Below are 57,671 nucleotides of genomic sequence, written 5' to 3'. Positions count from 1 at the left end.
AGGTGATCCTTATAGCGGACCTGCTGTATTTCCAGATATTTCAAGGCGTTATCAATTTCCTGCTGTACGGTGACTGTATAATGCTCGGTATCATAAGAGTAGTGGAGCAAATTGGAAAGCAGGGATATCAGTCTGGTAGCGGCAATATCCTTTTTTACTTCTTTCATAATACTCAGATTGATAAGCTGCAGGGTATTAAACAGAAAATGAGGATTGATTTGGGCCTGAAGTGCCGCTATCTGGTATTTTTTTAACGCTGCCACCTTTTCATCCAGTTCGGAGCTGATGTGTGAGTTCTCATGGGAAATATCCGCAATTGTATGGGAAATATAGAAAAATTCACTCAGCCGTTCATTTTTATTCATAGCCAGCTTATCCGGATCATTCAGGGAATCCATGATGACCGCTACGGAATGGTACTGACGCAGGGAAATAAAGAGAGAAAGGAAAAAGGAAAGTACGAAAATGGAAATTCCCCCAAGAAGCAGAAGTATTTTTAAATTGGTAAAATCCTTGATAAAATTACTGCGGTTGTTATAAGACATAAGCAGCAGATGAGAAACCGTACTTTTAGCAACGGAAATAATGGTATCATCATAAAAGATGGAATTTCCTTCTACCTGTTTTGCGGAATTGAAGGCGGCATACAGGTCACCATGCTCAAACATGATGGTATTAATTAAATCAGGTGAATCGCTGTAAAGGATCAGGCCTATATCGCTTACTATGAAAATACGATCCGGTTCTTCCTCGAAAGATCTCTTGACAATATCCACAAAATTCGTATAGTCCAGGCTGGCGCAGAATACACCGATGGGAGAATTATGGGAATCAGTGATTTCACTGCAGATATAGAGTGTATTGAAATCCTGGGAATGAACCTTACGGGGAAACATCATAAAGGAAAGCTTGGTCGAGGCATAGGTATAGGTCCAGTTGTATCCGTCCGGTTCTGAAGTCCGGCCGGTGCGCGAGGATAAAACCATGCCATTTTTCAGATCATAAAGGAAGGCTTCTTCTATAATATCGGAATCAGAGGTCATTGAAGTCAGCATATCTTTACAGTTGAAAAGAACCTCTTCGGAAGGAGATGCGGACGTTAAGTAAGACTGTACGGATGAACTGTTGGAAGCCAGCCGATAATCTGCAAAAAATTCCGAAGTCAGCAAATCAAAGATTTCCTTGGATTTTAATGTAACGGTCGTGGACTGATCCGTGATTTCTTTTTCCAGGACGTAGTTGTAATAAGTCCAAATGAAAATATTATAGGGAATGAATATAGCCAGAATAATAAGAAAAAAACTGAAAAGATACCGGAAAAAGATACTTCTCCACCGATAGAGCTTAATGAATTTAAAGAGACTGTTTTCTTTCATTATAAACGGTTCCTCCTGTCTATTCCCACTTCCTTTAGTATACGGGAAAGTATCTCAGAGAACAATAGCACCGGAACAACGGGTAGAAAATGGGGTACCAAATGTAAATGTACTGGGATTTACACAGAACAGAGGGATGGATAGAATATAGGAAGTGGCTGTGAAAAATAAATAAAGGGGTGGGTAAATGAAAAAGAAAATGGGGCTATTTAACCAAAGGGGATTCAGACTTTTTCTAATGGTTTCGCCATTATTGCTATTGGTATTCGTTTTTTCCTACATGCCGTTGTATGGCTGGATATATGCTTTTTTTGATTATAAACCGGGCAGGGCGCTTCTGGATTGCGAGTTTGTGGGGCTGCAGAATTTTACAAGAATGGTATCAGATAAATATGCGCTGGAAGAACTGATTCATGTAATGAAGAATACGTTCGGGATGAGTTTTTTGGGTATACTGACTTCTCCGCTCCCCATGTTCTTCGCTATTTTCCTTTCGGAGATTAAATGCATGCCTTTTCGGAAAGGTGTGCAGACGCTGACGACAATTCCCAATTTTATCAGTTGGGTACTGGTATATTCGGTAGCTTATGCCATGTTTTCCGTGAATGACGGTTTTGTTAACCGGCTGCTTATGAATCTGGGGATTATTGAGGAAGGAATCAATGTACTGGCATCGGATAAACATGTATGGCTGACCATGCTGGGATATTCCACCTGGAAATCATTAGGTTGGAATGCGATTATGTATATAGCCTGTATGTCCAATATCGATGAAGAGCAGTATGAAGCCGCCAAGGTGGATGGGGCAAGCCGGATGCAGAGAATCCGCTACATTACCATTCCGGGCCTGATGTCTACATATTTTGTATTGCTTCTGCTGTCAATCGCCAACCTGATTAATAATGGAATGGAACAGTATTTTGTTTTCCAGAATGCCATGAATAAACAGAGCATCGAAGTGCTGGATTTGTATGTATACAATCAGGGTATGGTGGGAGTGAATTACTCCTATGCAACAGCGGTCAGCATGCTGAAATCGGTTGTCAGTGTAAGTCTGCTCTTTTTTGCCAATAAATTTTCAATATTAGTTCGCGGGGAAAGTGTAGTATAAAAAAGGGGGAGAATCATGAAGAAAAAAGGAACAGCGGGGGAAGTCATTTTTCAGATTGCAAATTATACAATTTTTGGACTGTTTACCTTGATATGCATCCTGCCGTTTTATTACTTGTTTATTAATACAATCAGCGACAACAGCCTGGTTTCCCAGGGACTCATCCTCTGGAAGCCAAAAGGGATTCATTTCACCAATTATATGGAAGTTTTGAAAATGAAGGGATTGGGTAATTCCGCACTGATATCGGTGGGAAGGACTGTACTTGGAACTGTGCTTAACGTATTCGGCACTGCTTTCCTGGGATATGCGTTGGGAAAACAGGAATTGTGGGGGAGAAAATTCTGGTACCGTTTTGTTATTATAACCATGTATTTTAACGCCGGTATCATTCCCTGGTTTATTAATATGAAGAATCTGGGACTTACAAATAATTTTCTGGCTTATATTATTCCCGGCATTATTTCACCGTTTTCTCTGATTCTGTTTAAAACATATGCGGAAAATCTTCCTGCGTCCTTGGAAGAATCCGCCCAGCTGGACGGAGCTGGCTACGGGGTACTTTTTTTGAAAATCATCATGCCGCTGTGTAAGCCTATCGTTGCCACTATTGCTGTATTTTCCGCGGTAGGACAGTGGAATTCCTTCACAGATACGCTGTTTTTAATGAGTGATTCCAGATATTATACTCTGCAGTTTATCTTGTACCAGTATCTCAATGAAGCGAATGCCATTGCTAATTCCCTGAGGAGTTCCATGGAAAACGGGATAGCGGCGGATCCGTCGCTGCTGATTACGCCTACGGCAATTAAGATGACGGTTTCCATGGTAGTTGTCCTTCCGATTCTGTTCGTATACCCACTATTCCAGCGTTATTTTGTGAGCGGGATTATGATTGGGGCAGTGAAGGGCTGAGTTTGTAAGGTATCCGGTTAAAACGGATTCTAAATAAAGAGGAGGATTTAAAATGAGGTTTGGAAAAGTAATTGCAACAGTTTTGGCAGCAGGCCTGCTCATGAACAGTCTTGCCGGCTGTGGTCAGGCCGCAAAGACAAAGGAAAGCAGCAATACGGAGACAACCGTGCAGGAACAAAGAACGGGAGAAGACATCGTAACATTGAAGGTCTTTTCCATGCCCTCCAATACATCCGGTGTGAAAGAGGGCTGGTGGGCGGATATCCTGAAGGAGAAGGCCGGTGTGCAGCTGGAAATACTTCCGAGCGGGGATGAAGGAGAACAGAAACTGCAGGCACTGATGGCAAGCGGGGAACTTCCTGATATTGTGATATTCAAGGACAATAAACAGGTTGTCAATGCTGTGGCCGGACATATGCTGCTGGCCTATGATGATTATAAGGAACTGCTTCCCAATCTTTATCAGAATGCAGATAACTCCCTCCGCTATTATGCTGATAATGTGAGCAATGGTGAGGGAAAGGCATTTTCCGTCGGAACACGTATCCAGACATCTCTGGAAACGAAAGGAACACTGAACTGGGGACCTTATCTCAGGTATGATCTCTATAAACAGATAGGCGCTCCAAAAGTAGAAACTTCGGATGATTATCTGGATATTCTGAAAAAGATGCAGGAAATCTATCCGGAAAATGAAAATAAACAGAAGGTATACGGTTTTTCTTTATGGAAGGACTGGGATAACAGAAGAATGGCACTGGGAGATCTGCTCGGTAATATAAACGGGATTTCTTATGATATCTGCGGAGACTTTCTGGAACTGAATGTTATTACAAATGAGATAAATACGATTTTCGATGAGGACAGCTGGTATTTGAAAACTCTGAAGCTGTATTTTGATGCCAATCAGATGGGGTTACTGGATCCTGACTCTATGACACAGCGTTTTGATGATGCCACAGGCAAGGCCGGAGCTGGCAGGACACTGTTCTCCTGGTGGGGCTGGGCAACAGGAGGTTTTGATACTACGGAGAGACATAATCAGGGAATTGGATTTATGCCGGTTGAAGCAGAAAATATCAAGGTACTGCATCAGGGACTTCAGCCAATCGGAAAGAACTGGTCTGTTTCCGTCAGCAGTGCGACAAAATATCCGGAAGCGGCAATGCGTTTTGTTGACTTTATATACTCGGAAGAAGGTGCTATGCTTCTGCATAATGGACCGAAAGGGGTAACCTGGGATGTGGGAGACGATGGAAAGCCTTACGTGACCAAGGAAGGTTATGAGTATCAATTGGATACCACAAAGGAACTTCCGGGGGGCTCTAACATTCCGGAATCCCAGAACTTCCTGAATGTCCTGCCTTTGTATGAAACCGAAATGAGCAAGGAATACGGCGTGCCTATCGGCTATAAATATTGGGAAAAAACAGCGGACGCACCCGCTGATACCAAGCTGGAGGATGAATGGCAGGCGGATTATGGTGCGGAGGATCAAATCGAATATCTGAGTAAAGTTGACGGGATAGCGGTGGCGCCGTTTGCACCAATTCCTCCTATTCCCGATGATTTGGAACAGATTTCAGGCCGTGTGGGAGATGTGGTTAAAACCTATTCCTGGAAGATGGTTATGGCGAAGGATGAAGCTGAATTCAATCAGCTGAAAGAAGAAATGATAGAAAAAGCGACAGGGATGGATGTGCAGAAGGTAAATGAGTGGTATACTCAGGAATATCAGAAGGCATATGAAATTGGAAAGAAATATTCATAAAGTAATCTGAAAAAAAATACCGCAGCCTTGCTTTCGGGAGGCTGCGGTATGTAAACAGAATGGAGGCAGAGAAACTGTGAAGCAATGCAGGCAGTTTTTTTGCCTGGTTTTGTACATGACTGGAGTATGAGGGGCGGGAGAAATGTATCATTTTATATTTGTGGATGATGAGGATTATATCAGGGAACTGTTTCAGGAAATTATGGATTATCGGGAATTCGGCTTTGAATTAGCGGCATCATTCTCCTCTGCAGAACAGGCCCTTGCATATATCAGACAGGGAAACAAAGTGGATGCGGTATTAACGGATATACGGATGGGAGATCTGTCAGGAATTGAACTGAGTGAATATATCTATGCAGACAGACCGGATATTGCGGTGGTCATTATAACCGGGTATGGAGAGTTTGACTATGCACAGAAAGCCATAAGATGCAATGTATTTGACTATCTTCTCAAGCCAACTTCCTATACAGATCTGGAAAGATTGTTTGCAGCATTAAAAAAAGCGCTTGATGAGAAAAAGGATGATACACAGGAAGAAGAGGAAGAAAGCTATTATGTCAATATGATACAGACATTGAAGGATTATATTGAACTGAATTTTGCAGGAGAAATAACTCTGGAAACGATATCCGGCGAGGTTGGCATGAACCCGGCCTATCTGAGCCGTTTCTTTAAACAGCATACGGGCAGTAATTTCATGGAATATCTTACTGCCGTTCGGATAAAACATGCTATCAGACTGCTTAAGGACCCCACGATCAAGGTATATGAGATCAGTTCTATGGTGGGTTATAAGAGCACAAAGCATTTCTATAAAATATTTAAAAAGAATACCGGATTAACGCCCAGCAGCTATAGAGAGAAATGGGAGGAACAAAGAAATGATACAGGGAATCATTAGGAACGGGCAGTCCATAGCTGCAGTCCATAAATTTGACACAGTCATAACCGCGTTGGAAGACGTGAAGGGAACCTGGGCAGGGATCAGGTATCAGCCGGACTTTCCCATTGACGGCAGTGAATATGTATTTCTGCCCGCATGCTGTTATAACGGAAACCGTTTTCGCTCTATAAAAAAGGAATATCCGCCCATGTTTGAGCCGGAGGAAGCTGCGGTGGATATGCCGGTAACGATTACGGATGTAATCCGGCAAAATGAGGACGGCAGCGGCAGTATTTCCGTTACAAGCGGTGATGTAAGCGTGCCCTGTGTCGGTATTTTTTCAAAAAAATACAGAAAAGCGGTGCTTCTTTATACAGTTCAGGAGGTAAATGGATATAATCTGGGACTTTTCTGTGGGGATGGTGTTTTGGAAATCCGATATCCCCATTTCAGGGAGGAAAAACAATACAGAGCTTTCTGCATGAAGGAAAAGTCGGATCCGGGAAGGGATTTCCATAAGGGGGAAAGCATAACGATTCCATACCGTATTTATGAGTGGGACTGCGGCAGCATGCAAGCGTTTTTCCACAGATTTTTTGAAACGAGGAAATGTATGGAAATGGACGATTCCCTGCCGGAAATAGAATCGTTTGAAGAGCAGTGGGAATTGCAGAGAGAAAAATTTAACACATGGAATTACAGGGAATCAGGTGGCTTTTACGGAGTCGGCATCACGGAAGAAGCTACGCAGATATGGCAGCCGGGCTGGGTTGGCGGAGGAATGTCATCTTATGCGCTCATGAAGCTGGGTGGAAAAAACGAATGGGAGAGAGGGATGTCTACTCTGAGACATCTGTTCAGAACTCAGGGACCTTCCGGGTTGTTTTATGGGATGTGTACACAAGAAGGAGAACTGAGAAATGATGCCTTCGGACATGCAGGAGCGGAAGATTGGGTGCTGATCCGGAAATCTGCGGATGTTCTGTATTTCCTGTTCAAGCATTTCCGACTGATTCAGGAAAATGGACAGCGGATTCCGGAAGAATTCCTGACAGGTACAAGAAAACTGGCTGATCGGTTCGTGGCTCTCTGGCAGGAATATGGCCAGTTCGGTCAATTCGTAAATATACGTACAGGCAAAATTGCCGCGGGAGGTTCGACCAGTGCAGGAATTGCGCCGGCAGCCCTTGTCAGCGCCTATGAGTTTTTCGGAGATCCGATTTATCTGGAAACGGCAAAGGAAAGCGGTGAGATGTACTTTTACAGAGATGCTTCCAGCGGATATACTACGGGCGGGCCGGGAGAAATCCTGCAGGGACCCGACAGTGAAAGCGCGTTTGGGCTGTTGGAGAGCTTTGTACGGCTTTATGAAGCTACAGGAGAGAAGAAGTGGCTGGAGCGTTCCGTTTTTATGGCTGATTTCTGCAGCAGCTGGGTGGTCAGCTATAATTTCCGGTTCCCGCAGGAGAGCGAATTTGGACGTCTTGGAATGAAAACAGTGGGAAGCGTTTTCGCCAATGTCCAGAATAAGCACTCGGCTCCCGGGATCTGTACACTGTCGGGAGACAGCCTGTACAAAGTATATCTTTGGACGGGGGATGAACGATATTTGACGTTGATGAAAGAAATTACGCTGACTATCAGTCAGTATATGTCGAGAGAAGATCGTCCGATTTTTTCCTGGGATAGTCCGCCGCGGAAACTGCTTCCGGGGATTATCTGTGAACGGGTTAATCTTTCGGACTGGGAAGGTGAAAAAGGAGTCGGCGGTGTGTTTGACGGGAGCTGCTGGTGTGAAACGAGCAATTTGTTAGTGTTGGCGGAGGTTCTGCCTTTGCTGCGGATATAAGAAAGTCGGGGAATTATTTCTCCGGCTTTCTTTTATGGAAAATTCTGTACCTTAATACAAAAAATAGTGCACCTGCCGCCCCTTGCAGTTATGATATAGTAAATATAATCGGGTTAAGTCTGTCTTTTACAAAACAGGGGGTAAATAAACATGAAACTTTATATTGCAGAAGATGAGGAATGGATAAGAAGAGGAATAAAAAAGATGATACGCTGGGGAGAACTGTCCATGGAACTTGCGGGAGAAGCGGACAACGGTGTATTGGCAAAGGAAGAGATACTGAAGCTTAAACCGGATATCGTACTGGCAGATATCCGTATGCCCGGAATGGATGGGCTGGAACTTGTAAGCGGGCTGAAGGGAATGACAGATACAAAATTCCTATTTATCAGTGGCTATAAAGAGTTTGAATATGCGAGAAAGGCTGTGGAACTGAATGCGGTCAGTTATCTGCTTAAACCGGTAGATCCGGAAGAATTGAATGAGGTGCTTCATACTGCGGTAAATGAGATCATGAAAGAGAGACAGAAAGAACTGACCGGAGGGGAACAGAATTATCTGCTGAAAGTTTTGGAGGAACAGATTATCCCTGAGGAAGAGGAAGAGAGATTTTTTACGGTTCTGCTGATGCCGGGCGACGCAAACTGGATTACCGATGAACTTCACGAAAAATTCCTTGCGGTTTTAGATAGCTTCCGTAATAAAGGAATGAAAGGGGAACTCCACAGAAAATCAAGGGATGAATATGTGATTATTTTTTCTGCATCCACCCGTCAGGCTTTTAAACTGCATCTGAAACATTGTCTGGAAGCCTTATGTTCATTGATTCCTGTAAAGACAATTTGGTCATTGGGAAATACGGTTGACAGAATGTCGGATATCCCACTGTCCTATAATCAGGCATGGCAGGCTTATATACACAGGCCGCTGAATTATACAGAAGGAATTATTTCTTATGAAGAAATGGATACAACACCTACTTTCATGCTTCCGTTGTCAGAGGAAACGGAAAAAATATGGGCAGGTGCGGTAATGGGTGAAGAGCATAAAATGATGCAGGAAGTGGACAGCCTTTTTCTGAAGGTAAAAGAGTTGGATGGAGTGGGAATACAAAACCTGGTGGATTTTGTCTTTTATATGGTGCTGGATTTTGCAGGACGGATTCAGAAAAGAGGTGTTGGAACCTCTTGTTATTATGAACTGTGTCAGGAACTTTCAGGGAGAAGATTCCAGGTAAAAAATGTGCAGGAAGTAAAACAGTGGCTGGAAAGGTTACTGGCAGATATGTGCAGAGACCTGAAAAAAGAACAGGCTAAAAGCATTCAGGCTGCTGTGGAACAGATTTCGTCCTATATTGATAAACATTACATGGAAGAACTGTCCCTGGGAGGAATGGCGGAGATGGTATGGCTGAATGCTTCGTATTTAAGCAGTTCCTTTAAAAAAGTGAAAGGAGTTAATTTCTCTGACTATATCATGCAAAAAAGACTGGAAAAAGCTGCCGAATTAATCCGGATTACGAGCATGGGTATAGGAGAGATAGCGGGTATTGTAGGATATGATAATGTTAAATACTTTTCCCGTATTTTTTCCAGAATGATGCATATGACGCCATCCCAATACCGGGAAACACAGAAGGAGCAGTGAGATGAATATCAGAAGAAGTCTTTTGGTTAAGATGGTTTTATCCTTCGTTTCTATTATGCTGTCTGCAGTGGTTATTATTTCCGCCTTTACATACTATGGAAATGTAGAAATATTAAAAAAACATGCTTTTGAAAATAATGATATGGAATTGTCCATAATTTCAGAAAAGATCGATTCCTATCTGGAGATGTTGGATCTTGTGTCCGCCTTTACATACGAGTCGGAATTGCAGGAGCTTCTTTCAAGAGTAGAAGAAGAGTCAGCGATTACGAGTATGAGAAGGCTGCGGGGATTTCAGCAGTTTTATTATAAGAGACTGGTATCCCTGAATTTTGAAGGAGAGATTTCGGACATTTATTTTATTTATCCGGATGGTGAGGTACTCCATCAGGGAGAGGGGATATATGATCCGTCTTATGATTTTACACAACAGGAATGGTATGAGGAAACAGTACGTAATTCGGAACGGACAAACATTGTTAATACGCACAGGCAGGAATACAATCTGAGCGGCAGATATCATACACAGGGTGTATATAACGGGAATTATTATATTTCGGCGGCGAAAAGAATTAATAAACTGAACGGGATGGAAATGATGGGTGTTCTGTTTATGGATATCAATATCAAAAAGCTGGAAGAGATGTTGGATCCTTTATATATCGGAAATGATTCAGAAGTATGGTTTGCAGATGAAAACGGACTGTGTGTATATAGTCAGGACAGGGAAGAACTGGGAATGAAGCTTCCGTTTTCCATTGATCAATACAGGACGGATTCAGGGGAGGACAGCGGAAATTTTACGATTGTCGTGAATGATGTGGAAAAGCTGGTTTCCTATAAACGTTCTTCAAAAACGGGATGGTATCTTGTCAGTGCGAAGCCGACACAGGTGGTTATTTCAGATATCTCTCTTTTGAGAAGAAATATTTTTCTTGTATCGGCAGCCGCTTTTATCCTGGCGGTACTTCTGGCAGTCAGTTTTGCGAGACGTTTTTTCCGTCCTGTAAGGGCTTTGGCAGGTGCGATGAAAGAGGTGCAGGAAGGAAAGCTGGATATTCGGGTAGATGTATACAGTGAGGATGAAATTGGATATCTGACAAACACTTTCAACCATATGGTTATCAGGATAAAAAAACTGATTGAGGATAATTATCTGATTCGTCTGCGGGAAAAAGATGCACAGATAGAAGCTTTGCAGCTGCAGATAAATCCTCATTTTTTGTATAATACGCTGGAATCTATGAGCTGTATTGCATATGTACATGAGGTGGAGGAGATAAGCATCATGTCCAGGGCTCTGGCTGATATGTTTCGATACAGTATCCGCAGATCGGGGAGCCTTGTTACAGTAGAAGAGGAATTGAATCATATCAGAAATTATATGAAGATACAAAAGGTCAGGTTTGGAAAAAAAGTAACTGTTGATTACCAGGTGGAGGAAAGAATTCTTCATTGCAGGATTATTCCGCTGATCTTGCAGCCATTGGTTGAAAATTCCATTAAATATGGCGTTGAAGTAAAAATGGTTCCTGTGGATATTGTCATACATGTTGCTTATGATGAAGAACAGATTGCTTTTATAATAGAGGATAATGGCTCCGGCATCCGTGAAGAGAAAAGAAAGGAACTGCTTCGGGTTATGAGAGCAGGAGCGGAAATGGATGTACTGGAAAAGCATGCTCATATCGGTATTGTAAACGTAAACAGCCGTTTGGTATATCAATATGGGGAGGCGTCCGGTCTGCATATAGAAAGTCAGGAAGGATGCTTTACAAAGATATCATTTCATATTCCCTGTTCCAAAGAAAGTGCACCTAAAGACTGAAAACAGGCTCCTTGTGAGTGCGGACATAAAAAGGTACTATCAGAATAGAAATTGCAATTTCAAATTTTGAGATAGGAGGAGATAATAATGAAGCCCGTACCTCATAAGGAACGCAGTCTTCTGGAACGGATCCGGAAAAACAAAAATGCCTACTTTTTTCTGATACCCATATTTCTTTTCCTGTGTACCTTCAAATATTATACCTTTTTTACAGCAATCGTTGAATCTTTTTTTAAATGGAATGGTGCCAATGTAAACGTATGGGTAGGACTGGAAAATTATAGGAAGGTACTGACGGAAAATACATTTTGGATATCCATGAAAAATGTAGGAATCATAACAATCTGCAATGTGATAATATGTGTTACATTTCCAATGCTGGCAGCGATTATGGTATATTCCTGCAAAAATAAACATATTTCTAATTTCTTTAAAATTCTATACATAATTCCTATGGTAGTACCAAGTCTGGTGGTATTTCTTATGTGGAAATGGATTTATGCATTTGATACGGGAGCCATAAATCAGCTGCTCAGATTGTGCGGTCTGGACAATCTGGTCCACTCTTGGCTGGGAGAACCCGGAACTGCGCTGGCAGCTATTATCATGATAGGTTTCCCTTTTATAGGTGCATTTGGACTGCAGTTCCTGGTGTATTTGGGGGCATTGCTGAATATTTCAGTCGATATCTGTGAATCGGCCAGACTGGACGGTATCAAATGGTGGCAGAATATCATCTATATAGAGCTGCCGCTGCTGAAACCGCAGATGAAAATGTTTGTAATGCTTGCCATAATTAATTCCATGCAGTCGTTTGAAAATATTCTGGTACTGACGGAAGGCGGACCCGGCAAAAGTACGATTGTACCGGCACTTTATATGTATAAGCAGGCTTTTACGTATAGTAATATGGGGTATGCCTCTGCCATAGGGGTTCTGTTGTTTCTGCTGGTATTACTGTTTACGGTATTGAATTATAAATTTGTAAACACACAGGATTAGGGGGCCGGATTATGAAAAAGAAGCAGATTGGATTAATTATTGCACTTGCTTTTCTGGGAATACTCACGGTTTTCCCTTTTTATCTGACAATCGTGAATTCGCTTAAGTATAACCTCCAAATAATAGAGAGCATCTGGTTTTTTGATATGCCGCTTCATTTTGACAATTATGTACGGGCGGCAAAAGAAATTATGGGAGGAATATTTAATTCCATTTTATATACGGCTGTGATTCTGATGGCTACACTCCTGATTTCCTCTCTGGCAGGATATTCCTTTGGTGTATTCAATTATCCGGGCAGGGATGTACTTTATTTTGCAGTTATCATGTTCTTAATGATACCGGGATTTGTAACATTAATCCCTCAGTTTATGCTTGTTAAGGATATGCAGCTGTTAAACACGAGAGCAGGGCTGATATTGCCTGTCATTGCAACGGCATCAGTAATGCCGGTGATGTTTTTCAGAAATTATTTTGAAGGACTTCCCAGAGAATTGTTTGAAGCAGCTCGGGTGGAAGGCGCAGGAGATTTACGGGTCTTTATTTCTATTGTGGTACCTTTATCCAAATCCATGTTTGGTACGGTTGCTATTATGACGGGGCTTATGGCCTGGAATAATTATATCTGGCCTCTTGTTGCTGCCAATGACAGAAAAATCATGCCGGTAATTTTGCAGCTGCAATATATTTCACAGAATGCCAAAGAGGGCATGGGACCTGTCCTTGCAGGGTATGTGATAGCGTCCGTTCCGATTGTGATTTTATTTATGGCTGCAACGAAACCCTTTATTCAGGGAGTGACTGCGGGTGCGGTCAAAATGTGACAATATATTAATAAGGAGAAGCTTATGAAAAATTATAAGAAAAAACTGGCTGGACTGGTGGGAATACTTCTGACTGCGACAATGATTTTAAGCGGATGCGGTTCGAAAGAAAAGGAGGATACTTTGGAAACACCGGAAGCAGTTCCGACAGATGCTGCTGTTGAAGCGGAAAGTACTGCTGACAACCAGTCTGCGGAAACGGATGATTTTGCTCCGGATCATAAAATAAAAATAAGATTTGCGACAGGAACGATGGATTCTGATGATAATAAGGCAGCCTGGGAAGAAATTTTGGCAGCCTATAATGAAATACAGCCCAATGTTGAAATTGAACCGGTTCCGCTTGACTGGGCAAACCAGAGAACGTGGCTTACCATGCAGCTGACGGGAGGAACGGCCCCGGAGGTATTCCAGTCAAAACTGTCATGGGCGACAGATGACTATAATAAAGGGCTGATAAGGAATATCAATGATCTGATGGAAGCGCCGAATCCTTATACAGATACGCCGAGCTGGAAAGAATTCTATGCACCTGCTGTAATCAGTCAGATGCAGGCCATATCCAAGGATTATTACAGTACTTGTAATTACATGGATATTGTGAAGGTTTTCTACAATAAGGATATGTTTTCAAAGGCAGGAGTATCAGACATTCCGGAAACCTGGAGTGAGTTCCTGGATGTCCAGAAGAAATTGAAGGAGGCGGGATATGCTCCTTTTGCAGTACCGAATTCCAAACCGGCGGATAATATTTATAACTGGGCGGAAAGGCTGCTTACTTATCAGGTAGTAGAGGGACTGCTTCCGGAACTGGATGTAAACGGCAGTGACAGTATTGAAACGAGCGAAATTGTCCGAGGGATAGATTTAGATATTATCAATATTGAAAAAGCCCCTTTCAGTGATGTGTTTCCGCTTTTGAAGGAATGGAGCCAGTACTGGGCGGAAGGATATAATGCGATAGATTATACTACTGCGGAACAGATGTTTATCAGACAGGATGCGGCTATGATGTTGGGAATGCCCGGAACATCCAAGAATATGACAGATATGGGTGCAGATTTTGCGTACGGTGTTTTCACCTTCCCGTATTTGACAAAAGAAGATACGCCATATGCATGCGAAGCTGTTTATGAAATGGGAGCGGCAGTTACGGAAGTTTATTGTATTCCTTCCAATGTTGAAGGGGAAGAACTGGAAGCAGCTGAGGATTTCCTACGCTTCCTGGGATCACCCAAGGCTATGGAACTGATGGCGGAGCTGATGTATAAAATGCCTACATCAGCAGAACCGGTTACCGACAGTCTGGATGGCTGGGCACCGGAAGGAAGGACTGTAAAGATGAATCTTTACGGACCGGCGGTGGATCAGACATTCTTTGAGGACAGTGTCCTTTTTGGGCAGCTTTATATCGGAGATGATATCAGTCTGGAAGAATATCTGAAGGAACTTCAGAACTCCCTGAAGGATATGGCAGAACGACTGAAGGAAACAAACGGTTGGAGTGAAGAAAACAATTATGGCATTGTGGAACAATAATATGAGAAAACCCAATATACTGTATATTATGTGTGATCAGTTCCGTTATGATTGTATCAGGGCGCTGGGAAATCAGGAGATATTTACACCCAATATAGATCGTCTGGTAAAGAGAGGCCTTGTATTTGAAAATGCCTATTCAACCTGTCCGGTATGTGTCCCTGCCAGATATACGGTCAGAACCGGCCGGGAGCCGGCTCTGACCGGCTGTTACCAGAATGAGATGCCCCAAGCCATGGACGGACTGCCGGAAGAGATGCAGGACAGGTGCGGAGATTATCTGGCCACTGCAATGAGGAAAGAAGGCTATTATACTTTCGGTATTGGAAAGTTCCATACCGTTCCGGAATTTAAAGAAGATCTGGGCTATGACCTGCAGCTGAATACGGAGGAATTATGGGAGTGTCCGGAAGATAGGGCAAATGATGCCTATTATAGCTTTATCAGAAAGGAACATCCGGAATATAATCATATAGAACAGCTTCATGGGGAAAGAACTAATATGTACTATGTGCCTCAGGTAAGTCCCCTGCCGGCAGAACTAACGGTAGAAAGCTTTGTTGCAGACAGAGTGATTGAACAATTGAAGACTGTGAAGGATAAGCCATATTTCGGCTTTGTATCATTTATCGGCCCTCATCCTCCCTGTGCACCGCCGGTTCCTTTTAATCGTATGTATAATCCGGATTCCATTGCCAACCCTCTGAGAGGAAAGCCTGAGATTGATTTTATGGATGAACAGATACTTTGGATGAACTATTTGATATGGGCGGATGAATTGAATGATTTTGCCGCCAGAAACGTGAAATCAAGATATTATGGGGAAATAACATATATTGATACTTGTATCGGCAGAATACTGGATGCGGTAGAGGCAAGAGAAGACAGTGAAAATACGCTGATTTGTTTTTTCTCAGATCATGGGGATCATTTGGGAGATCACCATGCATGGCAGAAGGAAAGCTATTTTGAACAATCATGTCATATTCCCTTTCTTTTAAGCTGGCCAGCAGGATCTGCAGAATGGAAGCTGGAGGGCGGCAGGAAGGAAAGACAGCTTGTTTGTCTTACAGATTTATTCGGAATTGCAACGCAGGCAGCCGGAAACCCGCAAATCAGAGATGGGCACTCTATTCTGAATGTACTGGCAGGAAAAGAAAGAGAGCGGGAAACTCTTTTTGCCTGCTATGGACGTCCGGGTACTCCACAATTCAAAACAATGATCCGTCAGGGAGACTGGAAATATATTTATATGGCGAATGGGGGAAAGGAGCAGCTATTTCATCTGATAGAAGATCCGGAAGAGCTTGTCTTGTATAATATAAAAGAAGAACAAATCATGAAACAAATGAGAAAACGGAATCTGGATTTCTGTGGTAGAGAAGGATTGCTTTCTGCCAAAGATAAAATGCAAATGAAGAGCTTTTCTTATAAGGAGCGGCCACGTTTCCGTATTCATCAGTTTGACTTATCCGGCGGTATCCATGATTTTGGTATGAATTAGAAACATAAAAACAAAGGGCAGACAGCAATTTTAATCCCGACAGGGAAAGAAACAGGCTGTCTGCTTTTTTCAGCCGCATTGCCATAAACTCCTGAAGTAATTTATACAACTTATACGTAGAAGGAAATGTAAGCAGAATGTAAAATACGTAAGGAAAATGAAAGTTGAACAACAAAAATGCCGTAAAGGGAAAAAGTTATATATAAATAAACAATTCTTAAATATTTATTAATTTTTTAGTGACAAGCCAACGGATTTGGTGCATAATTTGAATGATATTGTATTGTGAGTAACTGTTGTCTTACGATGTAACAGGCAGGAAAACAATACAAAGCACAGGGAAAACAAGGTGTCGAAAATGACTGTGCGTTTTATAACAAATTATATGGAGGGTTCATTATGGAGAATAAGTACTATGAGATGAATATCGCCGGCTGCATCAGAAGACTGCCCCGTATCCGTATCACCGACAGCATGGAAATTGCCAGTTTTGTCCTTTTGGGAGATGCGGAGCTTGTTGTAAAGGCGGCGGCGGAGCTGGTAAAAAAAGTGCCTGAGGTGGATTATCTGATCACTGCCGAGGCAAAGGGTATTCCGCTCATTCAGGAAATGGCACGTATTCTGGATATGAAACGCTATTTTGTCGCAAGAAAGAGCGTCAAGCCTTACATGATAGATCCCTTTGTGACGGAGGTATATTCCATCACTACACAGAAAAAACAGATCCTCTGTCTGGACAGGGAAGAGAGCAATATGATCCGGGGAAAGAAAATCCTCATTGTGGATGATGTTATCAGTACGGGAGAATCTTTGAAGGCCATGGAATCCCTGGTGGAAAAAGCCGGCGGAAAGGTGGCGGGCAAGGCTGCCATATTGGCGGAAGGAGATGCTGCGAAGCGTAAGGATATCATCTATCTGGAATCCTTCCCGGTATTTCCGGTAACCGCATCCAGATAAAAGACATCTCCGGCAAAGTACAGGCCTGCCGGAAGAACCGGACGCTTCGGTATGCGGACCGATGGAAAGGAACCGGAAAATTGAGGAGAAAATCAAGTGAATTACGTAGTTAACGATATCAGTTATAAATATACTCCCGATGGAAAAGAAGTCCTTAAAAAGGTGAACTTTTCCATAGAAAAGGGAAAGGTTACGGCGATTGTGGGGCCAAGCGGATGCGGAAAATCCACTCTGGTGCAGATATTCAGCCAGGTCATTCCCAAGCTTATCGGAAACGGGGAGCTTCAGGGGAGCTTTGACGTACCGGAGGGAACCTTTGTCAGCGTGGTGAGCCAGTCTCCGGAGAACCAGCTGTTCGGCTATGGTGTGGAAGACGCGATTGCCTTCGGAATGGAAAACCTGGGCCTTCCCCAGGAAGAAATCATGGAGCGCATGGAGTACGTTCTGGATCTGCTGAACCTTCAGTATCTGAGAAACCGAAGTGTGGCAAACCTTTCCGGCGGACAGCGCCAGTCTGTATGTATTGCTTCCGTACTGGCCATGGATCCGGATATCCTCATCATGGATGAGCCGGTCAGCTCTCTGGATCCCAACGGCAAGAAAATGGTGCAGAGTATCCTGGGACAGCTGAGTATCAACGGAAATACAACGGTGCTTGTGGATAATAACCTGGTATGGTCTGCGGGAATTGTGGATCATGTGATCGGCCTGCTGGACGGAGAAGTTGTTTTTGACGGTACCAGGGATGATTTTTTCAAGGATTTTGCATTGCAGGAGAGACTGGGAGTTATCATTCCCCAGGAAGTGGAAATATACAGGGAACTGTCCAAAAGCTTCCCTCAGCTGGAGCTTTTCTACACGGTGGAGGAAGGACAAAAGCAGCTGGAAAAGCTGATTCCTGTCAGGGAATTTACGAATACGCAGGTGCAGGAAGAGGAAAAGGAGCTGGTGATTACCGTTCATAATCTGGGCAAAACCTTTAGCGACGGCTTCCATGCCCTGATCGATGTGAATGCCAATGTGGCAAAGGGTAAGGTGGTTGCAGTTTTGGGACAGAACGGGTCAGGAAAAACCACCTTTGTAAAGCATTTGAACGGCCTGCACAAGCCCACGGAAGGGGATGTGCGCTATAAAGGGGAATCCATTATCAAAAAGACGGTTGCCCAGGTTTCCAAGAATATCATCCTGGTGTTCCAGCATCCGGAGCATATGCTTTTTGAGGAGACCGTGGAAAGGGAGCTTACCTTCTGTGCCCGTATGCAGCAGGTGCCTTTTTCGGAAGAACAGCTGACGGAGGTGCTGAAGTCTTATCATCTGGAAGAGGATCGGGAAACCTTCCCCCTGAATCTGTCTATGGGGAAAAAGCACATGCTGACGATCCTTTCCGTATTGTTTTCCAGTGCGGATGTGATCATTCTGGATGAGCCTACCCTGGGTATGGACGGTTTCCTGATAAAGGAGCTGGCAGATATGATCAAGAAGCTGTCTGCGGAAGGAAAAACCGTTATTATGATCAGCCATGAAATCCCTCTGGTGTTCAAAACAGTGGATGAAGCCATCATACTGAACCAGGGAGAAAAGATTTTTGAGGGCTCCAAAGAGTCGCTGGCCCGCAGGGATGACATCTTTGACCATATCAATATCCAGCTGCCGCCGGTAGTTCTGCTTTCCAAGGCTCTGGGTCTGGATGAAATCTGTTACAGTGTGGAAGAGTTTGCGGCAAAGATAGTGGAAAGGAATGTATAAATGGATTATTTACAGTATGTAGACGCGGACTCCCTGCTGCACAGGCTGGATCCCAGAACCAAATTTTTGTTTTTCCTGGTTATGGCGATTCTGACCAGTGTCATCAAGTCGGGAGTGGCTTTGCTTTTTCTGTTTGCTTTTTTTATTGCCATGTGGTGTACCTGCCGGATTCAGAAGTATATCCTCGTACTGGCCGGTAAATTGAAAGTGCTTCTCGCTTTTATTTTTCTGCTGTGGCTGATTCTGGGACTTTTTGAAACGCCCGCGGTACAGGGCGGCCCTATCTTTTTTGAAACAGTGATGCCCTTTTTTAACGGTCAGGGCATTTCTATCTGTTTTGACTGGTATGATCTTTATAAGGGCGCTGTGTACGCCCTGCGTATCTTCCTGATGATTTCCTCTTTTTATACGGTGCTTCTGACCACTAACTTCAGTGAAATCATATTGGGGCTTCAGAAGTGGAAGATTTCTTATGCGCTTGCATTCGGTATCGGCCTGATTTTCCAGATCATACCTATGATTATTACGGAGCTGAATGCTATTATGGAGGCTCAGAGCTCCAGAGGGCTTGAGATTGAAGACTGCGGATGGGCGACCAAGGTTAAGAATTATGTGACCTTTTCCCTGCCGCTTCTGTTCCGCGTTATCAGCAAGGGACAGGCGATATCCCTGGCGATGCACTATTATCAGCTGAATTTCTCTGTCCGCCGTACCGCCTATAAGGCGATAAAAGCGACGGCTTACGATGCCTGGTTTGTGGCGGCCAATGCAGCTGCAATTGCGATTACGATTGTTCTTCGTATGTATTTCTATATTCCTGTATGACAACGGCTGGCAGTCAGCCTTATAATCAACAAAAGCACGCTGCCGGAGGCAGCAGAACGGAGGATGTATGATTAAAAAATGGGAAAACCTGACGAGAGATGAAATCGCAGCGCTGGATAAGGACAAATCTATTGTCCTTTTACCCACATCCGCTACGGAGCAGCACGGCGCACATCTGCCGGTGGGAACGGACGCTATCATTCTTTCCACTCTGGTGGACAAGATGGTAAATGAATGTGAATTTGAAGAGGGTAATCTGATTTTTGCCCCTCAGCTGAATGTGGGGAAGAGCAATGAGCATATGGGCTTTGCAGGAACCATTACATTTGGAACACAGACCTACTATTCCCTGCTTCATGACATCGCAGCCGCCATATCAGCCAGCGGCTTCAAAAAACTGGTTCTTTTCAACAGCCATGGCGGCAATACGGATATGCTGAACATGATCAGCCGTGACCTGCGTATTGATCTGGGCCTGGATGTATTTGTATTTGACTGGTGGTTTACACCGTTCTGGAATGACGGCCTGAAGGATCTGCAGCAGTCCGGCAAGTACGGCGTTTTCCATGCCTGTGAGCTGGAAACTTCCCTGATGCTTGCGGCGAGGCCTGAAACCGTACATATGGAGCTGGCTGTGGATGAAGAGCCCGCGGACTGCTTCAAGGGAGAGAAATATGTAACCGTATTCGGCCCCATCAATGCGGGCTGGAAAACGAAGGATGTGACAAACAGCGGCGTTATCGGCGCCCCTACCTTTGCCACAGCCGAAAAGGGTCATAAGCTTTTTGATTACGCGTGCAAGAAGCTTCTTGATATATTACACGAAATAGCTGAAATCAGCTATTAATCAATCAGCCACGAATGAGGAGGAGAAAAAAGTGACTAAAAAATTTTCATTTGTTAACATCATTTTCTTTGTTGTATTTGGTGTTCTGACAGGTGTCCTTTGGGCTTATCTGTGTCCTATCCCGCTGATCCCGGGTGCGGTTCATTTCAGAACATTTGCATTTATTATTGTAGTTATCGGATATCTTTTCGGACCCGTAACCGGCTTCTTTGCCGGATATATCGGAACTATTGTATGGGCGCTGCTTTCCGGAAACTTTATTCCTCTGCATTCCCCTCTTGCAGATGGTATCACCGTAGGCCTTTCCGCAGCCCTGCCTGCCCTGATTCATCTTCGCAATGGAAAGAAGGATCTGCTGGAGCTTACTGCCAACAAGGGTAAATTCATTGCTGTCAGCCTGTTCTGGAGTATCCTGTTCGGTATCCTGATGATCCTGACCACCAGCATTTCCCTTTCCTATTTCACAGGTCTGGAATATACCTACTGTGTCATCTGGATTGGTATTGCGGATGTAGTGCCGATCGCTCTGACACCTTTCGTTGTCCTGCTGCTTGCCAAGAGAATGAAAAACATCAGAAATATCGTGCCTTATATCTAAAAGACCGGGTTAGGAAAAGAAAAACTTACGCGTAACCAGGAAGGGCCGCTTCCCGGCAGTTATCTGCCGGAAGCGGCCCTTCTTTTAATGGGGGTCCGAACGGTTCCCGATCTGGCTGTATACGGACTCAGCATCCAGGATATGATAGGGCTTTGTCTGATGATCACCGGCAGCTCCGGCGGTAACGAGAATGTATTCGGTATCTCCAATCCGTGCAAGGCTTGCCAGGCACAGGCCGGCCTCACTGGTATAACCGGTTTTCCCGCCCAGGATTTCCCCGCCGGGAAACTGTGCCGTTTCCATATATTGGAACATGGAACTGTAAAAGGTAAAGCCGTCAGGATGTAAGGCGCTGGGAGAAGTGCTGTAGCGGCTGGCGGTAAATACTTTTCGGAATTCTTCATTATTTAACGCATAGCGCAGCAATACGGCGATATCTTCTGCCGTAGAGTAGTGATTCTCATCATGAAGCCCGGTGGAATTGCAGAAATGTGTGTTTTCCATGCCCAGCTGATCGGCCTTGCGGTTCATCATTCCCACGAAATCCCGCTCCGAGCCTGCGATGTTATCGGCAAAAGCAAGACAGCATTCCGCGCCGGAGGGCAGCAGGATGCCATAAAGCAGATCCCTTCCGCTTGCTTCCTCCCCGGGCTGAAAACCGGCCATGGAAGCATTTTGGACATAGAGGGAGGAGAAAAGGGCATCAGGCAGCGGAATCGTCTGATCCAGATCCGGCGTATTTTCGATCGCGAGTATGGCTGTCATGATTTTAGTGAGAGAGGCCGGATAAATCCGCGTGCCCTTCTGCCGGGATGCCAGAATTTCGCCGGTGTCCAGCTGCTCCAGGATACAATAAGGACTGTAGAGCTTCTCCACATCCACCGACAGGGATGGCTCTTCGGATTCAGATTCAGCTTCTGCAGGTTCGGAGGCTGCGGTATAACCGGAAATAATGTCTTTATTTTCCTGCCCCAGAAGAATCCTGCCGGAGATGAATACGGTAAGACCTGCGATCATAAGTATGATAAGTACCGTGCACAAACGCCGGATACGCCGTCTGCGCCTGCGCTGTTTCCTGAGTCTTTGCGCCCGCATTCTTTCCTTATTTGTGTTTGATCCCGTTTTCATAAAGTATCCTGCCTTTCTAAAATGTCTTACCGGAAAAACCGCTTGCTCATAAAGGAAGCACTACCCGGAACGTAGTGAGCTCCTCTGCACTTTCTGCCGTGATAGAGCCGCCATGCAGGGTAACAATCTCCCGTGCGATAGCAAGTCCCAGTCCGGCGCCGCCTGTGTTTGTGGTCCGGGCATCGTCCAGACGGAAGAATTTATCAAAAATGGAAGTGAGCTGCTGTTTAGAAATCGTTTTACCCTGATTGCGGATAAGGATGATGATTTGGTCGGTTCCGTATTCCGCAGTGATTTCAATAGGGGTATCCGGGTAACTGTAATAAATCGCATTTTTCAGCAGGTTATTAAATACTCTTGCCAGCTTTTCCGGATCCCCGTATACGGTACAGTTTTCGTCAACCGACAGCTGTACCGTATTGCCATGGGCGGTCAGCGCGGGATAAAATTCATCGGTCAGCTGTACGAGAAGGTAATAAAGGTCTACCTGTTCCTTTTCCAGTACAATTTGCTGAAGGTTATACCGGGTGATTTCGAAAAATTCGTTGATCAGCTTTTCCAGCCGGTTGGCCTTGTCCAGTGCGATATGCGTATATCTGGCCTTCTGTTCGGCAGGCATGTCCGGGGCTTCATCCAGAAGGCTGAGATAACCGATGACAGAGGTCAGCGGTGTTTTCAGATCATGGGCAAGATAGGTAATCAGGTCATTCTTACGAGCGGCTTCCTCCTTCAGAATCTGCTCGTGCCGGAGCATCTGGGATTTGATCTGCATGATCTGCGCCGAAATTCCTGCATATTCTTCCGGAAAAATATAGGAGATATCATTATCCTGGGTCATACAAAGGCGGATCATATCACCGGTTTTGTGCAGCGCCGTCTGTTCCTTCCGTGAGGCATATAACCTTGAAATGAGATAGACAGAGAGAATCCACAGGCTTACGGTGAAGCTGAGTACACGCAGCATCAGATTCTTCAGCTGATACCAGTTGGGTTCCCGGATGAAGCCCTCCTGACCGGTTTCATTAAGGACAGCGCTTCTGGTATGCATATAATTTTTGTCAAACCAGTCCAGGACAGCGCCGTTCCAAATGGTGTCCACCAGGTAATAGAGCAGCAGGCAGAAAAGAAGGCCTGCACAAATAGATACAATAAGTTTTAAGTAAAAAGAGAATTTATGCTTCAATTTTATATCCGCACCCCCAGACCGTCTTAATATATTTTGGCTCCTCAAAGGAATCGCCCATTTTTTCCCGCAGATGCCGGATATGGACGGTAATTGTATTGTTGCTTTTGTTGAAATATTCATCTCCCCAGACCTGATGGAAAAGTTCCTCTGCACTCACCACATTTCCCTTATGGCTGCAAAGGATGCAGAGTATGGAAAATTCTGTGGGTGTAAGAGTGAGCGGCCTTTCGTTCAGGGTACATTCGTGAGTTTTCACATTCAGTGACAGGCCGGAGCAGGAAATGATGTCATCAGTCATACCGGATCCGGAATTGTAATGCTTATAGCGCCGCAGCTGGGCTTTTACCCGGGCTACCAGCTCCAGCGGGCGGAAGGGCTTGGTGATATAGTCGTCAGCCCCCAGGGTAAGGCCGGTTATTTTATCAATTTCCTCTCCCTTGGCGGTGAGCATGATAACCGGATAGGTATATTGTTCCCGGATGATCCTGCATAGCTGGAACCCATCCATTTCAGGCATCATTACATCCAGTATTGCCATATCCAGGGATTCCCTGCGGATACATTCCAGCGCTTCCGCGGCAGAATAGAATGAAAAGACCTCGAAGCTTTCGCCCTGCAGATACAGGGCGACCAGATCTGCAATTTCCTGTTCGTCATCTACGACAAGTATTTTTTCCCTCATAAAGATTTCCTCCTGTTGACATATCCTATCATAACAGAAAATGAATGGGTGTTTGTAATGGTTTTCCTTACAAAATATTAAGATTTTCATAATTTGCTTTAAATCACCTCATCCTGTGCTTCACGGCGGCTGCCGGACTGGCTGTCTGATGCGGACACGAAGCGCAGGACAGGAAAATTTATCCGACCAGAAGGAAAAATACAAAATCCGTTGCGAAAGAGGTCGATATCAAGTAGTATTTATGAGGAAGCAAAAGGATGACAGGAGGATGAATAAAATGGTTCGTATTTTGGTAGTTGAGGATGATACGGATATTAATAATATGACGGCGGAATTCCTGAGGGGGAAGGGATGCGGGGTGGAGCAGGCTTTTTCGGGGACCGAGGGGAGGCTTTTGTGGCAGATGAAGGAATTTGATCTTCTGCTTCTTGATTTGATGCTGCCGGGGCTTTCGGGGGAGGAATTGATTCGGCAGATAAGGGAGAACAGCAGGATCCCGGTAATTGTGCTGACGGCTAAGAATGCGCTGGAGGATAAGGTGGAGGTTCTTGGGGGAGGGGCGGATGATTATCTTACCAAGCCCTTTGAGCTGGAAGAGCTTTGGGTGCGGATTCAGGTGCAGCTTCGGCACAGAGGGAGTATGGCGGGGGAAAAGGAGCTTATATTTAAGGATTGGGTGATTGATCAGGATGCGCGGGTCCTGAAGGCAGGAGGGAAGGCTGTCGAGCTGACGGCTCATGAACTGGGAATCGTGGAGCTTTTGATGCGGCATCCCAAAAAGGTTTTCACGAAGCAGGAGATTTATGAAGCGGTGTGGCAGCAGGATGCATTTATAGAAGATAAGACGATAAATGTACATGTGAGTAATATCCGGGCAAAGCTGCGTGCCGGCGGTGCGCAGGACTATATTCAGACTGTTTGGGGAATCGGGTTTAAGATGACGGAATAGCAATTAACACTTTCTTAAATATTTCTTTGCGATTTCTCTGCTTCTTTCTGCGATACTGAATCTATCAAAGCAAGGAGGTACTCACATAATGGAAGTAGTACAGACAAAAGCGCTCTGTAAGGTTTACGGACAGAAGAGGGCTGTGGATAATCTGTCCATGTGTGTCCATGAGGGCGACATTTATGGATTTATAGGAAAGAACGGCGCGGGAAAATCGACGGCATTGAAGATGCTGTGTTCCCTGGCAGCGCCTACTTCGGGAGAAATCTCTATCTTCGGAAAGCCGGTCAGTGACAGCATTTCCAGAAAAAGAACCGGTATTCTGGTGGAAAGCCCCGGGATTTACCCGAATATGAGCGCACGGGAAAATATGATGCTGAAGGCGGCCTGTCTGGGGCTTGTGGATGGAAAAGAAAAGGTACAGGAGCTGCTCCGGCTGACAGGGATTGCAGATACCGGCAAGAAGAAAACAAAGCAGTTTTCCATGGGTATGAAGCAGCGTCTTGGAATCGCCATGGCGCTATTGGGAAATCCGGATCTTCTGATCCTGGATGAGCCCATCAATGGACTGGATCCGGAAGGAATGTCTGAGGTGCGCATGCTTCTGAAAAAGCTGAATCAGGAAAGGGGAATTACCATTTTGCTGAGTTCCCATATCCTGGGTGAACTGAGCAAGCTGGCAACCCGTTACGGCGTGATCCGAGACGGCAGAATGGTACAGGAAATCACAGCACAGGAGCTGGAAGAAAACTGCCGGGACTATCTGCATGTAAGAGTGGATAAGCCGAAGGAAGCGGCGGTGTGCCTGGAACAGGGGCTGGGAATTACCCATTATGAGGCAAGGCCTGAGGGACAGCTGCTTATTTATGACAGCTGTGAGAGCGATCAGGTGAGCAGGACGCTTACGGGAAACGGAATTGTGGTTCGGGAACTGTATCTGCACCGGAGGGATCTGGAAGAATACTTCGTGGAAATGATGGGAGGTGGGGAAAATGCTTAATATGCTGCGTATGGATCTGCGCCGGATGTTCCGGGCGAAAATGATGTTTATAGCGTTTCTCTGCCTGTCGGCCGGTATCCTGATTTCGATTATTACCCTGCGTACGGTAACAGACCCGGAGCTGCGTCAGCAGGCGATTGATGCGGGGGTGGAGATTACATCAGACGATCAGACCGATTTTAATGCTATCCGTTCCCTTACGGAAACGCAGGCCCTGTGTACTACCATTTACAGCGGCAGTTTTATTTTTGTGGCTTTGTATATTATAGTGGTATTGTTTGTCTGCAACGATTACAGCAGCGGCTTTGCCAAAAATATATTTTCATTTTACGGAGGCCGGTGGTGTTATTATGTCAGTAAGCTTCTGTGTATGACTATCGTGTGTGCATTGTGGATTCTGGGAAGCTTCTTTATCTTTCGGTTATGCTGTATTGTCTGCGGTATGGATTTTGCGAGAAGCGATCTGACTGAATACCTTAGAGTATTTCTGGAGTATTTGTTTATTGGAGTGGCATTTTCCGCACAGGGGATTTTCCTGAGTGTATGGCTGCGCAGTGAAGGCGGCGGGATTGCGGCGGCGATTGTGCTGGCCGGAGGGATTGTGCCGGTTATGCTGGAGGCGCTGCTTGGTAACTGGGGGATTTCTATTGTATACAAGACACTGTACGGCAGTGTGCAGGCAGTGACGGAAAATATTAATTCCGGCAGTCCGGTAGGAGGAGCCATGGCGGTTACCGCAGTCTGGCTGGCAATCTGGTCGGCCCTGAGTCTTTTTGCCTTATATAAAAAGGATGTTTAAGGCTTGTATTCCGGAAGGAAAGGGTAATGGTTCAGAGCAATCTGAACCATTATAAGAAAAGATGGGAATGAGGAGGCAGTATGGGAATAGGAATTGTGATAATGGGGGTTTTGCTTTTTGTGTCAGTCCTTCGGCTGTGGAGTTATGACAGACAGCTGAAGGAATGGGCGGAGCAGCTTACACAAACCGACGAATACAGCAATCTGCGGTTGGGCACCAGTGTGCGCAGCCGCGCTTTCCTGAATTGCTGCCGGGCGGTGAACGAACGGCTGGAAAGAGGGCAGCAGGCGCGCATCCGCCAGGAAAGTATGAGCAGGGAACTGAAATTCACCATATCCTGTGTCTCTCATGATATCCGTACTCCGCTCACAGGAGCGGCGGGATATCTGCAGCTTCTGGAAAATATATCGGATATGGATATGCAGAAAAACTACATAGCCATTGTCCGCCGCAGGCTGGAGGATTTGGAGGGGCTGCTGGAGGAGCTTTTTTTATTTACGAAGCTGTCCAATGAGGAGTATCAAATTGAATGTGAGGAAATTGCTCCGTTTCCTGCGCTGTGTGATGTGCTGGCGGGATTTTATCATAAGCTGACGGAAGCCGGTGTGGAGCCGGAACTGTATTTTCAGGAGGAAGGAGGGAAAGTTCAGGCATCTGCGGAGGCGCTGCGGCGTATTTTCTCCAATCTGATTCAGAATGCGCTTCGGTATGGCAGCGGCAGGCTGGTGATCCGGCAGGAGGGGAAAGCCATTTATTTTGTCAATCCGGTGGAACATCCGGAGGAACTGGATACGGAAAGGCTGTTTCAGCGTTTTTACCGGGCGGATCCTTCCAGGCATACGGGAGGGGCCGGGCTGGGGCTTGCCAGTGTGAAGGGACTGATGGAAAAAATGGGAGGAAGCGTCAGTGCGTCCGTTCATGAGGGGTGCCTGGTGGTTGCCCTTTATTTTCTGTGACGGATGCGTTTATCCCTGGGGTAGTGTGGGACGGAGGGGTGTATGGGTTAATGGGGGCGGAGGGTGTTTGCTGTGAGGGTTTTGCGGTATAGGCCGGGTGGGGTTCCGGTGTGTTTTTTGAAGATTTTGTTGAGGTGGAATTCGTCGTAAAAGCCGAAGTTGAGGGCTACGGTCTGGAGCTTGGAGTCGGGGTAGTCTAGCAGGAATTGTTGGACCAGGTGGATTTTTTCTTCCATTTGGTATTGGTAGAAGGTTTTTGCGTAGGCTTCCCGGAAGCGCTGGTTGAGTGTTTTTGGGCAGACGCCGAGGATGAGAGCCATGTCGGCTGTTTTGTAAAATTTTTGGGGGTTCTGGGCGGTCAGTGTGATGGCCTGGGTCAGGAGGGTGTCTTGTGTGTGTGAATTTTGGGCGCAGGAGTCCTGGAGTTCCAGGAGTAGTAAATCAAATAGGGCATTTATTTTCCTGTCCTTGTTTGGGGATGGGGAGAGGCGGACGGAAATGAGTTCCTGAAAGAGCAGCTTGACGCGGGGGAAGCTGCTGCAGTGGATTAAGGGCGGTAATGTGGACCCGGGGAAGGGTGCATTGCCGATGAAAGAATCCTGTGGAGAGCAGGAGATATGAAAGTATATGGTGCGGGTGCCGGGGGTGCAGTTTTTATTGCCGGAGTGGTGCTGGTCCGCATGAAGGATAAACACGTCGTCATTCATTGCTGTAAAGGGGACTTCGTTCTGAAGGATTTCCCATTCTCCATTTATCATATATACAAAATCGTGCTCCTGCATAATTCTGTCGGGATGGGGGCAGCCATCGGCGTAGTATATGTAATTTGCGGCGCTGATCTGTCTTTGACAGCCAAGGGTGTAGGTGGGCATGGCAGTTACCTCCGGTTTTCGTAATTCCATAATATACATTTTGTTTCCCTTTTGTCAATGGACGTAAGGCAGGAGGATCTTTATACTGGGAAGGTGAAAGATATCTTTTATGGAATGGATGGGAGCGGATGGGTTATGGGCCGGATGCTCGGAAAGGAGATTGCAATGAAAAAGCTGAATATTGTTCTTGTGGGTCTGGGGTTCGGAGGGGCTTTTGTCCCGATTTATAAGGATCATCCGGGAGTGGGGAGTATCGGGATTTTTGATACGGACAGCAGCGTTATGGAGGAGTTTGCCAGGGCGCACGGGATAGAAAGGCTGTATCATAGTTTTGAGGAAATCCTGGAGGATGAGGAAGTGGATGCGGTTCATCTGGTGACTCCGATTCCTCTTCATGCAAAACAGACGGCAGCGGTTTTGAATGCGGGAAAGCATTGCGCGTGTACGGTACCCATGGCGGTTTCTCTGGAGGAAATCAGGGAAATTACGGAGGCGGTGAAGCGAAGCGGGAAAAATTATATGATGATGGAGACTACGCTTTATACGAGGCAGTTTTTTTATGCAAGGGAAATGCTTATGAAGGGGGAATTTGGTAAAATACAGTTCCTGCGGGGGTCTCATTATCAGGATATGGCGAACTGGCCTTCTTATTGGCTGGGGCTGCCTCCCATGTGGTATGGAACTCATGCCATAGCGCCTATGAGGGCTATGGCGGGAGCGCGGATATGTAAGGTGCATTGTTTTGGTTCGGGTACGTTGGAGGAAGGGATGGAGGAACAATATGGGAATCCTTATCCGGTGGAGAGCGCTATTTTTTCCTTTGAAAACGGGCTGAAAGGGGAAGCTACGCGGACTCTGTTTGAAACGGCCAGGGTTTATCAGGAGGGGATGTTTGTTTATGGAAGTGACGCCAGCTTTGAGTGGGGTTTTTCTGATGGGGATAATCCGATCATTACAACGGCTGTGAAGGCGGCGGACGGGAAACGCGGGGGAACCACTGTGGTGAGGGAGACGGTAATGCCTAATTATTATAGTATGCTGCCGGAGGAAATCCGGAAACATACGGTGGGAGGTAATTATGATCCGCTGAATCCGCAGGAATCACTGATTTCCGGTGCGGCGGGCGGGCATCATGGGTCCCATCCGCATCTGGTGCATGAATTTGTCTCCAGTATACTGGAGAATCGGAAGGCGGCAATTGATGAAGTCCTGGGGGCGAATATTACGGCTGCCGGGATCTGTGCCCATTTGTCGGCTATGCAGGATGGAGCGGAGGTTGTTGTGCCGGTGTTTGATGAATGGTAGTATGGAGGATGATAGCGGGCAATAAGCAAAACATATGCTTTTGTACGTTTGTACGTATATGTTTTGCTTGCTAATTTTATAATTTTCGGCTAAAATTAGATTGGTGTCTATAATAGCCGAAAGGAGTATTTAAGTGGAATATATTAAACGCAATATGGAGGGAATCATTCTTGAATTAAATAAGCAATATCCTGCGATTTTGGTAACAGGTCCCCGACAGGTTGGTAAAACTACCATGCTTCAGAAACTTATTGTTCTGGAAGGGCGAAACAGAAATTATGTTTCATTAGATGATCTGAATGATCGTGCATTGGCCAAAACGGATCCCGCGATGTTTTTCCAGATTCATCAGCCTCCTATTTTAATTGACGAAATACAGTATGCTCCGGAATTGTTTACTTATATTAAAATTTATGCAGACAGAGATCAGCGTGCAGGGGATTTTTGGATGACGGGCTCTCAGTTATTTAAACTGATGGATGGTGTTCAGGAGTCCTTGGCCGGACGGGTTGCGCTCCTCCATCTTTCTCCTCTTTCCCAACAAGAAATATACAGCGGACAGGCTGGGGCCTTTTCCCTGGATATAGATGTACTTTCAAAGCGTCAGCAAGTCGTTCGGCCTGCTTTGGCTCCGCAAATTTTTGACCGTATCTTTTTAGGCGGAATGCCTGCCTTGGTGAGTAAAAAATATCAGGAGCGCAGTATCTTTTATTCCAGTTATATCAATACTTATCTGGAAAGGGATGTAAAGGATTTGGCAGGCAGCATTGATTCGCTGAAGTTTTTGAATTTTATAACAGCTGTTGCGGCCAGAACCTCCCAAATGGTTAATTACAAAGGGATTGCTGACGACTGTGATATGGATCAGGCTACAGTAAAAAGCTGGCTGCGTATTCTGGAAACATTGGGGATTATTTTCTATCTGCATCCATACTCGAATAATGTGTTAAAACGTACTGTGAAGACACCCAAAATATATTTTTATGATACAGGTCTTGTTTGTTACCTGACTAAATGGAGCAGTGCTGAAACGGCAATGAGCGGTGCGATGAACGGTGCTTTACTCGAAAACTATACGGTGAGTGAAATCCAAAAAAGCTATCAAAATGTGGGAAAGGAACCTTATCTTTACTATTATCGTGATAAAGATGCAAAGGAAATTGATCTTTTGATGGAAGGTGATGGCCAACTGCATCCCATTGAAATAAAGAAAACGGCAACTCCGGAAAAGAAAATGATCAGTAATTTTTCAGTAATAGAGAAGTCTTCTATGCAGAGAGGTATTGGCGCTGTACTCTGCCTGTCTGAAAAATTGGGAGCCTTTGATAAAGATAACCTCATTGTCCCCATATCCTTAATTTAATCAGGAGAATAAGCAGCCGGTGTTTGATGAAGCATAACACCGGCTGTTCATTTCCCCTGGAAAAGAGCCCTGAATTCGGAAGGGGTACATCCCTTTTTTTGTTTAAATATCCGGTTGAAGGTAGAAATGCTTCCAAAGCCAGCCTGCAAGGCGGCATCGGTAATATTAAGCTGGGGATTGCCCAGGAGAACCTCCGCATAATGAAGCCTTTGCTCGGCAACATAATCAACAAAGGAAACGCCGGTGTATTCCCGGAACAGCCTTGAAAAATAGTATTTACTGAAACCAACATAGGAGGCGGCGTCCTCCAGACTGATATCGCGGCTGCAATTATTGCTGATATAATTGCATGCCGCGATTATTTTTTGTGTGGCTTCGTTTGCCTGTACGGAACCATTGAATACTTTTTTATCTGATTCTTCTATCAAAAAAGAGCAGAGTGTGGTGAATAATTTAAAAAGTTCAATGCACATGTGCATATCGCTGAGTGAATTATGCTTTCCCTTTTTACGGCATATTTTTTTTATTATGTAAAGATGCGAGGCCATGGTTTCGCATATTTTGGGGCATTCAAGGTGGGAGATGAGGCGGAGATCCCGAAGAAGCATATAATTGCTTTTCAGCAGCATTTTTATGGTATCCAGCAGCAGGGAGTTAAACTGGCAGATCAGAATATCGGGCTGTTGATTGGGAAGGACGGCATGAAGCTCTCCGGGCCAGATAAAAAGGAAATCTCCCTGGTGCAGCTGATGTTCTTTCCCATTTACGGTATACGTGATTTCCTTTCCGATTAGAAATACCATTTCTGCATAATTATGCCAATGAACGGGAAAGGAGGAGGGGCAGTTATTATAAGATATATTTATGGAAAAACCATGATCGAAGGCTAAATTTTCAAAGTTTCCTTTTGTATTGGATGACATGAGTCATACTCCTTTCTGGTGATTTTATAATGGAAATAATCTTACCCGGCATGCGTAAATCCGGGGTGGGTAAAAATTGATATCGCATATGAATGGTTATGGTGTTAATTCCGAAACTGACAGCAGATAAATATAAAAAAAGACGGAAAAAACAAGAGAGAGGCAGTGGATAATGCCAATATGGCCCTATCATTGAAGCATAATCGGCTCTTCGGATCAACATGTTGCTGTCAAGATGACAAAAAGTAAGCAGTCAAAAAACGAATTGTGATTAGCAGGGCAGCATAACTGTTGCTATGATGAATTTACCAAAAAGAACTGGCCAGTTAAACAAACATTTTAGGGAGGAAACCATTTATGAAAGTATTGGATGGAAAATCAATCTGTCAGGTTGCTCTGGTAGTTGATAATCTGGAAGAAACGATTCAGGAATACGCAAAGCTGTTTGGAGTGCCTGTACCCGATATTTTTTCCGTACCGGAGGAATCACAGGCTCATACCATGTTCCAGGGGAAACCGACTGCCACAAGGGCAAGGCTGGCGGTATTTGATTTGGGGCAGGTGGTGCTTGAGATTACGGAACCGGATGACAAGCCAAGTTCCTGGAAAGATTTTCTGGATAAAAAAGGGCCGGGAGTGCATCATATTGCTTTTATGACGGATGACAGGGACCGGGCAGTAAAATATTTTGAGGAAAACGGAATGCCTGTTCGTCATTATGGAGAATACGAAGGGGGAAACTATACGGTGTTTGACAGTGCGGAGAAAACGGGAGTTTACATCCAGGTAAAATATGAACCGGAAGGATGAACAGAAGAATAAGGAGGAGAGTTCTATGAAACGAAAAGGATTGGCGCTGCTGTTGACTTTCTGTATGCTTGCGGCAGGAGCCGCAGGATGCGGGCAAACTGCTGCGGACAGCAGCGGTGCGGCTTCCAATGCACCGGAACAGGCACAGGAAGAATCCAAACAGGGCGGCGGTGAAGTGGAGCATGCCAGGGCGGATATCGATGCGGAAGGGCTCGTGGCGGAGGATACGGATCTCACGGGAGAATTCACTTATTGGTCGGCGTTTACCGGAGATTCTGCCACATGGGATCAAAGCAGGGTGGATTTGTTTAATGAACTGTATGCGGATAAGGGAATTCACTGCAATGTGCAGTTTGTGCCGGACGGGGCAGGTATTAATAACGGGAAGCTTCTTTCTGCAATTGCGGGAGGCACGGCGCCGGATTTAATTATATGTGACAATGCCACCTCCTCTTACCAGTACGCGGCAAACGGCAGCTTTATGGCCATGGATGAATACCTGAAGGAGGTCGGCATCAGTGTGGACAGCTTCTTTGAGGGCTGCAAGGATATTATTTATTATAAAGACAGCGCTTATCTGATCCCTCAGGATGCCAATGTTATCCTGTTGTATTATAACCCTGATATCGCTGAAGAGTGCGGGCTGGATCCGGACAATCCGCCGAAAACCCTGGAGGAGCTGAATCAGTGGTCGGAAGCCATGACCGTTCAGAATGATGACGGAAGCTATGCGAGATTCGGTCTTGTGCCCTGGCTTGACAGCGGAGACGACGCTTTTGTCGTCCCCTACATATTTGGAAATACGCCTTACGATCAGACCACAGGCAAGCTGAATCTTACGGATGACCATATGGTTACATACATGGAATGGATCAGTGAATATGCAAAGAAATATAATCCGGAAAGAATTGCAACCTTTACCTCAGGACTGGGAGGAATGTTCTCTCCCGATCACCCTTATATGACAGGCAAGGTAGGGATGACGATCACCGGTAACTGGTTCAGCAATGCGCTTAAGATTTATGCACCGGATGTGCCTTACCGTGTGTGTGCCGTACCGGTGCCGGAAGGCGGACGTGCGGAAAGCACCACCTTCGGCGTGAATGTTTTTGCCATCCCTCAGGGGGCAAAGAACCCGGAGCTGGCAGCTCTTTTCATTAAGTTCTGTCTTCAGGGGCAGGTCAATGATGATAATTTTTCCCAGTGGCGTTCCATTCCCACAAGTGATGCCGAGTTTGATAATACAACCCTGATAAAAGAGGGCGATGAAATGTATCTGTATGAGAGAAAAATCGCCAATTCGTCTGAAAATGGAATACCGGCACTCTGTTCCGTATCCGCAGAGCTTTCAGAAGCATTCCGTACGTTAAGGCAATCGGTAATTTACGGAAAGGTACCGGATATCAGGCAGGCCCTTCAGGAACTTCAGGATAAATATCAGGCTGAAATTGATAAGGCAGAATAATCAGGTAACGATGCAGAAAACCGGCCGGCAGCCGTCGGCCGGGCCTGCACGGCGTAAGGAGTGTAAGGCATATGGATAAAAAAATTGGAAAGTACCCATGGAAGGGTATTCTGAAAAAAGTGGTAATGTATGCTGTTTTGATATTATTTGCAATGTTGTTTCTGGTGCCTTTCTTTTTTCTGCTGATGGGTTCCTTTAAGGAACAAAGTGAGCTTTTTCGGGTTCCGTTCAAATGGCTTCCGGACCGTTTCTCACTGAAAAATTACAGGGAATTATTTACCTCGATCCCCTTTTTTACATATTTCAGAAATACAATGATCATTGTTGTCTGTAATATAATCGGTTCCCTTCTTTCCTGTTCGGTTGTGGCATATGGATTTGCAAGGCTGAACTGGCCCGGAAGAGATAAGGTGTTTATGATAGTTATGGTAACTATGATTCTGCCGTATCAGGTTACATTAGTCCCGTTATTCCTGCTGTTTACCAAGCTGAAATGGGTGGGGACCTTTTTGCCGCTGACAATTACCTGCTTTTTTGGGAATCCCTTTTTTATCTTTCTCCTGCGGCAGTTTTTTGTGGGAATCCCGAAGGAAATGACAGAAGCCGCAAAGATAGACGGGGCGGGAGAATTCCGGATTTACTGGCAGCTTATTCTGCCTATGGCAAAACCGGCACTGACCACGGTTGCAATATTTGCCTTTACAAGAAGCTGGAATGATTTCCTGGGGCCGTTGGTATTTTTGGGAAATGACAAGCTTTATACATTGTCACTGGCGGCATCCATGCTCAAATCGAAGCTGGATCCCAACTGGAGCATGCTGCTGACACTGGGAGTGGTTATGGTATGCCCGGTTCTGGTTCTGTTCTTTATACTGCAGAAGTATTTTATCCAGGGTATCACCATGTCCGGGATAAAGGGATAAGGGGGAAATTCGTATGAAAAAATTATCTATGAAAAAGAGGGAAATGGTATATGGACTTTTGTTTATTTCACCATGGCTGATTGGCTTCCTTATTTTTACATTGTATCCGATTATTTCCTCGCTTTATTATTCTCTCTGCGACTATAAGGTAATCAGTGCTCCGCAATTTATAGGTATGGAGAACTATGCGGCGCTTTTCGGAGATACTGTTTTCGTCAAAGCTTTGAAGAACACCGCATATATGGTGTGCTTCGGCGTTCCCATCACAACGTTTATAGCGGTGGGTGTATCCGTAATGATGAATAATAAAAGCCTGAAGCATACGGGAATTTTCAGGGTATTGTTTTTTATTCCCACACTGGTTCCCACGGTAGTAGCCTGTCTTCTCTGGATCTGGGTGATGCAGCCGGAAACCGGTATTATCAACCGTCTGCTTGGATATATCGGCATTACCGGACCCGGCTGGCTTTCCAGCCCCAGATGGTCGAAACCGGCGTTTATACTGATGATGATATGGACCTGCGGCAATGCAATCATCATCTATCTTGCAGGACTTCAGGATATTCCGGAATCCCTGTATGAATCGGCGTCTATTGACGGCGCGTCTTTCCTGAGACAGACAATTTCCATCACCATACCATTGCTTCGTTCCACGATACTGTATAATGTGGTGACCTTGATTATCGGCGTATTCCAGTGGTTCGCGGAGCCTTATATCATCACCCTGGGAGGGCCGGATAATTCTACAATGTTTTATGCGCTTTATCTGTATCAGAATGCCTTTACCTATTTTAAGATGGGATATGCATCGGCTCAGGCCTGGATACTTCTGGTAATTGCGCTTGCGATTATTATCGTTTTATTCAAGGTATTCAAATTCGGAGAATCGGATTATTGATATTATTTGATCTGATTTACAGAATTACAGATATACAAAGGGGAAAAATTATGATAGGATTGATTACAGGGGCCGGCCGCGGGCTGGGATATGAGCTGGCCAAAAAAGGGCTTGAACTGGGCTGTGAAATAATTGGAACCTGCAGGAAGATGAATGGCTCCCTGCAGGAGCTGAAAGCGGAATTTGGGGATAAGCTTCAGCTTTTGTTTATGGACGTAACACAGGAAGAGCAGGTAAAGAAAGCAGCCGAAGAGCTTTCGGCCGCAAAAGGGCAGATTGATTTCCTGATTCATTGCGCGGGGGTTTTATTCGAGAGCAAATATGATACAGGGGATCCTGTCAGTGAAATGGATATTTCCCTGTTCCGGAAAACCCTGGATGTGAACGTGACTGGAGAAGCCGTCGTCCTGAAATATTTTATTCCTTTTTTGTATGCTTCACAGACGCCCTGCATCATAAGCATTACCTCTGAGGCAGGAAACCTGAACGGAGGAGGCTATCATTATCTGGCTTATTCGGTTTCTAAATATGCACAGAATATGCTCACGCAGAAAGTGAAGAATTATCTGGAAGAAATACGTCCGGAAAACCATTTCAGAATATATATGATTCATCCGGGCAGGATGGATACGCTGATGGGGGCGGAAAATGCCCAGATAACGGCAGCAGAATCGGCCGAAGGAATTTATAGGATCCTGAGGGAAGGTACGGAACCCATGGCGGTCCCTTTTATGAATTATAAAGGGGAGCCAATGCCGTATTGAAAAGGTGATTGTGAAAAGAAGGGAGGAGGAATATAATGGACGTTATAAAAGTGGGAATCATTGGATGCGGGGTTATCAGCCAGACATATATCAGAGACATCAGGGAATTGTATCAGGAGAGCGGCGGAGTCAGACTGGAGCTTGCAGCCTGCGGTGACGTGGATATGGAGAAGGCTCAGGAATGTGCGGAAAAATACCATATTCCGGAATATGGCCTGCCGGAAGCTCTTCTTAAAAAGGAAGATCTTCAGATCCTCATTAACCTTACTCCTCCCAGATTCCATTTTGAACTGAACAAACAGATACTGGAAGCAGGGAAACATCTTTTCTGTGAAAAGCCCTTTGCCCTGACGACAGAGCAGGCTGCGGAATTGAAAGCGCTTGCTGAAAAAAAGAATCTGAAAATTGGAAGCGCCCCCGATACCTTTTTAGGAGCCGGCTTGTCCCGCAGCCGGTATCTACTGGATATGGGCGTGATTGGGAAGCCCCTGTATGTTACGGCGAATATGATGTCCTATGGTGTGGAAACCTGGCATCCGTCGCCTGCCCAGTTTTACAGGAGCAGCGCGGGACCGCTGTATGACATGGGACCTTATTATCTGACCGCGCTGGCGGTGATGCTGGGGCCGGTGGAAAGCATTCAGGCGGTGAGCGGTACCGGGTTCAGTGAGCGGATGGCTTACTGCGGCAGCTCTGAGGGGAAGGCTTTCCCGGTGGAAACACCCACCTATTATGCGGCGCTGCTGCGCATGAAAAACGGGGTGCTGGTAAATCTTACCGTGAGCTTCGATATCTGGAAGTCCGGTCTTCCGTTTATGGAAATCTACGGGCAGGAGGGGACTCTCTGTGTGCCCGACCCTAATATGTCTGAGGGAATGCCCGTATGGAACCGAAAAGAAGATATCCTGAATAAAGTATTGCCGCCCGAACACACAATGCCCTCTGTCAGCATGCCGACAGAAGAAATGCTGAAGGAATACTATCCTTCAACAGACGAATATACAAGGGGATCCGGTGTGCTGGATCTGGCATATGCCATTGTATCCCGGGAAGAAAATCGCGCAGGTGCAAAGCTGGCAGTCCATGTGACGGAAGCCATCAACGGTATTATGCAGGCGGCCCGCAGCGGGGAAATTTATCATATGCGTACGGAGTGCAGCCGTCCTGCACCATTAAAGAAGGGCTTACAGCCGGGGAAAATAGCGTAAAAACGGCCCGGCAAATAAATAAAGGCCAAAATGAAAGGAGAAAATATGAGCGGAGTTGTTGGAACAAACCTGGTAGCGCAGGTGGGATTTATTGTTAAGGATATTTATGAAACAAAGAAGAAATGGGCAGAGTTTCTCGGTGTGGAGGAGCCGTCTGCTGTGGAAGCGGGAGATTATGCGGTGACACAGACGGAGTATAAGGGAAAGCCTGCTCCCGGGGCGCAGAGCCTTCTGGCCTTTTTTGATGTGGGACCGGGCCTGCAGCTGGAACTGATTCAGCCCAATGAGGAACCCTCCACCTGGAGAGAATTCCTGGACGAGCACGGAGAGGGCGTACATCATCTCGCTTTTAATGTGGCGGGAATGAATATGCAGCAGGCTGTTGACAACTGTAAGGAATTCGGAATGACTCTGGAGCAGAAAGGGGAATACGGAAGCGGGGACGGAAGATATGCCTATCTGTCTGCGACGAAGGATTTGAAGGTGCTGATTGAACTGCTGGAGAGCGATAAGAAATAAGGAGTAATTATGCGTATTGGATTATCTTCATCATTGGAACATGACGATCCCGGACAATGGGCGCGCAGGATGAAGGAGCTGGGCTGCGGCGCCGTGGTATTTCCTGTGGATTATACGGCTTCTGAGGAACTGGTTAACGCTTATGTACAGGCGGCCGGTGAGGAAGGCCTTGTCATTGCCGAGGTTGGTGCCTGGTGTAATCCTCTTGCTGCGGATGAGCAGGAGCGGCAGGCTGCAATGGAGCGCTGTGTCGGCCAGCTGAAGCTTGCGGACAGAATCGGCGCTGCATGCTGCGTGAACATAACGGGAAGCTGCGGAAGCCGGTGGGACGGGGCTTATCCGGGCAATTTCACGCAGGAACACTGGAAGAAAACCGTGCGTTCCATTCAGGAAATTATTGACAGGGCCGAACCGGAGAATACCTTCTATACGGTGGAACCCATGCCCTGGATGGCTCCGGCCAATCCGGAAGAGTATGCCGCCCTGTTAGCCGAGGTGGACAGAAAACATTTCGGCGTACATATGGATTTGGCCAATTGGATCACCAGTCCCGAAAAATACTTCGGGAACGAAGCGTTTATGGAAACCTGTTTTGACAGGCTGGGCAGTTATATAAAGAGCTGCCATATTAAGGATGTATGCCTTCAGGAGGAATTTACCTTCCAGCTGAAAGAGGTGGCCTGCGGAGAAGGAATCCTGAACCTGGAAAAATATGCCCGTCTGGCGGAAAAAGTGAATCCTGAGATGCCTATGATTATAGAGCATCTGCATTCGGATTCAGAGTATCTGCAGAGTGTGGCTTATTTAAAAGAAAGAATGGAAAAAGCAGGGCTGCAGGTTATTAATTAGCCATATTTCTCTGATGGATGAGAATAGCACAAAGACTGCGGTAAGAAAAGCGATCCGGTAAAAATCATATTTACCGGACGCTTTTTTTATGTATAATGGAAGAGTATGAAAAGAACAGGAGGGAACCATGGGGAAATATTATCTGGATATGGAAGAATATAAGAGGCTGGCGAGACAGGCGGCAGCGGAGGGCTGTGTATTGCTGAAGAATGAAAACAATACGCTGCCGTTAAGAGAAGGAGAAAACGTGTCGGTATTCGGAAGAATACAGTTTACATATTATAAAAGCGGCACCGGTTCGGGCGGTCTGGTGAATACCCGTTATGTGACCGGAATTCTGGATGCGCTCCGTGTTGAAGGATCCATTCGGGTAAATGAAGAACTGGCCGGTGTATACGAAGCGTGGTGTACGGAACATCCTTTTGACAAAGGGAAGGGATGGGGGCAGGAACCCTGGTCCCAGGAGGAAATGCCTCTGGACGATAAAACAGCGGCACGTGCGGCACAGGTGAGTGATGCCGCGCTGGTGATTATCGGACGTACGGCGGGAGAGGATCAGGATACAAAGGCGGAACCGGGCAGTTATCTGCTTACGGAAAAGGAAGAAGCCATGATCCGGACAGTCAGCCGACATTTTGCAAGGACGGCAGTCCTGCTGAATGTGGGGAACATTATCGATATGAAATGGGTGGAGGACTGTGCGCCTTCCGCGGTCCTTTATGTATGGCAGGGCGGTATGGAAGGCGGGAACGGCGCGGTTGATGTGCTTACCGGAAGAGTCAGTCCCTGCGGAAAGCTGAGCGATACCATTGCGGCTTCCATAGAGGACTATCCTTCAACAGCCGGCTTCGGCGATCCATATGAAAATATATATGCGGAAGATATTTACGTGGGTTACCGTTACTTTGAAACAGCAGCCAGGGATAAGGTACTCTATCCTTTCGGTTTTGGCCTGTCCTATACGGAATTTGCGGTAACAACGGAAGGTTTCCGGGAAGAAGGAGAGGATATTCTGCTGCAGGTCCGTGTGAAAAATACAGGAGACTTGGCAGGAAAGGAAGTCGTGCAGGTTTATGCGAATCCTCCGCAGGGGCGGCTGGGAAAACCTCTCCGCAGTCTGGCGGCCTTCCGGAAAACGGAAGTGCTTCAGCCGGACGGGGAAGAGATTCTTTCCTTCCGTATTTCTAAAAAAGAGCTGGCTTCCTATGATGACAGCGGTGTTACCGGACATAAATCCTGCTATGTGCTGGAGGAAGGATGCTATGGTTTCTATGTGGGAACGGATGTGCGGAGCGCTTCTTTTGCAGGAGCCTTTGTTCAGGAGACACTTACCGTGACCGAACGCCTGGAGGGAGCGCTGGCTCCTGTTACTCCTTTTTGCAGGATGAAGCCTGTGGGAGAGGGAGACTCCTTCTGTATGCAGAAGGAAGCAGCGCCCTTAAGAAATGTGGATTTGGCGCAGCGGATTCTGGAAAACAGGCCTGCATCACCTGTCTGCACCGGTGACAGGGGCATCCTTCTCGGAGATGTCTATGACGGAAGAGCCGATATGGAGGATTTTCTCGCCCAGCTGACGGATGAGGATCTGGCCTGTATCGTTCGGGGAGAAGGGATGTGTTCCCCGAAGGTGACGCCCGGAACGGCAGGCGCATTCGGCGGTGTCACGGAACGTCTGCAGCATTTCGGCATCCCGGCTGGCTGCTGTGCGGACGGCCCTTCCGGTATCCGTATGGACTGCGGCACACATGCCTTCAGCCTGCCTAACGGCACCTCCCTCGCCTGTACCTTTCATGAGGAGCTGGTGGAGAAGCTGTTTGAGAAGGAAGGCCTGGAGTTGAGACGCAACCGGGTGGATCTGCTCCTGGGACCCGGTATGAATATCCACAGAAATCCTCTGAACGGAAGGAATTTCGAATATTTCAGCGAGGATCCCTATCTTACCGGCAAAATGGCGGCAGCCCAGCTGAAGGGGATGGGAAAAGCGGGAACCAGCGGAACGATTAAGCATTTTGCGGGAAATAACCAGGAATATTCGAGGAACCTGGCAAATGCGGTCATTTCGGAGAGGGCGCTGCGTGAAATATACCTGAAGGGCTTTGAGATCGCAGTGAAGGAAGGAAAAGCTCTTTCTGTTATGAGTACCTACGGGCCGGTGAACGGTCTGTGGACTGCCGGAAGTTATGATCTGCTCACCACAATCCTTCGGAAGGAATGGGGCTTTGACGGTCTGGTTATGACGGACTGGTGGGCGAAGATGAATGAGGAAGGAGAGGAAGGGGACACACGGAATACAGCGGCGATGGTCAGGGCACAGAATGACCTGTATATGGTAGTTTCCGATGCGCAGGCCAATACCGGAGAGGACAACACGATGGAAGGGCTGGCGGACGGCAGGATTACCAGGGGGGAGCTGCTTCGCAGCGCCCGGAACATCTGCAGGGTATTGATGCGTCTGCCGGTGATGGACCGTTTCCTGGATCGCATATCGGAAGAGGAATTGAGAGAGCAGCGGGAAGGGGCCGGGGAAGATGCCCAATTTCTGGATCTGGTATATCAGGAAGTCGGCCGGGATACGGCACTGGACATTTCTTCTCTCTCCACGGAAAAAGGAGCATCTGCTGTATTAGGGGTGAAGCTGCTGCATAAGGGTGTTTATGCGATGCAGGTTACTGCCAGATGCAGTGCGGGAGAACTGGCTCAGGTTCCCATGTCTGTTTTTATGAACCATGGAGTCGTGATTACCTTTACCATGAATGGGACGGATGGTGAATGGGTAACGCGCAGTGCGGATTTGGGAGAATTCAGGTTCCCTCATCAATATATGAAGTTCTATTTCGGACAGTCAGGCCTTGAATTAGGAGAGATCCGAATGATACTTAAGGAAGAATTCTGACCGGGATATGGGCAGAAGCTAACGGCTCAGGGGTTTGAAATATTACGGCGGAAGAAGCGGAAAGAGGAAACAGGTTATGATTCGGGCAGTGATTTTTGATATGGACGGGGTGCTGGTAGACAGTGAAATGCTCTATCTGAACCTGCGGTATCAGTTTGCAAAAGGAAAAAATCCGGAGGTGACCCTGGAGGAACTATACCCAACCGTGGGGCGTTCCTCCGAGGGAAGCTGGGGGATTGTGGCGAAAGCCGTGGACAATGGAATGACATGGCAGGAGCTTCTGGCGGAATACAAAGAGAAAGTGGTTGTCACCTATCCGTCTATGGATTTTACGGAAGTCTTCCGGAAGGAGGCGCCGGATGTCCTTCGGAAGCTGCAGGAAAAGGGCCTTCGGCTGGCCCTGGCTTCTTCCAACGGTTTGGCTATTGTGGAAAAAATTCTCAGAGATAATGGGATAAGGGATTTTTTTGAAGTAGTGGTCAGCGGAGAAAGCTTTCGGAAAAGCAAGCCGGATCCGGAAATTTATATCCATACGGCTGCGGTGCTTGGAATCGATACGAAGGATTGCCTGGTGGCGGAGGATTCCACCGCCGGAATAACTGCCGCCCATCTGGCGGGAATGCAGGTGGCAGCCGTGATTGACGACCGTTTTGGCTTCGATCGTTCCCTGGCAGATTTTGAAGTGGAAAAAATAACGGATATCCCGGATATTCCAATCCTGTACGGGAAGGAAGTATCCTCTGCAAAAGCCTAGCTGATGATTTCCAGACCCATTTCATACAGCAGTTCATTCAGATTTACGATGGTAAGATTTTGGTACAGGGCATGTATAATGGCGCAGTCTCTTTCCGTCCGTGGATAGAGAGGAGGATATCCGGTCTGCTTCAGCAGCGTCTGGGTTTCCTCCAGCGTGAGTCCCATACCCAGGCAGAGTGCCAGCAGTTTATCGCGGGATGGCGTCTTGATTCCAGAAAAAATCTGGTAGGCATAGGTCCTGTCCAGGCCGGAGGCCTCAATACATTTGCTTTTATTGATGTTTTTTTCCTCCAGCAATTTTTCCAGGGCAGCGGAAACGGTCGTTTCCACTCTTTCTTCTTTGGTGATTTCCATATATGTATCGAAAGCTTGTGTCTTTTTCATCAGGTCAAATAATTCCTGTGTTGATTTTTTCATTGATCAATTCCCAATCCTTCTTTATAGTTATAGATGCAAATACATTGTAGCCGGTGCCAAAACCGGAGTCAAGTAATTAAGAATCCGTTACAAAGGAAAATGCAGAAAGGAACAAGCAATATGGATAATGCAGCACATATGTCTGAAGAAATCCGTTCTGAATATATGAAGGAAAATTATGAGGATATACTCGAACTGGCGTCGGGGGAGGAAGACAGGACGGTGCTGGCCAGACGGGTGTCGGACGGCAGACTTGTGATTAAGAAGATTATGCCCCGGGCACAGGGGATAATATATGAGAAGTTGAAGAATAAGCCCCATCCCAATGTGGTGCCGGTATGGGATGTGATAACCATGAAGGATCAATGTGTGGTTATTACGGAATACATCAGCGGAATCACGCTTCAGGAACTGCTGAATCAGAGGGGGATGTTCCCTGAGCAGGAAGCGGTTCCCATTATTCTGCAGCTGCTCAAAGGACTGGAGTTTATCCATAGCCTGGGCATGGTACATCGGGATATCCATCCGGGGAATGTGCTGATATCCTCCGATAAAGTGGTTAAGATTCTGGATATGGGCATAGCACGCAATGTGAAAAGGAATCAGACTGCGGATACAACGATCCTGGGAACCGTTGGCTTTGCGGCGCCGGAACAGTTCGGTTTTGCGCAGACGGATCCCAGAACGGACATTTACAGTATCGGTGTGCTGCTGAATGTGATGATTACAGGAAAAATCCCTACAGTGGTCATTCCCGGCGGACGGACAGGAGGAATCATCCGTAAATGTATTCAGATTGATCCCAATGACCGGTATCAGAACGTCCATGAATTAACCCAGGCCCTGATGCCGGGGAAGATGAATGGTACGGAGCCTGAGAAAGCGCCGGAGGAGGAAAAGGATCCGGGTAAGAAAGCCATTATTCCGGGGTTCCGTACAGGAAAGATCTGGAAAAAAGCGATTGCAATAGCGGTGTATATTTTTATGACCCTGTTTACGGCGGTGCTTTTGGGCAATGGCGCTGAGAAAGCAGGGGTGTCGGGATTTTTGCTGGAAGGTCTTTCCTGCCTTATGATGATGTGGATCCCTTTACTGGTTATCACAAACTTTTGCGAGTGGGACAGGAAAATTTTCCCCTTTTCCAGGTGGAATAAAGATGTGGTGCTGGTGATAAGGATTATTTTAACAGTAGCCCTGGCTTATGCGGGGATGGGCCTGGAAACTTCGCTGCCTGGATAACAGAGGCGGAGACGGGCTGTTGTATGCTGCGGGCATACCAAAAAGAAGAAGAATTCCTATATCTTTGATGTAGGGATTCTTCTTCTTTTTTTCAGAAGGGCAGGAAAGACATGGGAGATAAATGGAGAGCTTCTATTTTTTATGGAGTTCATATCGGAACGGCATTGCTGTTGGGGCTGCTGGTTTATGTATTCTGCGGAAGAGACATCCGCATACTGAAGCTGGCGGAGCAGTGGCTTCCTCTGGAATACCTGCCGGAAGCAGGAAACGGAATAATACAAAGCTTCGCCAGGAATCACTTATGTGATATGGCCTGGGCTTATGCATTGGTATTTTCTGTGTGCCTGATATGGAGAGAGGAGGGAAGCCTGGGAAGGATAACCGCCGGGTGTATGGTGTTTGCCGGATTGTCGGAATTCCTGCAGCTGGCAGGTATTCTTACCAGAACCTTTGATATATGGGACATAGTATTGGAATGGCTGGCCATGATACCGGCAGCCTTTTTGATAAAAAGACACAAAGAAAAACGAGGAGGACAATATGAAAAGGAAAACAATAAAAGGGATAGCGGTTACGGCGGTACTGGCAGTATTTCTTATGATGGCGGCAGGAAGCGGAAATTCGGATTCCGGTTCTCAAAAGACAATAGCTGAGGATTCGGACAGTAAGGCTGTGGAAGCGGCTTCTGAGGAAAACAAAGAGGAAACAGCGGAAAAAAGCGGCCTCCCGACCATCGAGGAACAGGTGCTCATTGATCAGGATGGTGTGAAAATTACAGCCATGGGGTTGGAAGAAGATACGATTTTCGGAACCGGGCTGAAATTGCTGATAGAGAACAGTACGGATAAGGATCTGGGAATCGGATGCGATGCCCTGATTGTGAATAATTACATGATATCCGATTTATTTTCCGCTCAGGTTGCGGCCGGGAAAAGCTCTAACGAAACCATGAACCTGTCCGCTTCCGCCCTGAAAGCGGCGGGAATCGATAATATCGGCCAGATTGAAATTTATTTTAAAAGTTATGACAGCAGCAGCTATGAAACAATAACTAAATTTGATAAAGTGGTCATTCAGACTTCGGATTTTCCCAATATGGATACCAGCCCCGCAGACGAAGGCAAGGAACTGGTAAATCAGGATGGCCTACGTATCGTGGGCAAATATGTGGATGAGGACAGCTTCTGGGGAGCAGGCATTCTTTTGTATCTGGAGAATAATACCGGAAAAACAATCAGCGTTACCTGCAGTGATGTATCGATTAATGGGTTTATGATTAATCCCATCTTCGCTTCAACCCTGTATGACGGGAAGATGGCTGTGGATGAACTAACCATTTTCTCCAGTGATTTGGAAGAGAATAATATTACCAGTGTGGATGAAGTGGAATTGAAGTTTTCCGTAATGGACAACGATACTTACCAGAGTTTGTTTAAGACGGATTCCATAAGCTTTACTACCAAATAAAAAATAGGCATAGGACAGGCGGTACTTGGGTTTAGGACAGAGTACCGCCTGTTTGCTGCGTCCTGCACAGACTGCTTTGAGTGAGAAAACGGACGGCATGCCATAGATGGCGGGAGCTGTAACCTCTTAAACGGAAGGATTATGAGAAAAGACAAGAAAAAAGATAGGACTTGTGGAATACGAAAAAACAAAATATAATTAGCAGAAGGAATGAATATATTTGGTCTGTTCAATTACTGCAGGAATTAAGATAAAGAAGGAAAGAAGGGACGCGGCGGAGTGGAAAAGTGCATGCATGAAATCATCAGTCCCAATGATGCCATGGATTTTAAGCTGGATTTCTCTGTTGACAGCGGCAGCGTGGTCAATAAGCATTACCATGACTGGCTGGAAATTGTATATCTGCTGAAGGGTACGCTGGAGGTGGAAGAGAATAATGAACGGCGTCTTCTGAAGGAAAATGATTTTGTGGTGCTGGACCCGATGTGCATCCATTCCACCAGGTGCAGGGAAGGAAATACGGCTATCTTACTCCAGATACCAATGGCATGGCTGGAAAAATTCATGCCGGACATCCATTGCCTTATGTTCCGGGTAGAAGAAGAAAAGGTATATGAAATAGGAGATCCGCAGATTTATGAAGCGTACGGCAGGCTTCGCGACGGGATAAAAGAATTGGGCGTCGTATATCTGCAGGCGGAGGAAGGATATATTTTTCAGTGCTACAGCCTTATCTTTTCACTTATGCATCTTCTCGTACGCTATTTTTCCCGGAAGATATCCAGGCAGGATCGAATGAAGTCGGAAAAGAACCTGGAACGGATACGCAGAATTATGGAATATATCCGAAGCCATTACCGGGAAGAACTGCCTCTTAGCCGCATAGCCGGTGAAATCGGGCTGAATCCCGCTTATTTTTCCCGGTTTTTCAGGGAGCAGATGGGGATCCCCTATCTGGAATATGTGAACAGGATCCGCCTGGAACATATTTATACGGATCTGCTGTATACGGATTTGCCTGTCGGCGAGCTGCAGGAAAGACATGGATTTTATAATTATAAGCTGTTTATGCGTATGTTCCGGCAGGTTTACGGCTGTACGCCCGGTAAGGTACGCGGCGGAAAGAAGAGTTAGAGACAACGGGTGCGGAAGCTTCGGAACCATGTAAATTTAATATTTTGGGAGGAAAGTATAATGTGGTGTCATTTTTTGTATAACAACAATAGAATCAGATAAGTAAGGACAACTGAATATTCTTATGTGCCTGTAATCTACAGGCTTTGTTGTTATGCAAAAGGAGAAAAGAATGAATATCAATAATAATATACTGAAGGCTTATTTGAAAAACTGTTTTTTTATAAATGGCACTGCATATGCAGGAAAATCAACCATGTGCAGGATGCTTGCGGAAAAGTATCACCTGTTTTTATGCGGTGAAAATTACGGATTGGACAGACTGCTGCAGATCATCACACCGGAGGAACAGCCTAATTTGAGTTATTTCAATACGATGAAGGACTGGCAGGAATTTGTCAATAGAACTCAGGATGAATATCTGGCCTGGATTAGAGGCAACGGCTATGAAGCGGCGGACTTTGAAATCGCGGAATTGATACGTCTGTCCGGCGATAGAAAAACGATAGTCGATACGAATATACCTTTGGATATCCTCAGGCAGATAGCTGATTATCATCAGGTTGCGGTCATGCTCTCCCCTCAGTCGATGTCAGTCGACAGGTTTTTTGACAGGGAAGATGAAGAGAAGCAGTTCCTGTTATCTCAGATCAGGCAGTCCCCGGATCCGGAGAAAACCATGCAGAACTTTCGGGCATGTATAGCCGCAGTGAACAGCAGAGAAATATATGAGGAATGGCTTAACAGCGGCTTTTTTACAATTATCAGAGAGGATGAACAGACGGATACCCGTTTGGAAACAATGGAAGTTCTGGCTGCGCATTTCGGATTGATACATGAATGAAAAAAGCTGGAAAGCGTTGCTGCTTATGCGTATGTTCCGGAAAGTAGAAATTGACAGGTTATTCCGTAAAAAAAACACCTATTTCCCCCTCCTGAAAAAGATTAAAATAAAGATACAAGCTGTTCATTATCGGGAAAGGGGAAGGAATATATGAACGAAGTGATTCACATTGTCAGTAAGGAAAAGGACTATTGGAAAAAGGAAGAAGTGGAAAGGGACCGGATGTATGAGGACACCCTGGAGCTGACCGGAGAAAAGCGCCAGGAAATTCTTGGCTTCGGGGGCTGTTTTAATGAACTGGGCTGGGATGCCCTTCAGAAAACGAAGGATGAAGTAAGGGAAGGTTTTTTGAAAGAGCTATACGGAGCCGAAGGCTGTGCCTTCAATATGGGACGTGTCCCCATCGGGGCCAATGACTTCAGCCTGGAATGGTACAGCTGTGATGATACGGACGGCGATTATGAGCTGAAGGATTTTAACGTGGAGCGGGATAAGAAATACACGGTGCCTTTTATCCGTGCGGCGCAGAAATACTGCCCGGATTTGACTTTGTTTGCCTCCCCATGGAGCCCTCCGGCGTGGATGAAAACAAAGAAGGTATACAATTTTGGAAGAATACGCATGGAAGAGCCGGTGCTGGATGCCTATGCCCGGTATTTCGTGAAATTCGTGGAAGCTTATAAAGAACTGGGTATCCCGGTAACCATGGTGCATGTGCAGAACGAGCCCATGGCGGATCAGAAATTCCCTTCCTGTCTCTGGCATGGCAGTGATATGCGTGATTTTATCAAAGGCTATCTGGGGCCTGCTTTTGAAAAAAGCGGCCTGGACACCCAGATCTGGCTTGGGACGATCAATGGGCCTTTTTCAGATTTCCGCTCGGGCTTTGGTGCTCCCTATGAAGAGTTTTATGATCAGTTTGCCAATACCATACTAAGCGACAAAGACGCCCGGAAATATTTGACCGGCGTGGGAGTGCAGTGGGGCGGAAAGCACCAGCTGGAGCAGATTGAAGCCAGCTTCCCGGAAATGCATATCATGCAGACGGAGAGCGAATGCGGAGACGGCAGGAATGAATGGGAGCAGGCGGAATATATTTATTTCCTCATGTGGTACTTTTTCCGTCATGGTGCGGAGAGGTATACTTATTGGAATATGGCACTTTCAGAAGGCGGTGTTTCCAGCTGGGGATGGTCTCAGAATTCTCTGGCAACGATAAAGGAAGAAACAGGGGAACTGATACTGCAGCCGGAATTTTACCTGATGAAGCATTTTTCCCATTTTATTAAACCAGGGGCAAGGCTGCTGGATACAAAAGGACACTGGACTTCAAATGCCATGGTATTTGAGAACCCTGACGGACAGCTGGTGATAACGGTGATGAACAGCATGCATCACGACCGTGCCTTCAGCTTCTGCCATAAGGAGCGGAGTTTTTCCGCAGTCATAGGGGCCCATTCCCTTCATACCTTTGTGGTATAATTCCGGGCGGGCGTAGGTATGTCATGGTTTCCCTGCTCCCCGCTGAGGTAAACACAGGAAACGAAGTGTCTGGCAATAGGCGACAGGGTATGCCCCTTCAAATAACAAAGATCTATGTGGGTTTCAATCTCCGGATGGATGGGGATTATCCTAATATCTGAGTTCCTGGCATAGTAAGAAGCCTGTTTCTGCATCAGAAGGGCGGTTCCCATATTTTTGGAAACCAGATCAATGATATTTTCGATCCGATGGCTGGTATAAGAAACATTCGGCGTAAAGCCGGCCTCTTCACAGGCGCTGATACAGAGTGAATAAAGAAGAGTTCCTTCATTCAAAAGAAGGAGCTTTTCTTTTTTTAGTACGGAGAGAAGAAGCTGTTTTTCCTCTCCGAAGCGAGAATCACTGCTGCATACGGCGGCGAGGCGGTCCGCAGCGAAAGGAATATGAACAAAATCCGGTTCCGTTTCCTGCCCTTCCCGGATAAATGCCAGCTCACACTGGCCGTTTCGCAGCATCTGCTTCAGAACAGTTGATTCTTCTTCCAGCACATTTACATGAAAAGAGGAATTGCTCTGATGAAAAAGCAGGATGGTAACCGTTATGCCATACTGGGCCATTACCGGAATGGAGCCTATGGTGAGAGTGGAGCTTTTTTTCTGACGGGAATGGTAAAGAGCGGTCTGGTATTCATATTGCAGACGGGATATCCGGCGGGCATAGGAAAGAAATACCTCCCCCTCTTCCGTAAGCTCAAGGCAGCGTGTGGTCCGCCTGAAAAGGAGGACGTCAAGCTCCTGTTCCAGCGCCTTTATATGCTTGGACAGGCTGGACTGCGAGAGGAAAAGAACCTCCGCAGCCCCGGAGAAGCTGCCGTTATCGGCAAGTACCACAAATTCCTTCAGATAGTCTATATTCATGAGAACTCCTATTTATTCTTATTTGGAATATATTATATCCTTTTTCGAATTGCCTGGCAATCCATGTTTTCTTTATAATATAAGAAACGAAACCTTCGCCCATGCCCCTGTCCTCTCCGGTCAAAACTTTCGGGGCTGCTGCCCTGTCCGGCTCCCCCTCCTTCCCTCTGCCGGCTATGCAGGAATCCTTAAAGGGGACGCTTTCGCTCGGATAAACACGCAACGGTACTAAGGCCGCAAAATACGCGGCCTAAGGACCGGCGAGTTTATACGCCCCTTACAGGAAACCCTGCATAGCCGGCAGAGGGAAGGAGGGGGAGCCGGACAGGGCAGCAGCCCCGAAAGTTTTGGCCGGAGGGGACAGGGGCATGGGCGAAGGTTGCGTAAGAAACAATAACCGTTCAGTCCCTACACTGTGCCGGAAAGAGAATTCCGGTGCAGCGGGCAGGCCGGACGGCGGCAAAGGACAGAAAGGGAAGAGAGGATAAGAAATGGAATACGATCTGGAATTTAATCCGGACAGGTACCGGGTGGAAACCGCAGAGGCGGAAGGAAAGAGGCTGGTATACAGGGCATATGAGGATTTGGTTTATGTGAAAAGACCGTCGGCCCCGGAATATCAGAAAATGAACATATATATTCCTGAAGCCTATTGGGAAGGAGGCTCCATCGGAGCATATGACAGAAATACGGCGCCTGTTTTCCTTGCAAACACGGTGGGCGGTTATATGCCGGGAAAACCGGAAAAACCGGGAAACAATCATTTGGGAAGGACAAACACGCTGTTCCGGGCATTGCTGCATGGTTATGTGGCCGTATCTGTGGGAGCGAGGGGCAGAGGGCTTACAGGTGAGGACGGCAGCTTTATCGGCTGTGCGCCGGCCTGTATTGTGGATTTGAAAGCCGCCGTGAGATATCTTAAATATAACCGGGATCGGATCTGCGGCAGCATGTCCCATATTATTTCCAATGGAACGAGCGCGGGAGGCGCGCTCTCTGCGCTGCTGGGAGTGACGGGGAACCATCCGGATTATGAAAGCTTCCTTGAAGAAGCCGGCGCTGCCTGTGCGGAGGATGATATTTTTGCGGCATCCTGCTATTGCCCTATTACAAACCTGGAGCATGGGGATATGGCCTATGAATGGGAATTTAACGGTTACGATAACTATCAGAGAATGCATGGGATCCGGGATGAGAAGACAGGGGAAAAAAAGATGGTTCCCCTGACGGGAATACAGTCGGCGGAACAAAGAAAAATGTCGGATGAGCTTAAGATTTTATTTCATGCATACGTTAACGGTTTACATTTGAAAGATGAAAAGGGAAACTGCTTAAAATTAGAAGAAGATGGAAATGGAAGCTTTAAAGAATATGTAAAAGCCCGGGTTATGGAATCCATACAGAAGGCGATGGAGGAAGGAACGGATTTTTCCGGTTTCCCATGGATTACTGTCCGGAAAGGGAAAGCTGTGGATGTGGATTTTGAACAGTATGTGGCGTACCGCACAAGGATGAAGACTACGCCGGCCTTTGATGAAGTAGCTTTGACGACACCGGAAAATGAACTGTTTGGGAATAAAACGACGGCATCCCGCCATTTTACAAGGTTCAGCCTGGAGCATAGCAAAGCGGGCGGAACCATGGCGGAGGAAGGGCAGATCCGCAGGATGAACCCGATGAATTACATCGGTGATAAAACATGTGATACCGCGCCTTATTTCCGCATCCGTCATGGAGCTTCCGACAGAGACACCTCTCTGGCAGTCTCCGCACTGCTGGCAGCGGCGCTCCGGGAACAGGGCATTCAGGTGGATTATCATCTTCCCTGGGGACTGCCTCATGCGGGAGATTATGACCTGCCGGAACTCTTTTCCTGGATTGACGGCATCTGCAGGGACTGAAAGGAGCGGCTATGGATAACAGAACGGAAATTTTGGATCTTCGGACAGCGCTGCAGGTACTGCGTGGGGAAGAAGGCCAGCTTATAGAAACAGATGTACCGGTGGATACCATGGCGGAATTGTCCGGTGTTTACCGGTATGTGGGAGCAGGCGGAACGGTGAAGCGGCCGACAGGGGTAAACGGCCCGGCTATGGTATTTCATAACCTGAAGGGCTTCCCGGAGGCGTCGGCGGTGATTGGAATCCTGGGGAGCAGGAAGAGAACAGGCCTTTTGCTGGGATGCCCGCCGGAGTCTCTGGGACAGTTATTGTGCGAGTGTGCACAGAACCCGATCCCTCCCGTGGTATCACGGGAAAAAGCATCCTGTCAGGAAGTGGTGCATTACGCTTATGAGGAAGGCTTTGACCTGCGCAGACTGCTTCCCGCACCGACCAACACACCTGTGGATGCCGGCCCTTATATCACTATGGGCATGTGCTATGCCAGCCACCCGGATACGGGGGTAAGCGATGTGACCATACACCGCATGTGCCTTCAGGGAAAAGAGGAGCTGTCCATTTTTTTCACTCCGGGCGCCAGACATATCGGGGCTATGGCGGAACGGGCCGAGGAGCTGGGGCAGTCCCTGCCGATATCCATCAGCATCGGCGTGGATCCGGCTATCTCCCTCACTTCCTGTTTTGAACCGCCTACCACCCCTCTGGGATTTAATGAACTGTCCATAGCAGGGGCGCTGCGCAGACAGCCGGTCAGGCTGTGTCCCTGCCTGACCATACAGGAAAATGCCATTGCCTATGCGGAATATGTCATCGAAGGGGAAATCCTTCCCGGAAGAAGAATCCGTGAAGATCAGGGCAGCAATACCGGTTATGCCATGCCGGAATTCCCGGGCTACACAGGACCGGCCAGCGAAGAATGCAGGCTGATCCGTGTCAGGGCGGTGACCCATCGCAGAAATCCGATTCTGCAGACCTGTATCGGCCCGGGGATGGAGCATGTGAATATGGCAGGAATCTGTACGGAGGCCAGTATTTATTCCATGATAGAAAGAGCCATGCCGGGGCGGCTGAGGAACGTATATGCCCACCCTTCAGGAGGCGGTAAATACATGGTGATTCTCCAGATTGCCAAGAAGCAGCCCAGCGATGAGGGCAGGCAGCGTCAGGCTGCGCTGCTGGCCTTCAGTGCGTTTTCCGAATTAAAGCATGTCGTTCTGGTGGACGAGGATGTGGATATTTTTGATACGGATGATGTACTGTGGGCGCTGAACACCCGGTATCAGGGGGATGTGGACACGATTTTTATTCCGGGCGTAAGGTGCCATCCCCTGGACCCCAGCCAGCGGCCTGATTACAGCCCCTCCATCCCGGACGTGGGGATTTCCTGTAAAACGATCTTTGACTGTACGGTTCCGTTCCGGATGAAGGAACGGTTCAGACGTGCGGAATTTATGGAGGTGGATCCGGAAAAATGGATAAAAAAAGGATAATCGTGGGAATCAGCGGGGCTTCCGGCATGCCCCTGGCGCTGGAACTGCTCCGGCAGCTGCAAGGGCGTCGGGAGCAGATAGAAACACATCTGCTCTATACGGACGGAGCCGTGCAGACCCTGCGCAGGGAGACCGGACAGAAACCTGAGCAGCTGGAAAAAATGGCGGATTATGTCCATGACAGCCATAATTTAGGTGCGGCCCCGGCCAGCGGAAGCTTCCGCACGGATGGAATGATTGTGGTTCCCTGCAGCATGAAAACCGTGGCGGGGATCGCGTCCGGCTACAGTGATAACCTGCTGCTGCGGGCAGCGGATGTGACGCTGAAGGAGCGCAGAAGGCTGGTTCTTGTGACGAGGGAATGCCCTCTGAGTTCTATCCACCTGCGGAATATGTACGAGCTCAGCCGGATGGGAGCGGTGATCCTGCCCCCGGTATTAAGCTTCTATAACCATCCGGATTCCCTGGACTGCTGTGTGAAGCATATCACGGGAAAAATTCTGGATTTGTTCGGAATGGAAGGAGAGGATTATCACAGATGGGAGGGAATGGATGAAGACTTTTGCATGTAACGGAGAATGGAGAGGCAGAAAAATAACTGCCTCTGTTCTTGTGCTGGACCAGGGGATCCGCGTGGATCTCTACGGAGGCGACCTTCCTCATATCGGCGCCGTCAGCGCTGTATCCTGCGATAAGAGGCTGGAGACCATTCTTTTTCCGGGACACAGGGAAGCCGTGCTCAGTGAGAGCTGGGCGGCTTCCCTGAACAGGCAGACCGGTATGCCTGTCGCGGTAACTGCGGGGATTCATTATGACGGGGTGACCAGGGAGGACATTGAGGAAATTGTAAAGGTTACGGAAGAAATGAGAAGACAGGTCATGGAGAAAATTTCACTGCTTTAAAAGGTAATGCTTAAGGTGTCAATAACTTTAGGTTGACTTTGCATGAAAAGCACTCTATACTGTTAAGTAACTTAACACAAGGAGGCCGACAGATGAACGAACCTATCGATATGGACCTGATTTGTAATGTATTTCTGCAGACTGTTAACCAATATGGGCAGTTGGAGAAGCATTTACATACGGCGGATCAGGAATTGTGTCTGTCTGAGATTCATACGGTTGCCGCAGTCGGGGCGCAGGAAGGAATAAACATAACGGCCCTTGCCAAAAAGCAGGGAATCTCTAAAAGTGCTGTTTCGCAGATGGTAAGCAAGCTGGTAAAAAAGGGATACATCATAAAGAAGCCCTCTCCGGAAACGGAGAATGAAGTCGTTCTGGAACTCACCCAAAAAGGAGAGGACGTCCGTGCCGAACATGAAAAACAGCATCAATGGCTACAGGAACAGCTGTCTGTTATTTTTGAAAAATACCCTCCTGATACCATGGATACTTTAGTGCGGCTTTTTGGGGATATGCAGCAGCTGTGGAAATCCTTATTATAGACGGCGCCGGCAAAGTCTGTTTTTTTACCCTGTCTGTTAAGTAACTTAACATTAAGAAAGGAAGGAATTTTACTATGGCATATGAATACGTTAATCCGATTAAGCAGTTCAACTTCCAGATAAACCGGGTATTGACATACGGGGATGCCGCCTGCAGCCGGCAGGAGGTGACGGAAAGCTTATCCTGTGTCCGTACGTTTGCGCAGTGGAATCAGGCATGGCTTACCCTTGCAGAAAAGGCGGAAAGAGAGAAGCGCTGGCTTCATGCCGCCTATTACTACCGTATGACAGAGTTTTTCATGAAAGCGGATAATCCGCAGAAAATGCAGACTTATCGAAAATGCATTGAATATTTTTATAAGGGCTTCGATTCGGAGCTTCATCTCTCATACAGGAAAGATGAGATTCCGTTTGAAGAGGGAATGCTGAACAGTATTGTAATACCTGCTTCCGATTCGAAAGGAACGGTTCTTGTCTGCGGCGGATATGATTCTTTTATGGAAGAGTTTGTTCTGCAGGTCGGCACATGGGCGGAAAGAGGATATACGGTAATTTTGTTTGAAGGCCCCGGACAGGGAATTTGCCTGCATCAGAACATGTATTTTCGATATGATTTCGAAAAACCGGTCTCGGCGGTAATAGATTTTTACGGCTTAAACCGGTGTGCCATGATCGGGATATCCTGGGGAGGGTATTTTGCACTCCGAAGTGCCGCCTTTGAAAAAAGGATTGCTGCGGCTGTGGCTTATGATGTGATGGATAACGGCTTTGAGGTAATGACCAATATTTTCCCGGCCCCGGTTTCTTCTTTGATCAGACTCGCTTATCGGAAGCAATGGGCCGGTATCATAAATGCCGTTACAGGCCTGCTCTGTAAAAAAAGTATTCTGGCCGACTGGGGCCTTTCACAGGGAACTTACATTACAGGGACAAAAACAGCCTATGAGTTTTATCAAAAGCTTGCCGAACATAATTTGGATGGAATAACCGGACATTATACACAGGATATCTTATTATTGGCAGGGGAAAAAGACCATTATATTCCCCTCAGTCAGTTCTGGCGGCTGAAAGAAAAGGTGCACAGTGATAAATCCGTAACGAGCCGTCTGTTTACGGAAGCAGAGGGTGGGGAACAGCATTGCCAGATCGGCAATCATATGTTGGCTATGAATACAATTCTGGATTGGCTGGATAATGTATTTGCAGATAAAAAATAATTTTTGCCGTTTGATGTGTCAGCACCAGGGCCGGAAACCGTAGCCGCAGCTGCCAATGAAAATGCAAAAGGTAAAAGAAACGATTGCTTCCGCCTTATTTCCGTAATATAATACGAGAAAGACAAAAGAATAATATGAAGAGGTGCCTGCCGGCCGAGCCGCGCAGGATAATAGGGAAAAGGGTGCAAAGCCCTTGCGGTCCCGCCGCTGTAACGGAGGAGTCGTATCAAATAAGCCACTGGGAAACCGGGAAGGCGTGGTACGATAATGATACCGGAGCCAGAAGACCTGCCCTTCATAAGGGGAGCATGCTGCGCATGTTCCCTGCATCGGTTACGAGCGATGACCGGGTGCGAAAAGCGGGCCTTCTCCGGGCGGAGAATACAGATCTGCATTTCATACCGGTTTTCGTATGCATTTATGCTGCGAAAAGCGGTATTTTTTTGACTGGAGGTAAACATTCCTTCCCTCTCTGTCCGTTGAGCCTGTGCCTGCATCCCTGTCCTGTTGGGCCCTTTGACTCCGCTGCCGGTTTCGGCCATGCAGAGGTCCTTAGAGGGGACGCTTTCGCTCGGATAAACACGCAGCGGTACTAAGGCTGCAAATGGAAGCAAAGCATTCCAAGGACGCAGCCTAAGGACC

The 57,671-nt window shown here is 46.7% G+C and carries 52 protein-coding genes and 1 riboswitch (1 of these 53 running past the window's edge); of the genes, 44 read left to right on the top strand and 8 right to left on the bottom strand.

Annotation, left to right across the window (positions count from 1 at the left end):
• Positions 1-1,376, bottom strand: the 5' portion of a protein-coding gene (locus tag BLA28_RS26695) for a sensor histidine kinase (RefSeq protein WP_069157150.1). Its footprint begins 421 nt before the window's first position; the window shows 1,376 of its 1,797 coding nt (coding positions 1-1,376); its start codon is at positions 1,374-1,376; its stop codon lies beyond the left edge, outside the window.
• Between the two features lie 187 nt (positions 1,377-1,563).
• Between BLA28_RS26695 and BLA28_RS26690 the strand changes: the two genes are divergently transcribed.
• The 16 genes from BLA28_RS26690 to BLA28_RS26615 all read left to right on the top strand — a co-directional run bounded on the left by BLA28_RS26690 (position 1,564) and on the right by BLA28_RS26615 (position 21,228).
• Positions 1,564-2,487: an ABC transporter permease gene (locus BLA28_RS26690; protein WP_069157151.1), complete on the top strand. Its 924-nt coding sequence runs from the start codon at positions 1,564-1,566 to the stop codon at positions 2,485-2,487.
• A 15-nt stretch (positions 2,488-2,502) separates the two neighbouring features.
• On the top strand, positions 2,503-3,402 hold the full coding sequence (locus BLA28_RS26685; RefSeq protein WP_069157152.1) for a carbohydrate ABC transporter permease: 900 nt from the start codon (positions 2,503-2,505) through the stop codon (positions 3,400-3,402).
• A 52-nt stretch (positions 3,403-3,454) separates the two neighbouring features.
• The gene (locus BLA28_RS26680) at positions 3,455-5,173 is read left to right on the top strand and encodes an extracellular solute-binding protein (protein WP_069157153.1); all 1,719 of its coding nucleotides are present in this window, start codon (positions 3,455-3,457) and stop codon (positions 5,171-5,173) included.
• A 142-nt stretch (positions 5,174-5,315) separates the two neighbouring features.
• Positions 5,316-6,080 (top strand): response regulator transcription factor, encoded by a 765-nt coding sequence (locus tag BLA28_RS26675; protein ID WP_009253329.1) that lies wholly within the window; start codon positions 5,316-5,318, stop codon positions 6,078-6,080.
• Positions 6,061-7,911: a hypothetical protein gene (locus BLA28_RS26670; protein WP_069157154.1), complete on the top strand. Its 1,851-nt coding sequence runs from the start codon at positions 6,061-6,063 to the stop codon at positions 7,909-7,911. Before BLA28_RS26675 ends, BLA28_RS26670 begins: the two co-directional genes overlap by 20 nt.
• 150 nt (positions 7,912-8,061) lie before the next feature.
• On the top strand, positions 8,062-9,558 hold the full coding sequence (locus BLA28_RS26665) for a response regulator transcription factor (protein WP_069157155.1): 1,497 nt from the start codon (positions 8,062-8,064) through the stop codon (positions 9,556-9,558).
• 1 nt (position 9,559) lies between these two features.
• A complete protein-coding gene (locus BLA28_RS26660) occupies positions 9,560-11,386 on the top strand; it encodes a cache domain-containing sensor histidine kinase (RefSeq protein ID WP_069153040.1) in 1,827 nt (608 codons plus the stop codon).
• A gap of 87 nt (positions 11,387-11,473) precedes the next feature.
• The gene (locus tag BLA28_RS26655) at positions 11,474-12,388 is read left to right on the top strand and encodes a carbohydrate ABC transporter permease (RefSeq protein WP_044972213.1); all 915 of its coding nucleotides are present in this window, start codon (positions 11,474-11,476) and stop codon (positions 12,386-12,388) included.
• An 11-nt stretch (positions 12,389-12,399) separates the two neighbouring features.
• Complete coding sequence (locus tag BLA28_RS26650) at positions 12,400-13,212, top strand: carbohydrate ABC transporter permease (RefSeq protein ID WP_069153041.1); 813 nt, start codon at positions 12,400-12,402, stop codon at positions 13,210-13,212.
• A 24-nt stretch (positions 13,213-13,236) separates the two neighbouring features.
• Complete coding sequence (locus BLA28_RS26645; RefSeq protein WP_069157156.1) at positions 13,237-14,751, top strand: ABC transporter substrate-binding protein; 1,515 nt, start codon at positions 13,237-13,239, stop codon at positions 14,749-14,751.
• Positions 14,717-16,255, top strand: coding sequence for a sulfatase family protein (locus BLA28_RS26640; RefSeq protein WP_141702917.1), 1,539 nt, complete (start codon positions 14,717-14,719; stop codon positions 16,253-16,255). The genes BLA28_RS26645 and BLA28_RS26640 overlap by 35 nt, the downstream gene beginning before the upstream one ends.
• 399 nt (positions 16,256-16,654) lie before the next feature.
• Positions 16,655-17,212, top strand: coding sequence for a phosphoribosyltransferase family protein (locus BLA28_RS26635; protein WP_009253327.1), 558 nt, complete (start codon positions 16,655-16,657; stop codon positions 17,210-17,212).
• Between the two features lie 96 nt (positions 17,213-17,308).
• The gene (locus BLA28_RS26630; protein ID WP_069157158.1) at positions 17,309-18,958 is read left to right on the top strand and encodes an ABC transporter ATP-binding protein; all 1,650 of its coding nucleotides are present in this window, start codon (positions 17,309-17,311) and stop codon (positions 18,956-18,958) included.
• Positions 18,959-19,783, top strand: a complete 825-nt coding sequence (locus tag BLA28_RS26625) for an energy-coupling factor transporter transmembrane component T family protein (protein WP_044972217.1) — start codon at positions 18,959-18,961, stop codon at positions 19,781-19,783.
• Positions 19,784-19,850: 67 nt separating this feature from the next.
• A complete protein-coding gene (locus BLA28_RS26620) occupies positions 19,851-20,630 on the top strand; it encodes a creatininase family protein (RefSeq protein ID WP_044972219.1) in 780 nt (259 codons plus the stop codon).
• Positions 20,631-20,661: 31 nt separating this feature from the next.
• On the top strand, positions 20,662-21,228 hold the full coding sequence (locus BLA28_RS26615) for a hypothetical protein (RefSeq protein WP_009253322.1): 567 nt from the start codon (positions 20,662-20,664) through the stop codon (positions 21,226-21,228).
• An 84-nt stretch (positions 21,229-21,312) separates the two neighbouring features.
• Here BLA28_RS26615 and BLA28_RS26610 read toward each other — a convergent pair whose 3' ends face one another.
• The 3 genes from BLA28_RS26610 to vanR are packed head-to-tail and all read right to left on the bottom strand — an operon-like array spanning position 21,313 to position 24,224.
• A complete protein-coding gene (locus tag BLA28_RS26610; RefSeq protein ID WP_069157159.1) occupies positions 21,313-22,356 on the bottom strand; it encodes a D-alanyl-D-alanine carboxypeptidase family protein in 1,044 nt (347 codons plus the stop codon).
• Positions 22,357-22,402: 46 nt separating this feature from the next.
• On the bottom strand, positions 22,403-23,539 hold the full coding sequence (locus tag BLA28_RS26605; protein ID WP_069157160.1) for a sensor histidine kinase: 1,137 nt from the start codon (positions 23,537-23,539) through the stop codon (positions 22,403-22,405).
• A complete protein-coding gene (vanR, locus tag BLA28_RS26600) occupies positions 23,529-24,224 on the bottom strand; it encodes a VanR-ABDEGLN family response regulator transcription factor (RefSeq protein ID WP_069157161.1) in 696 nt (231 codons plus the stop codon). The genes BLA28_RS26605 and vanR overlap by 11 nt, the downstream gene beginning before the upstream one ends.
• A 277-nt stretch (positions 24,225-24,501) precedes the next feature.
• Between vanR and BLA28_RS26595 the strand changes: the two genes are divergently transcribed.
• The 4 genes from BLA28_RS26595 to BLA28_RS26580 all read left to right on the top strand — a co-directional run bounded on the left by BLA28_RS26595 (position 24,502) and on the right by BLA28_RS26580 (position 27,928).
• Entirely contained in the window at positions 24,502-25,173 is a 672-nt protein-coding gene (locus BLA28_RS26595; RefSeq protein ID WP_081332685.1) for a response regulator transcription factor, read from the top strand.
• An 88-nt stretch (positions 25,174-25,261) separates the two neighbouring features.
• A complete protein-coding gene (locus tag BLA28_RS26590; protein ID WP_069153049.1) occupies positions 25,262-26,173 on the top strand; it encodes an ABC transporter ATP-binding protein in 912 nt (303 codons plus the stop codon).
• Complete coding sequence (locus BLA28_RS26585; protein WP_069157162.1) at positions 26,166-26,972, top strand: ABC transporter permease; 807 nt, start codon at positions 26,166-26,168, stop codon at positions 26,970-26,972. Before BLA28_RS26590 ends, BLA28_RS26585 begins: the two co-directional genes overlap by 8 nt.
• 80 nt (positions 26,973-27,052) lie before the next feature.
• Positions 27,053-27,928, top strand: coding sequence for a sensor histidine kinase (locus BLA28_RS26580; RefSeq protein WP_069157163.1), 876 nt, complete (start codon positions 27,053-27,055; stop codon positions 27,926-27,928).
• Between the two features lie 47 nt (positions 27,929-27,975).
• Here the strand turns inward: BLA28_RS26580 and BLA28_RS26575 are convergent, their stop codons facing one another.
• A complete protein-coding gene (locus BLA28_RS26575; protein ID WP_069157164.1) occupies positions 27,976-28,839 on the bottom strand; it encodes a helix-turn-helix domain-containing protein in 864 nt (287 codons plus the stop codon).
• Between the two features lie 126 nt (positions 28,840-28,965).
• Here BLA28_RS26575 and BLA28_RS26570 point away from each other — a divergent pair, with 126 nt between their 5' ends.
• Together BLA28_RS26570 and BLA28_RS26565 are read left to right on the top strand one after the other, a co-directional pair.
• Positions 28,966-30,105, top strand: coding sequence for a Gfo/Idh/MocA family protein (locus tag BLA28_RS26570; protein WP_242880586.1), 1,140 nt, complete (start codon positions 28,966-28,968; stop codon positions 30,103-30,105).
• A gap of 133 nt (positions 30,106-30,238) precedes the next feature.
• Positions 30,239-31,468, top strand: a complete 1,230-nt coding sequence (locus BLA28_RS26565; RefSeq protein WP_069157165.1) for an ATP-binding protein — start codon at positions 30,239-30,241, stop codon at positions 31,466-31,468.
• A 47-nt stretch (positions 31,469-31,515) separates the two neighbouring features.
• Here BLA28_RS26565 and BLA28_RS26560 read toward each other — a convergent pair whose 3' ends face one another.
• Entirely contained in the window at positions 31,516-32,391 is an 876-nt protein-coding gene (locus tag BLA28_RS26560; protein WP_069157166.1) for an AraC family transcriptional regulator, read from the bottom strand.
• A gap of 357 nt (positions 32,392-32,748) precedes the next feature.
• On the opposite strand from BLA28_RS26560, the gene BLA28_RS26555 reads away from it, so the two are divergent.
• From BLA28_RS26555 to BLA28_RS26510, 10 genes are all read left to right on the top strand, one after another.
• Positions 32,749-33,201 carry a VOC family protein gene (locus BLA28_RS26555; RefSeq protein ID WP_069157167.1) on the top strand — a complete coding sequence of 151 codons (453 nt, stop codon included), beginning with the start codon at positions 32,749-32,751 and terminating at the stop codon, positions 33,199-33,201.
• 25 nt (positions 33,202-33,226) lie between these two features.
• Positions 33,227-34,666 (top strand): extracellular solute-binding protein, encoded by a 1,440-nt coding sequence (locus BLA28_RS26550; RefSeq protein ID WP_169897309.1) that lies wholly within the window; start codon positions 33,227-33,229, stop codon positions 34,664-34,666.
• A gap of 71 nt (positions 34,667-34,737) precedes the next feature.
• Entirely contained in the window at positions 34,738-35,589 is an 852-nt protein-coding gene (locus BLA28_RS26545; RefSeq protein WP_044965780.1) for a carbohydrate ABC transporter permease, read from the top strand.
• Positions 35,590-35,602: 13 nt separating this feature from the next.
• Entirely contained in the window at positions 35,603-36,487 is an 885-nt protein-coding gene (locus BLA28_RS26540) for a carbohydrate ABC transporter permease (RefSeq protein ID WP_044965781.1), read from the top strand.
• Between the two features lie 50 nt (positions 36,488-36,537).
• Positions 36,538-37,251 (top strand): SDR family NAD(P)-dependent oxidoreductase, encoded by a 714-nt coding sequence (locus BLA28_RS26535; protein ID WP_141702918.1) that lies wholly within the window; start codon positions 36,538-36,540, stop codon positions 37,249-37,251.
• Positions 37,252-37,286: 35 nt separating this feature from the next.
• Positions 37,287-38,459 carry a Gfo/Idh/MocA family protein gene (locus tag BLA28_RS26530; protein WP_069157170.1) on the top strand — a complete coding sequence of 391 codons (1,173 nt, stop codon included), beginning with the start codon at positions 37,287-37,289 and terminating at the stop codon, positions 38,457-38,459.
• A 45-nt stretch (positions 38,460-38,504) separates the two neighbouring features.
• Positions 38,505-38,978 (top strand): VOC family protein, encoded by a 474-nt coding sequence (locus tag BLA28_RS26525; RefSeq protein WP_069157386.1) that lies wholly within the window; start codon positions 38,505-38,507, stop codon positions 38,976-38,978.
• Positions 38,979-38,987: 9 nt separating this feature from the next.
• Entirely contained in the window at positions 38,988-39,827 is an 840-nt protein-coding gene (locus BLA28_RS26520; protein WP_069157171.1) for a sugar phosphate isomerase/epimerase family protein, read from the top strand.
• A 127-nt stretch (positions 39,828-39,954) separates the two neighbouring features.
• Positions 39,955-42,720, top strand: a complete 2,766-nt coding sequence (locus tag BLA28_RS26515; protein WP_069157172.1) for a glycoside hydrolase family 3 protein — start codon at positions 39,955-39,957, stop codon at positions 42,718-42,720.
• Between the two features lie 76 nt (positions 42,721-42,796).
• Positions 42,797-43,474: an HAD family hydrolase gene (locus BLA28_RS26510; RefSeq protein WP_069157387.1), complete on the top strand. Its 678-nt coding sequence runs from the start codon at positions 42,797-42,799 to the stop codon at positions 43,472-43,474.
• Here the strand turns inward: BLA28_RS26510 and BLA28_RS26505 are convergent.
• On the bottom strand, positions 43,471-43,893 hold the full coding sequence (locus BLA28_RS26505; RefSeq protein ID WP_009253303.1) for a helix-turn-helix transcriptional regulator: 423 nt from the start codon (positions 43,891-43,893) through the stop codon (positions 43,471-43,473). The genes BLA28_RS26510 and BLA28_RS26505 overlap by 4 nt on opposite strands.
• Before the next feature lie 120 nt (positions 43,894-44,013).
• On the opposite strand from BLA28_RS26505, the gene BLA28_RS26500 reads away from it, so the two are divergent.
• From BLA28_RS26500 to BLA28_RS26475, 6 genes are all read left to right on the top strand, one after another.
• Positions 44,014-45,132 (top strand): serine/threonine protein kinase, encoded by a 1,119-nt coding sequence (locus tag BLA28_RS26500; protein WP_169897308.1) that lies wholly within the window; start codon positions 44,014-44,016, stop codon positions 45,130-45,132.
• Between the two features lie 110 nt (positions 45,133-45,242).
• Complete coding sequence (locus tag BLA28_RS26495; RefSeq protein WP_069157174.1) at positions 45,243-45,785, top strand: hypothetical protein; 543 nt, start codon at positions 45,243-45,245, stop codon at positions 45,783-45,785.
• The gene (locus BLA28_RS26490) at positions 45,673-46,599 is read left to right on the top strand and encodes a hypothetical protein (RefSeq protein ID WP_069157175.1); all 927 of its coding nucleotides are present in this window, start codon (positions 45,673-45,675) and stop codon (positions 46,597-46,599) included. Before BLA28_RS26495 ends, BLA28_RS26490 begins: the two co-directional genes overlap by 113 nt.
• A 279-nt stretch (positions 46,600-46,878) precedes the next feature.
• The gene (locus BLA28_RS26485; RefSeq protein ID WP_069157176.1) at positions 46,879-47,733 is read left to right on the top strand and encodes an AraC family transcriptional regulator; all 855 of its coding nucleotides are present in this window, start codon (positions 46,879-46,881) and stop codon (positions 47,731-47,733) included.
• A 172-nt stretch (positions 47,734-47,905) separates the two neighbouring features.
• Complete coding sequence (locus BLA28_RS26480; protein WP_069157177.1) at positions 47,906-48,577, top strand: hypothetical protein; 672 nt, start codon at positions 47,906-47,908, stop codon at positions 48,575-48,577.
• A gap of 150 nt (positions 48,578-48,727) precedes the next feature.
• A complete protein-coding gene (locus tag BLA28_RS26475; RefSeq protein WP_069157178.1) occupies positions 48,728-50,059 on the top strand; it encodes a glycoside hydrolase family 30 protein in 1,332 nt (443 codons plus the stop codon).
• Here the strand turns inward: BLA28_RS26475 and BLA28_RS26470 are convergent.
• Positions 50,041-50,976, bottom strand: a complete 936-nt coding sequence (locus tag BLA28_RS26470) for a LysR family transcriptional regulator (protein ID WP_071699660.1) — start codon at positions 50,974-50,976, stop codon at positions 50,041-50,043. The genes BLA28_RS26475 and BLA28_RS26470 overlap by 19 nt on opposite strands.
• Positions 50,977-51,467: 491 nt before the next feature.
• On the opposite strand from BLA28_RS26470, the gene BLA28_RS26465 reads away from it, so the two are divergent.
• The 6 genes from BLA28_RS26465 to BLA28_RS26440 all read left to right on the top strand — a co-directional run bounded on the left by BLA28_RS26465 (position 51,468) and on the right by BLA28_RS26440 (position 57,029).
• On the top strand, positions 51,468-52,877 hold the full coding sequence (locus tag BLA28_RS26465) for a subtype B tannase (RefSeq protein ID WP_069157180.1): 1,410 nt from the start codon (positions 51,468-51,470) through the stop codon (positions 52,875-52,877).
• 11 nt (positions 52,878-52,888) lie between these two features.
• Positions 52,889-54,367 (top strand): UbiD family decarboxylase, encoded by a 1,479-nt coding sequence (locus BLA28_RS26460; RefSeq protein WP_069157181.1) that lies wholly within the window; start codon positions 52,889-52,891, stop codon positions 54,365-54,367.
• Positions 54,349-54,939 carry a UbiX family flavin prenyltransferase gene (locus BLA28_RS26455; RefSeq protein WP_069157182.1) on the top strand — a complete coding sequence of 197 codons (591 nt, stop codon included), beginning with the start codon at positions 54,349-54,351 and terminating at the stop codon, positions 54,937-54,939. Before BLA28_RS26460 ends, BLA28_RS26455 begins: the two co-directional genes overlap by 19 nt.
• Positions 54,920-55,270, top strand: a complete 351-nt coding sequence (lpdD, locus tag BLA28_RS26450; protein ID WP_069157183.1) for a prenylated flavin chaperone LpdD — start codon at positions 54,920-54,922, stop codon at positions 55,268-55,270. The genes BLA28_RS26455 and lpdD overlap by 20 nt, the downstream gene beginning before the upstream one ends.
• Before the next feature lie 92 nt (positions 55,271-55,362).
• Positions 55,363-55,812, top strand: coding sequence for a MarR family winged helix-turn-helix transcriptional regulator (locus BLA28_RS26445; protein ID WP_069153066.1), 450 nt, complete (start codon positions 55,363-55,365; stop codon positions 55,810-55,812).
• Between the two features lie 74 nt (positions 55,813-55,886).
• Positions 55,887-57,029, top strand: coding sequence for an alpha/beta hydrolase family protein (locus BLA28_RS26440; protein WP_069157184.1), 1,143 nt, complete (start codon positions 55,887-55,889; stop codon positions 57,027-57,029).
• A gap of 122 nt (positions 57,030-57,151) precedes the next feature.
• Positions 57,152-57,339, top strand: a riboswitch (cobalamin riboswitch).
• The last annotated feature ends 332 nt before the right edge of the window (positions 57,340-57,671 follow it).

The organism is Eisenbergiella tayi (assembly GCF_001881565.1).
Lineage (GTDB): Bacteria > Bacillota > Clostridia > Lachnospirales > Lachnospiraceae > Eisenbergiella > Eisenbergiella tayi.
Note: the sequence above shows the minus strand (reverse complement) of the source record. Positions and strands in the feature narration are given on the sequence as shown.

What these genes read in the sequence shown, in the direction of transcription:
- BLA28_RS26470 (WP_071699660.1), bottom strand. Translation starts at nt 50,976, where the DNA reads ATGAATATAGACTATCTGAAGGAATTTGTGGTACTTGCCGATAACGGC.
- BLA28_RS26655 (WP_044972213.1), top strand. Translation starts at nt 11,474, where the DNA reads ATGAAGCCCGTACCTCATAAGGAACGCAGTCTTCTGGAACGGATCCGG.
- BLA28_RS26515 (WP_069157172.1), top strand. Translation starts at nt 39,955, where the DNA reads ATGGGGAAATATTATCTGGATATGGAAGAATATAAGAGGCTGGCGAGA.
- BLA28_RS26555 (WP_069157167.1), top strand. Translation starts at nt 32,749, where the DNA reads ATGAAAGTATTGGATGGAAAATCAATCTGTCAGGTTGCTCTGGTAGTT.
- vanR (WP_069157161.1), bottom strand. Translation starts at nt 24,224, where the DNA reads ATGAGGGAAAAAATACTTGTCGTAGATGACGAACAGGAAATTGCAGAT.
- BLA28_RS26645 (WP_069157156.1), top strand. Translation starts at nt 13,237, where the DNA reads ATGAAAAATTATAAGAAAAAACTGGCTGGACTGGTGGGAATACTTCTG.
- BLA28_RS26465 (WP_069157180.1), top strand. Translation starts at nt 51,468, where the DNA reads ATGGAATACGATCTGGAATTTAATCCGGACAGGTACCGGGTGGAAACC.
- BLA28_RS26510 (WP_069157387.1), top strand. Translation starts at nt 42,797, where the DNA reads ATGATTCGGGCAGTGATTTTTGATATGGACGGGGTGCTGGTAGACAGT.
- BLA28_RS26650 (WP_069153041.1), top strand. Translation starts at nt 12,400, where the DNA reads ATGAAAAAGAAGCAGATTGGATTAATTATTGCACTTGCTTTTCTGGGA.
- BLA28_RS26460 (WP_069157181.1), top strand. Translation starts at nt 52,889, where the DNA reads ATGGATAACAGAACGGAAATTTTGGATCTTCGGACAGCGCTGCAGGTA.
- BLA28_RS26520 (WP_069157171.1), top strand. Translation starts at nt 38,988, where the DNA reads ATGCGTATTGGATTATCTTCATCATTGGAACATGACGATCCCGGACAA.
- BLA28_RS26595 (WP_081332685.1), top strand. Translation starts at nt 24,502, where the DNA reads ATGGTTCGTATTTTGGTAGTTGAGGATGATACGGATATTAATAATATG.
- BLA28_RS26445 (WP_069153066.1), top strand. Translation starts at nt 55,363, where the DNA reads ATGAACGAACCTATCGATATGGACCTGATTTGTAATGTATTTCTGCAG.
- BLA28_RS26500 (WP_169897308.1), top strand. Translation starts at nt 44,014, where the DNA reads ATGGATAATGCAGCACATATGTCTGAAGAAATCCGTTCTGAATATATG.
- BLA28_RS26580 (WP_069157163.1), top strand. Translation starts at nt 27,053, where the DNA reads ATGGGAATAGGAATTGTGATAATGGGGGTTTTGCTTTTTGTGTCAGTC.
- lpdD (WP_069157183.1), top strand. Translation starts at nt 54,920, where the DNA reads ATGAAGACTTTTGCATGTAACGGAGAATGGAGAGGCAGAAAAATAACT.
- BLA28_RS26680 (WP_069157153.1), top strand. Translation starts at nt 3,455, where the DNA reads ATGAGGTTTGGAAAAGTAATTGCAACAGTTTTGGCAGCAGGCCTGCTC.
- BLA28_RS26625 (WP_044972217.1), top strand. Translation starts at nt 18,959, where the DNA reads ATGGATTATTTACAGTATGTAGACGCGGACTCCCTGCTGCACAGGCTG.
- BLA28_RS26675 (WP_009253329.1), top strand. Translation starts at nt 5,316, where the DNA reads ATGTATCATTTTATATTTGTGGATGATGAGGATTATATCAGGGAACTG.
- BLA28_RS26540 (WP_044965781.1), top strand. Translation starts at nt 35,603, where the DNA reads ATGAAAAAATTATCTATGAAAAAGAGGGAAATGGTATATGGACTTTTG.
- BLA28_RS26620 (WP_044972219.1), top strand. Translation starts at nt 19,851, where the DNA reads ATGATTAAAAAATGGGAAAACCTGACGAGAGATGAAATCGCAGCGCTG.
- BLA28_RS26480 (WP_069157177.1), top strand. Translation starts at nt 47,906, where the DNA reads ATGAATATCAATAATAATATACTGAAGGCTTATTTGAAAAACTGTTTT.
- BLA28_RS26530 (WP_069157170.1), top strand. Translation starts at nt 37,287, where the DNA reads ATGGACGTTATAAAAGTGGGAATCATTGGATGCGGGGTTATCAGCCAG.
- BLA28_RS26455 (WP_069157182.1), top strand. Translation starts at nt 54,349, where the DNA reads ATGGATAAAAAAAGGATAATCGTGGGAATCAGCGGGGCTTCCGGCATG.
- BLA28_RS26560 (WP_069157166.1), bottom strand. Translation starts at nt 32,391, where the DNA reads ATGTCATCCAATACAAAAGGAAACTTTGAAAATTTAGCCTTCGATCAT.
- BLA28_RS26505 (WP_009253303.1), bottom strand. Translation starts at nt 43,893, where the DNA reads ATGAAAAAATCAACACAGGAATTATTTGACCTGATGAAAAAGACACAA.
- BLA28_RS26490 (WP_069157175.1), top strand. Translation starts at nt 45,673, where the DNA reads ATGAAAAGGAAAACAATAAAAGGGATAGCGGTTACGGCGGTACTGGCA.
- BLA28_RS26495 (WP_069157174.1), top strand. Translation starts at nt 45,243, where the DNA reads ATGGGAGATAAATGGAGAGCTTCTATTTTTTATGGAGTTCATATCGGA.
- BLA28_RS26545 (WP_044965780.1), top strand. Translation starts at nt 34,738, where the DNA reads ATGGATAAAAAAATTGGAAAGTACCCATGGAAGGGTATTCTGAAAAAA.
- BLA28_RS26525 (WP_069157386.1), top strand. Translation starts at nt 38,505, where the DNA reads ATGAGCGGAGTTGTTGGAACAAACCTGGTAGCGCAGGTGGGATTTATT.
- BLA28_RS26440 (WP_069157184.1), top strand. Translation starts at nt 55,887, where the DNA reads ATGGCATATGAATACGTTAATCCGATTAAGCAGTTCAACTTCCAGATA.
- BLA28_RS26570 (WP_242880586.1), top strand. Translation starts at nt 28,966, where the DNA reads ATGAAAAAGCTGAATATTGTTCTTGTGGGTCTGGGGTTCGGAGGGGCT.
- BLA28_RS26670 (WP_069157154.1), top strand. Translation starts at nt 6,061, where the DNA reads ATGATACAGGGAATCATTAGGAACGGGCAGTCCATAGCTGCAGTCCAT.
- BLA28_RS26665 (WP_069157155.1), top strand. Translation starts at nt 8,062, where the DNA reads ATGAAACTTTATATTGCAGAAGATGAGGAATGGATAAGAAGAGGAATA.
- BLA28_RS26635 (WP_009253327.1), top strand. Translation starts at nt 16,655, where the DNA reads ATGGAGAATAAGTACTATGAGATGAATATCGCCGGCTGCATCAGAAGA.
- BLA28_RS26610 (WP_069157159.1), bottom strand. Translation starts at nt 22,356, where the DNA reads ATGAAAACGGGATCAAACACAAATAAGGAAAGAATGCGGGCGCAAAGA.
- BLA28_RS26550 (WP_169897309.1), top strand. Translation starts at nt 33,227, where the DNA reads ATGAAACGAAAAGGATTGGCGCTGCTGTTGACTTTCTGTATGCTTGCG.
- BLA28_RS26535 (WP_141702918.1), top strand. Translation starts at nt 36,538, where the DNA reads ATGATAGGATTGATTACAGGGGCCGGCCGCGGGCTGGGATATGAGCTG.
- BLA28_RS26660 (WP_069153040.1), top strand. Translation starts at nt 9,560, where the DNA reads ATGAATATCAGAAGAAGTCTTTTGGTTAAGATGGTTTTATCCTTCGTT.
- BLA28_RS26590 (WP_069153049.1), top strand. Translation starts at nt 25,262, where the DNA reads ATGGAAGTAGTACAGACAAAAGCGCTCTGTAAGGTTTACGGACAGAAG.
- BLA28_RS26685 (WP_069157152.1), top strand. Translation starts at nt 2,503, where the DNA reads ATGAAGAAAAAAGGAACAGCGGGGGAAGTCATTTTTCAGATTGCAAAT.
- BLA28_RS26475 (WP_069157178.1), top strand. Translation starts at nt 48,728, where the DNA reads ATGAACGAAGTGATTCACATTGTCAGTAAGGAAAAGGACTATTGGAAA.
- BLA28_RS26575 (WP_069157164.1), bottom strand. Translation starts at nt 28,839, where the DNA reads ATGTATATTATGGAATTACGAAAACCGGAGGTAACTGCCATGCCCACC.
- BLA28_RS26585 (WP_069157162.1), top strand. Translation starts at nt 26,166, where the DNA reads ATGCTTAATATGCTGCGTATGGATCTGCGCCGGATGTTCCGGGCGAAA.
- BLA28_RS26690 (WP_069157151.1), top strand. Translation starts at nt 1,564, where the DNA reads ATGAAAAAGAAAATGGGGCTATTTAACCAAAGGGGATTCAGACTTTTT.